The organism is Pseudoxanthomonas daejeonensis, assembly GCF_010093205.1.
Classification (GTDB): domain Bacteria; phylum Pseudomonadota; class Gammaproteobacteria; order Xanthomonadales; family Xanthomonadaceae; genus Pseudoxanthomonas; species Pseudoxanthomonas daejeonensis.
In genome coordinates, this window is the sequence record NZ_PDWN01000003.1 from 283,936 (window position 1) to 339,858 (window position 55,923).

Sequence of the window (55,923 nt, forward strand, 5' to 3'; positions counted from 1 at the left end):
CTCGACGAATCGCAGGACGTCGGCGAAGCGGTTGTACAGCGGCGCCGGCGAGATCCGGATCACGTCAGGTTCGCGCCAGTCGCCGAGGATGCCGGTATCGCGCAGGTACCCGAACAGTTCGCGGCCGCGCTCGCGCCCGCCCGCCACGCGCAGCGAAAGCTGCGCGCCGCGCCGGGACGGATCGGCGGGGGTGATGATCTCCAGCGTGCCGGCCAGGCGCTGGCGGATGAGCTGGTCGAGGAAGCCGGTGATCTTCTCCGACTTGGTACGCAGCACGGCCATGCCGCCGGCGCGTTCGAACTGGTCCAGCGAGGCACGCAACGGGGCCAGTGCCAGCACCGGCGGATTGGACAGCTGCCAGCCCTCGGCGCCGGCGGCTGGAACGAATTCCGGCGCCATGCGGAAGCGGGTGGCCGCATCGTGGCCCCACCATCCGGCCAGTCGCGCCATGCCCGATTGGCCATGCCGTTCGTGCACGAAGCAGCCGGCGACGGCACCCGGACCGGCGTTGACGTACTTGTAGTGGCACCACACCGCGAAGTCCGCGCCGCTGTCGTGCAGCGCCAGCGGCAGGTTGCCGACCGCGTGGGCCAGGTCGAAACCTGCGACCGCGCCCTGGGCCCGCGCCAGCCGTGCGATTTCCGGCAAATCGAAAGCCTGGCCGGTGCGGTACTGGATGCCGGGCCACAGCACCACCGCCAGGCGCGGACCGTGTTCGGCGATCGCCCGCTCGATCGCCTGCATCGACAGCGTGCCGTCGGGCTCGTCGGGCTGTACCTCGACCAGGTCGGCGGCCGGGTCGAATCCGTGCAGGCGGATCTGCGATTCCACGGCATGCCGGTCCGACGGGAACGCGCCGGCCTCCATCAGGATCACCGGCCGCTCGCGGGTGGGCCGGTAGAAGCTGGCCAGCATCAGGTGCAGGTTCACCGTCAGCGTGTTCATCGCCACCACTTCGCCCGGCTGCGCGCCGACCAGGCGCGCCAGCGGTTCGCGCACCAGGCCGTGGTAGGTCATCCAGCCGGTGTCGCCGCTGAAGTGACCCTCGACCGCCTCGCCGGCCCACTTGTCCATCACCTCCAGCACGTGCGCCCGCGCGCCGCGCGGCTGCAGGCCCAGCGAGTTGCCGACGAAGTAGGTCTGCTCGCGGTCGCGGTGCCTGGGGATCAGGAACTCGTTGCGGAACGGACGCAGCGGGTCGGCGGCGTCCATGGCGAGGGCGTGGGTGCGGGCGCTTGCGGTGGCGTGACTCATGGATTCCAGGTACGGAAGAGGGTGGGCAGCCGCATCAGGTGATGTCGGCCAGCGATTCGGGTTGCGGGTCGTAGCGCGCGGGGCGCGGGTTGAGGTGCCCGCAGTGGCTGCACGTACGATGCGCCTCGGAGCCGTAGAAGCGTTCGAACACCGGCGGGAAGTCCTGCTCGATGTCGCGCAGGTGGAAATACTCTTCGTACAGCTTGTGGTTGCAGCGTTCGCAGAACCACAGCAGGCCGTCGTCCTCGTGCGCGAGCCGGCGTCGCTCGACCACCAGGCCGACGCTGCCGGGCATGCGTTGCGGCGAATGCGGCACCCGCGGCGGCAGCAGGAAGATCTCGCCGGCGCGGATCGGGATGTCGCGCAAGACGCCCGGGCCGCCCTGCGGGTTGTCCTGCACGCGCAGCACCATTTCACCTTCGAGCTGGTAGAACCACTCCGGGCCTTCGTCCCAGTGGAAGTCGGTGCGCGCGTTCGGGCCGCCGACCACCATCACGATGAAATCGCCGTCGTAGATGCACTTGTTGCCGACCGGCGGCTTGAGCAGGTGCCGGTGTTCCTCGATCCAGGCCTGCAGGTTGAGCGGGGCGGGCAGCATGGCGGATTCCTGCGCGGTGCCGGGGCCGGCACTTGAAAGCGGATGGCTCAGCGGTTCTCGCGATCCTGGCGGATGCGGGCGAGGGCGGCGTCGTACTTGCCGGACAGGCAGTCGATCGTGTCGATGTCCATGCCCAGGTGGTGCACGCGACCATCCTTCAGGCTGTAGACCCAGCCGTGCACCGTCAGTTCCTGCCCGCGCGCCCACGCATCGCGGACGATCGTGGTCTGGCAGACGTTGACCACCTGCTCGAGCACGTTGAGCTCGCACAGGCGGTCGTGTTGCAGCTCCAGGCCGCCACTATGGTGCAGGCAGTCGGCATGGCGGTCGGCCACGTCGCTCACGTGGCGGATCCAGTTGTCGACCAGGCCCAGCCGCAGCCTGGTCAGGCCGGCGTAGACACCGCCGCAGCCGTAATGGCCGACGACCAGGATGTGCTTGACCTTGAGCACGTCGACGGCGAACTGGATCACCGACAGGCAGTTGAGGTCGGTGTGGACCACGACATTGGCCACGTTGCGGTGGACGAAGACCTCGCCCGGCGCCATGTCGATGATCTGGTTGGCCGGCACCCGCGAATCGGAGCATCCGATCCACAGGAATTCCGGCGCCTGCTGCTGCGACAGCCGCGAGAAGAATTCCGGATCCTCGGCGCGCACGCGCTCGGACCAGGCATGGTTGCGGCGGATCAGTTCGTTCAGTTCGTCGGCCATGCCGGCATTATCACAGACCCGGGCCGGTCGCCGCTCGCACCCCGTGCCGGGTGGCCGCGCGCCGGTTCAGTCCCGTGGCCTTGCCAGCCGGTCGGCCATGAGTGCGGCCACCCCGGCGGCGGCTTCGCCTGGCAGCTGCCCAAGGCCGGCGATGGCGCCTTCGACATTGGCCACCGGATGGTTCTGGTTGAGCTTGAACTTCAGCTCGACCCGGTCCGGCTCGAAGCGGAACCCGACGATGCCGCGCAGCTGCGAACGCTCGCGCGGGTTGTCGTGGTCGTAGCGCCATTGGCCGCCCACCTGCGCTTCGAAGCGCTCGCCCAGGCGGGCGACGATCGAGGCGAGCGCCGCTTCCTCGTGCAGCGGCTGCAGGATCCCGGCCAGGTGCGCGACCGCGTAGTTCCAGGTCGGTACGCGGGCCGCGTCTTCCTTGTCCGCATACCAGCCCGGCGAAATGTAATGGTGCGGGCCGTGAACGAGCAGCAGGGCGGGGCCCGCATGCGCGGCCTGCGGATTGGGCCGCGCCCAGTGCCCTTCGATCAGGATGCGGCCGCCATCGCGCGCATACAGCACCGGCAGGTGCGACACGACCGGCAGGCCATCGGCGCCGCAGGTCACCAGGGTGGCGAACGGATCGCGCGCTACCAGCCAGTCCAGGCCGGCGAGGTCGTGTTCGGCGAAGGCGTGGGGTGTGTACATGGGCGTGGTCGTTCCCGCTGACGGGAACGCCTGCCGGCTCAGGCCCGGCGGCCGAGGTTGACGGTCATCTGCGCGACCAGTTCCTCGTCGCTATCGGCGCGAGGGGGTGCGATTTCGTCCAGCGAAAAGCCGCGCTCCAGCGCGTCTTCCTCGTCCATGCCATCGAACTCGACGAAACCGGCGTCCATCAGCAGTGCGCGCGCGGTGTCTTCGCTGTCATAGGTGTGCAGGTTGCCGTTGTGGTCGAGCACCTCGCCGGTGCCGCCTTCGCGTTCGCCCAGTCGTGCCCAGTGCAGGACGTGGCCCAGCGTGGCCAGCCACCAGGACTGGTGCAGGGAAGCATCGGGATTCATGGCATTACCTCGGCGACCAGCCAGAGCAGGCCTGCCATCGACAGGCCGAAGATGATGGTGAGCAGGGCGATCCGCGCCGGCGTGGCCAGGCCGCTCAGCGAGCGGTCGGGGGTGGCGCGGTAGCCGCCGCCCAGCAGCCAGCGCAACGCAGCCGGATTGGCGAAGGCGCCCGGCCCGAAGTCCGCGGAGGTGCCGGCATGCCGGTCACGCACGTGGACCAGGGTCAGCGGCCAGAAGATCACGAAGGCGGTGGCCCCGGCGATGGCCACGCCGACGAAACACAGGGCGAAGAACAGGATCATGGTGCTTGTGACATCCACATCAGGTTGAACCCCGGCACATGCACGTGCCGGGTCTTGCGAGGGGCTCGCATGTCAGAACTCGGCGCTGCCTGGCGCGCGCGGGTATGCGATCGCGTCGCGGATGTTGGACAGCCCGCACACGTACACCACCAGCCGCTCGAAGCCCAGGCCGAAGCCGGCATGCGGCACGCCGCCATAGCGGCGGAAGTCGCGGTACCAGCCGTAGTGTTCCGGATCCAGGCCGAACTGGGCCATGCGCGCGTCGAGCACGTCCAGGCGCTCCTCGCGCTGGCTGCCGCCGATGATCTCGCCGATCCCCGGCGCCAGCACGTCCATCGCCGCGACGGTCCTGCCGTCGTCGTTCAGGCGCATGTAGAACGCCTTGATGTGCTCGGGATAGTTCATGACCACCACCGGGCGGCCGACGTGTTCCTCGGTCAGCCAGCGCTCGTGCTCGGTCTGCAGGTCCAGGCCCCACTCGACGGGGAAGTCGAACTTCTTCCCGGATTTCTGCAGCAGGGTGATCGCCTCGCTGTAGTCGATCCGCTCGAACGGCGCGTTGATGAAGCCTTCGAGCTTGGTGATCGCATCGGGCTGCACGCGTTCGGCGATGAAGGCCATGTCGTCGGCGCGTTCTTCCAGCACCGTGCGGAACAGGTACTTGAGGAAATCCTCGGCCAGGTCGGCGTCGGCGGCCAGGTCGGCGAAGGCGATCTCCGGCTCGATCATCCAGAACTCGGCCAGGTGCCGGGTGGTGTTGGAGTTCTCGGCGCGGAAGGTCGGGCCGAAGGTGTAGACCTTGCTCAGCGCCAGGCAGTACGCCTCCACGTTGAGCTGGCCGGACACGGTCAGGAAGGTTTCCTTGCCGAAGAAGTCGCGGGAGAAATCCACCGCGCCGTCCTTGCCGCGCGGCAGGTTGGCCAGGTCCAGGGTCGAGACGCGGAACATCTGGCCGGCGCCCTCGGCGTCGGAAGTGGTGATGATCGGCGTGCTGATCCAGTAGAAGCCGCGTTCGTGGAAGAAGCGGTGCACGGCCTGGGACAGGCAGTGGCGGATGCGGGTCACCGCGCCGAACAGGTTGGTGCGCGGGCGCAGGTGGGCGAACTCGCGCAGGTATTCCAGCGAATGCTGCTTGGGCTGCATCGGATAGGTCAGCGGATCCTCGACCCAGCCCACCACCTCGATCCTGGAGGCCTGGATCTCGAAGCTCTGGCCCTGGCCCTGCGAGGCGACGAGGGTGCCGGTGGCGATCACCGAACAGCCCGAAGTGAGGTGCTTCACTTCCGATTCGTAGTTGGCCAGCGTGGACGGCGCAACGACCTGGATGGCGGCGAAGCAGGAGCCATCGCTGACGTTGACGAAGCTCAGCCCGGCCTTGGAGTCGCGACGGGTCCGCACCCAGCCGCGTACCGTGACCTCGCCGCCGGCGGGGATCCTGCCCGCAAGCGCATGTTCGACGCTGACCACCGTCATGGCTTGAATCCTTCTGGCCTGGGGCCCATCTGTGAGAGCGGAAGTGTAGCGGCTGCGGCCGCGCGGTTGCGAGGCACCGATGCCCGCGCCGCGCCGCAGCGTCCTGCGGCCGATATCAATCCCGGCACCGGCGAGGCGCCGGCCCCGCCTATAATCGACGGGCAATCCTGGAGGTTCCTGATGGCCGTAACCCTGACCCCTGTCGCCCTGGAGCGCGTGCAGCGCTTCCTGCAGCACGACCCGGCCGCGCTGGGCCTGCGCTTCGGCGTGACCCGCACCGGTTGCTCCGGCTGGGGCCACGTGGCCGACCTGGCCCGCGACAGCCGTGAAGGCGACGCGGTGTTCGAGCAGTCCGGCGTGCGCATCTTCGTGGACGCCGACAGCCTGCCGCTGGTGGACGGTACCGAGATCGATTTCGCCCGGCAGGGACTGGGCGAGACCTTCGTCTTCAACAATCCCAACGCCACGGCCGGATGTGGCTGCGGCGAGAGCTTCACCACCGGCGAGGCCTGAGCGCCTGCGGCTTCGAGCGGAGACTTCCGGCACGGCGCCGTCGGCCCGCGACGGGTTAGGCTTGGGCTTTGCCGTCCAGCTGGAGACTCCATGCGCCGCACCGTCCTCGCCGCCGCCCTGGCGGCCTGCTGCTTCCCCGCATTCGCCGCCCCCGCCGCACGCGAGCCGGCCGTCGCGTCGCGCAACGAAGCCGCAGTCGCACTGCATCGCCTGTTCGATGCCGAGTGGGAGCGCGGCCTGCGCGAATCCCCGGAAAATGCCGCCTACCAGGGGGATCGGCGCTACGACGACCGCTGGAGCGACATGAGCCTGGCGGCCATCGCCCGGCGCGAGGCGGCCGATCGCGAAGCGCTGGAAGCGCTGCAGCGGATCGACCGCGCGTCGCTGTCGCCGGCCGACCAGCTCAACTACGACACGTTCGCCTGGCTGCAGGAACGGGCGGTGGCCAGGCAGAAGTTCCGTGAGTACCTGCAGCCGATCGGCCACCAGGGCGGAGTGCAGACCGCCGACGGCATCGCCGAGCTGCTGCCGTTCGCCAGCGAGCAGGACTACCGCAACTGGATCGCCCGCCTGCATGCGCTGCCGGTGCTGCTGGAGCAGAACACCGCCCTGATGAAAGCGGGCGCGGAGGCCGGCAGCATGCCGCCGAAGGTGCTGATGCAGCGCGTGCCGGCGCAGATCCGCGGCCAGGTGGTGGAGGATCCCGCGAAGAGCCCGTTCTACAAGCCGTTCCTGAAGATGCCCGAATCGATCCCGGCGGCCACGCAGGAAGCGCTGCGCAAGCAGGCGCGCGAGGCGATCGCATCGCAGGTGGTCCCCGCCTATCGGGAATTCGGCCGTTACTTCGAGCAGGACTACCTGCCGCGGGCCCGCGACACCATCGCCGCGACCGATCTTCCGGATGGCCCGGCCTACTACGACTTCCTCGCCGGCTGGTACACCACCACCGACCTGACCGCCGGGCAGATCCACGAAATCGGCCTGAAGGAAGTGGCGCGGATCCGCGCGGAGATGGAGAAGATCCGCGCCGAGGTCGGCTTCAAGGGCGACCTGCACGCCTTCTTCCAGCACCTGCGCACCGATCCGAAGTTCTTCCACAAGGATCCGGCCGACCTGCTGGAGGCCTACCAGGCCCTGTCCAAGCGCATCGATCCGGAACTCGTGAAGGTCTTCCGCACCATCCCGCGCCTGCCGTACGGGGTGCGTGCCATTCCCGACAACATCGCCCCGGACACCACCACGGCCTACTACCAGCCCGGCGCGGTGGACGGGAGCCGGGCAGGGTTCTACTACGTCAACCTGTACAAGCCCGAGGTGCGGCCGACCTGGGAAATGCTGGCCCTGTCCCTGCACGAAGCCGTGCCGGGCCACCACTTCCAGTTCGCCCGCGGGGCCGAGCTGCCGGACCTGCCGATGTTCCGCCGCACCGCCTACTTCGTCGCCTACGGCGAGGGCTGGGGCCTGTACGCCGAGCGCCTGGGCTACGACATGGGCCTCTACGACGACCCCTACGACCGCATGGGCCAGCTGGCCTACGACATGTGGCGCGCGGTGCGGCTGGTGGTGGATACCGGCATGCACGCCAAGGGCTGGAGCCGGCAGCAGGCGATCGACTTCTTCATGGACAACTCGCCCAAGACCGGACAGGACGTGGTCAACGAGATCGACCGCTACATCGCCTGGCCGGGCCAGGCCCTGGCCTACAAGATCGGCCAGCTGCGGATCTCGGCCCTGCGAGAGGAGGCGGCGCGCGAACTGGGTCCGGCCTTCGACGTGCGCGACTTCCACGATGCGGTCCTGGATACCGGCTCGGTACCCCTTGAGACGCTCGAGAAGCGTGTCCGGACCTGGATCGCCGAGCGAAAGCGGGCCGGCAAGCCGGGCTGAATCCCGGGGTCAGGGCGGTCCGGGGGAGAGTATGGGCCGGGCCGGGCGTACCCGGCCCGGAACCGCGGGCCCCCGGCCGTGCCGCTATCCAGACCGGATCTGTACCCGGGATTTGCGTCCAAGTGCCTGACCCTGCATAATTTCCGGCTCCCTGCGCTACCTGGTGCGGGGAGACCTTGCCCCACCGCATCCAGTTCCGGATCGACGGGGGGCTGCCAGGCCTGCAAGGGCCGCATCCACGAGGAAGACACAATGCGTCATTACGAAGTCGTGTTCCTGGTCCATCCGGACCAGAGCGAGCAGGTGCCGGCCATGATCGAGCGCTACAAGTCGCTGATCGAAGGCTCCAGCGGCACCATCCACCGCCTGGAAGACTGGGGCCGCCGCCAGCTGGCCTACCCGATCCAGAACCTGGTCAAGGCCCACTACGTCCTGTTCAACATCGAGGCCAGCCAGCCTGCGATTGACGAGCTGGTCGAGACCTTCCGCTTCAACGACGCGATCCTGCGCCACCTGGTGATCCGCCGCGATGGCCCGGACACCGAGCAGTCGCTGATCATGAAGAGCAAGGACGAGAAGGGCGACAAGCCCGAGCGTGGCGAGCGCCGCCGCCGTGACGAAGAAGGCGAGGGCGCACCTGCTGCTGCTGCCGCCGACAACGACGGCGACAACGCCGAAGCCGCCTGATCTCGCCCCCTAGGAGCACACACATGTCCAAGTTCTTCCGTCGCCGCAAGTTCTGCAAGTTCACCGCCGAGGGTGTCAAGGAGATCGACTACAAGGATCTCAACACCCTGCGCCAGTACCTGACCGAGAACGGCAAGATCGTTCCGAGCCGCGTGACCGGCACCAAGTCGCGTTACCAGCGCCAGCTGTCGACCGCGATCAAGCGCGCGCGCTTCCTGGCCCTGATCCCGTACACCGACAACCACGACGTGTGATGCGGGTCCTTCGCAACAGTCCGCGCATCCACCTGCGGACTGCTGGCGAAGGGCGCCCCGGGTCACACCCGCTGTCGAAACACACCCGTCCTATTCGGACAGCACTCGTTGCGGCGCCCCGGCGCCGCTAACGGATAACGGAGCAAGACAATGCAACTGATCCTCCTGCAGAAGGTGACCAACCTCGGCAACCTCGGCGACAAGGTCGACGTGAAGCCGGGCTACGGCCGCAACTTCCTGGTCCCGCAGGGCAAGGCCGTGCCGGCCACCGCCGCCAACGTGGCCGAGTTCGAGGCCAAGCGCGCCGACTACGAGGCCAAGGCCAAGGCCAACCTTGACGGCGCCCAGGGCCGCGTCGCCCAGCTGGAAGGCGCCAGCGTGACCTTGAAGGTCAATGCTTCCACCGAAGGCAAGCTGTACGGCTCGGTCGGCCCGCGCGATATCGCCGACGCCTTCACCGCCGCCGGCCTGCCGCTGGAGAAGAGCGAAGTGGTGATGGGCGAAGGCCCGATCCGCCACATCGGCGAGTTCGACGTGCTCGTGCACCTGCACGCGGACGTCGAGACCACGGTCAAGGTCGTGGTCCAGCCGGAAGCCTGATCCATCCGGCCATGGCATGACGAAGGGCGCCGCAGGGCGCCCTTCGCTTTTGTGCGGCGCCGTCGCGGCCGGTGAGATGCCCACCGGTTATGCACAGGGTTATCTGCAACGTCCCCTCTGCCGAGGCGACTACCATGGCCGATCCCGTTCCCTTCCTTCCCTCCGCACGCAGCCTGGAGTCCAGCGCCCCGATGTCCGCACGCCCCGGCTTCCGCAACGACCGCAGCGACCGCAGTGATGCCCGCATCGAGCAGCTCCGGGTTCCGCCCAATTCGGTCGAGGCCGAACAGGCGGTACTGGGCGGATTGATGCTCGCCCCCGAGTCCTACGACGCGGTCGGCGACGTGCTGGTGGAGAACGACTTCTACCGGCGCGACCACCAGCTGATCTTCAGGGCGATTCGGGAGCTGGCGGAGAAGAGCCGCCCGTTCGACGCGGTCACCCTGGGCGAGTGGTTCGATTCGCAGGGCTATTCCGAGCAGATCGATGGCGGTGCCTATCTGGTCGAGCTGGCGACGACGACGCCTTCGGCCGCCAACATCCGCGCCTACGCGGAGATCGTCCGCGACAAGGCGGTGCTGCGGCAGCTGATCGAGATCGGCACCGGCATCGTCAACAACGGCTTCCAGCCCGAAGGCCGCGACAGCGCCGAGCTGCTGGCCAAGGCCGAGCAGGAGGTGTTCGCGATCGCCGAGGCCGGGTCGCGTGGACGCCAGGACTTCACCCCGGTCAACCGCGCGCTGACCGAAGCCTTCGAGGTGCTGCAGAGCCGCTACAACAGCGGCGGCGGCGTCACCGGCCTGCCCACCGGCTACACCGAATTCGACGAGATGACCGCCGGCCTGCAGCCGACCGACCTGATCATCCTGGCCGCGCGCCCGGCGATGGGCAAGACCACGCTGGCGCTGAACATCGCCGAGTACGGGGCGATGAAGTCGAAGAAGGCCGTGGCCGTGTTCTCGATGGAAATGTCGGCCTCGCAGCTGGCATTGCGCCTGATTTCCTCGATGGGCCGGGTCAATGCGACCCGCCTGCGTACCGGCCAGCTCGAGGACGAGGACTGGAGCCGCGTCACCAGCGCGATCCGCATGTTGCGCGACGTCAAGATATTCATCGACGACACCCCGGCGCTGTCGCCCGACGTGCTGCGTTCCAAGGCGCGCCGGCTCAAGCGCGAGCACGGCCTGGGCCTGATCGTGATCGACTACCTGCAGCTGATGCAGGTGCCGGGCAACAACGAGAACCGCGCCACCGAGATTTCCGAGATCAGCCGCTCGCTCAAGGCGCTGGCCAAGGAGCTCAACGTGCCGGTGATCGCGCTGTCGCAGCTCAACCGCTCGCTGGAAACGCGTACCGACAAGCGTCCGGTGATGGCCGACCTGCGCGAATCGGGCGCCATCGAGCAGGATGCGGACCTTATCGTCTTCATCTACCGCGACGACTACTACAACCGCGAGAATTCGCCGGACAAGGGCCTGGCCGAAGTCATCATCGGCAAGCAGCGAAGCGGCCCGACCGGCTCGCTGAAGCTGAAGTTCTTCGGCGAGTACACGCGCTTCGACAACCTGACCCACGACGCGGTCGGCGTGTTCGAGTAGCGCGGTTCCAGGGAGGTGGCGGCTGCGTGACAGGCCGCGCGCGCCCTTACCCGGCGCTCACGATCGGCGCCGTAGCATTGCCCGTCCGTGGCCGGAATGGCCATGTTTACCATGCACAGGAGCGTGTCCATGATCCGCAAGCAGACTTCCTTCGTCCTCGCCGCCGCGCTGCTCACCGTCGCCGTGGCCGGCTGCCAGACCACCGACCCGTACACCGGCCAGCAGCAGGCCAACCGTACCGGCACCGGTGCGCTGATCGGCGCCGGCATCGGCATCGCCGCGGGCCTGCTGACCGGTGACAGCGCCGTCGAGCGCCGGCAGCACGCGATGATCGGCGCCGGCATCGGCGGCCTGACCGGCGGCGCGATCGGCAACTACCAGGACCGGCAGCAGGCCGCGTTGCGCGAGAAGCTGCAGGGCACCGGCGTCGACGTGGCGCGCAAGGGCGACAACATCACCCTGAACATGCCGGGCAATGTCACCTTCGCCTTCAACAGCGCCAACATCGACCCGAGCTTCTATCCGGTGCTCAACGACGTGGCCGGCGTGCTGCGCGAGTACAACCAGACCGTGGTCGAGGTGGCTGGCCATACCGACAGCATCGGCAGCGAGGCGGTCAACCAGCGCCTGTCGGAGCAGCGTGCCGGCGCCGTCGCCCAGTACCTGTCCGCGCAGGGCGTGCAGCAGGAGCGCCTGATCACCATCGGTGGCGGCAAGCGCTATCCGATCGCCAGCAACGACACCGAGGCGGGACGCGCGGCGAACCGCCGGGTCGAGATCACCCTGGTGCCGGTGCAGTCGTAAACCGATCCCCCGGCCGCGGGCTCGCGGAGTCGACGAAGAAAACGGGCCGCTTTGCGGCCCGTTTTTTTGGCGCGAGATCGCGGATGTGGAGGAGCCGCAGCTCAGCCTGTGACCTGTTCGAGGATGCGCTTGCCTTCCCGTCCGGCGGACTCTTCATCCGTGGAGGCGCTCGCTGCAGCGGCCTGGCTTTTGAGCTCTCCGGTGACGCTGCACATCGCCGGGCACTGGGCCATCATGTAATCGGCGTTGGAGCTAAGCCGTTCGACCAGGAAGTCGACGAAGGCGCGCACTTTCGGCGACACCACCCGGCCCCGCGGGAACACCGCGTTGAGGTCGACCTCCGGACCGGTCCAGCCGGCCAGTACGCGCCGCAGCACGCCGGCCTCCACGTACGGCTTTGCGGTGACGTCGCTGGCCAGGGTCAGGCCTTCGCCGCACAGCACCGCGCCCAGCAGGGCGGATGGATCGTTGGCGGCCATCAGCGGGTTGATCGGATATTCCACCGTGCGGCTGCCGTCGCTGAGCGGCCAGGTGATGCGCGAGGGATGGTGGTGGTAGCTCTTGCGGACCGCGACGATGCGATGGTGCTGCAGTTCGTCCGGATGCAGCGGTTCGCCGTGCTTGGCGATGTAGTGCGGGCTGGCGAAGATCTGGGTCCGGAAGCTGGCCAATCGCCGCGCGACCAGGCTCGAGTCGGGCAGGGTGCCGACGCGCAGGGCGACGTCGATCTCGTTGCCGATCATGTCCACCGGATCGTTGCTCATGTGCATGTCCAGGCGGATGTCGGGGTAGCGTTCGTGGAATTCGCCCAGCAAGGGCGATATCCAGGCGATGCCGATCGAGTAGGAAACGGTGAAGCGCAGCCAGCCACGCGGGCCGCCCTGCAACTGGCCGACCGCGCTTTCGGCTTCGTCCAGTTCGTGGGCGATGCGCTGGCAGTGCTCGTAGTAGACGTTGCCGGCTTCGGTCAGGCCCAGCCGGCGCGTGGTCCGGTGCAGCAGCTGCGCGCCCAGGCGCGTTTCCAGTTCCTGCACCTTGCGGCTGACGGTGGTCTTGGGCAGGCCGAGGGTCTTGGCCGCGGCGATGAAGCTGCCCTGTTCAACCACCTTGACGAAGACCAGGGTGTCGTTGAGGTCGTATGCCATGTCGGAAATCCGGGAGGAGGAGAAGGGATTGGCCCTTCGGCGGGATGATTATTCCCTTTAATCAGGACTAATCAAGTCCTGATTGGCGGCGTAACTTGGCCGGCATCCCCCGTAGCCCTGGCCACCCGCATGTGGATCGCCAAGTTCATGTCCCACCTGTTTCCGTCACCGGCCCCAAGCCGGGAGCGGGTTTTCATTCGGCCCGGGCTGGGTGAGAGCAGGCCCACCGGGCATTTCCGGGAGTTCACCGTCCCGCCGCGCTACCAGCGCGGTGGCGTGGGCGAGGCCAGGAAGGCATCGAAATCCATTAGGTGCCCGGATGGGATTATCCCGTGTGTGGGAGGAAATATCCCGTGAGCGGGATGCTTTCCCCCGAGATCCTGGTGCTGGGCGCCAGTGGCCGGGTCGGTTCCGGCGTGGTGGCCGCGCTGCTGGAAGCAGGCAGCCCGGTGCTCGCCGTCGGACGCGACGACAGCCGGCTGCAGGCGTTGGCGCAGAGGCATGCCGACGAGCCGGCGCTGGAGCTGCTGGCCGGGTCGGTGGCGACCGACCGCGAAGCGGCACGACTGGCCGCGCAGGTCGCCGAACGCCCGCGTCGACTGCGCGCGGTCATCGATACGATCGCCGGCCCGCGTCGCAGTGCCCGCCTGCTCGATCGTCGCGCCACGGTCCTGCGCCACAGCCTGGATCGCGGCCTGCTGCCGCACCTGACCGCCGCGCGCCACCTGCTGCCGCTCCTGGCCAACGACAGTCGCCAGGGCGAGGTCGATGCAGCGCGCTACCTGCTCATCGGCGGCCCGCAGGCCGAGTGCGGCTGGGCCGGGTACGGACATGCATCGATCACCGGAGCGGCGCTGCGCATGCTGGCCAAGGTGCTGCACGAAGAGGCACTGCCTCTGGGCGTGCGCCTGCAGCTGCTGGCGGTCGATGCGCCGGTCTGGGATGCCGACAACGCCAGCTCCGCCTGCAGCGGCTGGCACGCCGCGCTCGCGGTCGGGCGCAGCGCGGTGTCGCTGGTCGCCGGCAGCGGACGGCCCGATTGCATCGTGGCCTGTTCCGCGCGCGACGCCATTCCCGCGAGTCCCTTGCTGGCGCGTGACTTCGCCCAGGCGCTGCAGGCCGCGGCAGGTACCCATGACGGCGACCGTGCCGCGGCCTGATGCGGGCTTCCGCCTGCTGCTTTCCTCCACTTCTGCCTACTCCGATCCCCGCGAGGCTTCCCCCATGAACATCCATTCCTTCTTCCATGCGCCGTCACCGCGGCTCCTGCGCCTGGGCGCCGCCAGCGTGCTGGCGATGGCGGTCCTGGCCGGTTGCAGCGGACAGGCCAGCGAACAGGCCCCGCCTCCGCAGGTCGGCGTCGCGCAGGTCCCCATCAGGCAGGTCAGCCAGTGGGACGAGTTCAGCGGTCGCATCGAGGCGGTCGAGAGCGTCGACCTGCGTCCGCGCGTTTCCGGCTACATCGAGCAGGTCAACTATCGCGAAGGGCAGGAGGTGAAGAAGGGAGATGTGCTCTTCACCATCGACGCACGCAGCTATCGCGCCGAGCTGGCCCGGGCGCAGGCCGAACTGTCGCGGGCGCGGGCACGTGCCGACCTGGGTCGCCGCGAAGCCGACCGCGCACGCCGCCTGTCAGAGCAGCAGGTCATCGCCGTGGAAACCTTCGAGCAGCGACGTTCCGCGTCCGAGCAGGCACAGGCCGACGTGGCCGCGGCGCAGGCCGCGGTCGATACGGCGCGGCTGGCGCTGGACTGGACCCAGGTGCGTGCGCCGATCGATGGTCGCGCCGGGCGTGCGCTGGTGACCGCCGGCAATCTCGTCGGCGCCGGCGATGCCGCCAGCGTGCTGACCACCGTGGTCTCGCTGGACAAGGTGCACGTGCATTTCGACGCCGACGAACGCAGCTTCCTGCGCTACGCGGAGCTGGCGCGCAAGGGCGAGCGGCCCAGCGAACGCGAAGGCACGCTGCCGGTGCAGGTGGCGCTCGCCGACGAGACCGGTTTCCCGCACGAAGGCAGGGTCGACTTCCTCGACAACCAGGTCGATCCGGGCACCGGCACCATCCGTGCCCGCGCGGTACTCGACAACGCCGACCGCCGCTTCACGCCCGGCCTGTATGCACGCGTTCGCCTGCCCGGCAGCGGTGCATTCAAGGCTGCCCTGGTCGACGACAAGGCGGTGCTCACCGACCAGGACCGAAAGTACGTCTACGTGGTCGATGCCCAGGGCAAGGCGCAGCGGCGCGATGTACGCCTCGGGCGCCTGGCCGACGCCGATGGCCCGACCGATCGCCCGACAGGCGGCGCGCCCCTTCGCATCGTCGAAGCCGGCCTTTCGGCAGGCGACCGGGTGATCGTCAGCGGCGTGCAGAAGGTGTTTTTCCCCGGAATGCCGGTCGAGTCGCGACCGGTTGCGATGGGCGCACCCGCAACCGCTGCGGCTCCCGCCGTCGCCGCCAACTGAACTGACGCGCCACGCGCTCCTTGCCCGCTCCTGCCGCCACCCCGGCAGGGGCAGGGCGCCCCCATTCCCACGTTCCAGGAAATCCACCCATGGACTTCTCCCGATTCTTCATCGACCGGCCGATCTTCGCCGCGGTGCTGTCGATCGTGATCTTCGCCGCCGGCCTGATCTCGATCCCGTTGCTGCCGATCGGCGAATACCCCGACGTGGTGCCGCCTTCGGTAGTGGTGCGCACGGTCTATCCCGGCGCCAATCCCAAGGTCATCTCCGAAACGGTGGCCACGCCGCTGGAGGAGGCGATCAATGGCGTGGAGGACATGATGTACGTCAAGTCCGTCGCCGGCTCCGATGGCGTCCTGCAGCTCACAGTCACCTTCAAGCCCGGCACCGACGCCGACGATGCCGCCGTGCGCGTGCAGAACCGCGTGGCGCAGGCGCTGGCGCGGCTGCCCGAGGACGTGCGCCGGCAGGGCGTGACCACGCAGAAGCAGTCGCCGGTGTTCCTGATGGTGGTGCACCTGACTTCCAGCGACGGCCAGTACGACTCGCTGTACCTGCGCAACTACATGCGCCTGCACGTCAAGGACGACCTGGCGCGGATCCCCGGCGTGGGCGATGCGCAACTGTTCGGCGGCGGCGATTACGCCATGCGCCTGTGGTTGGATCCGGACAAGGTCGCCGCGCGCGGCCTGACCGCCAGCGATGTGCTGCGCGCGGTGCGCGAGCAGAACGTGCAGGTGTCGGCCGGGCAGCTCGGCGCCGAACCGATGCCCAACGGCAGCGACTTCCTGCTGCCGATCAACGCCAAGGGTCGCCTTGAGAGCGTCGAGGAGTTCGGCGCGATCGTGCTCAAGAGCGGTGCCGACGGCCAGACCGTGCGGTTGGCCGACGTGGCCCGGATCGAGCTCGCCGCAGGCGACTACACGCTGCGTGCGCGCCTGGACGGCAAGAACGCTGCGGCGATCGGCGTCTTCCAGGCGCCGGGCGCCAACGCGCTGGAGATCCGTGATGCCGTGGTCGAGCGGATGGCCGAGATCCGCAAGACCCTGCCGCCGGGCGTCGAGATCCAGTCGATCTACGACACCACGATCTTCGTGCGCGACTCGATCAAGTCGGTCGTGGCCACCCTGCTGGAGGCCACCTTGCTGGTGGTGCTGGTGGTGATCCTGTTCCTGCAGACCTGGCGTGCCTCGATCATCCCGCTGCTGGCCGTGCCGGTTTCGGTGGTGGGAACCTTCGCGGTGCTGTACCTGCTGGGCTACTCGATCAATACGCTGACCCTGTTCGGGCTGGTGCTGGCGATCGGCATCGTCGTCGACGACGCCATCGTCGTTGTCGAGAACGTGGAACGCCACATCGAGCATGGCGCCACGCCGCTGGAAGCGGCGCACCTGGCCATGCGCGAAGTATCCGGGCCGATCATCGCCATCGCCCTGGTGTTGTGCGCGGTGTTCGTGCCGATGGCATTCCTTACCGGTGTGACCGGACAGTTCTACAAACAGTTCGCGGTCACCATCGCCATCTCCACGGTGATCTCGGCGATCAACTCGCTGACCCTGTCGCCGGCGCTGGCGGCCAAGCTGCTCAGGCCGCACGACGCGCCCAAGGACGCCTTGTCGCGCCTGATCGACCGCCTCTTCGGCTGGCTGTTCCGGCCGTTCAACCGGTTCTTCAGGCGCACCTCCGAGCGCTACGAGGGTGCAGTGGGCTGGGCGCTGGGCCGGCGTGGCGCGGTGTTCGCGGTGTACGCGGTGCTCCTGCTCGGCGCTGGCGTGATGTTCAAGGCGGTGCCGGCCGGCTTCATCCCGGTGCAGGACAAGCTGTATCTGATCGCCGGCGTGAAGATGCCCGAGGGCGCATCCATCGAGCGTACCGACGCGGTGCTGAAGAAGATGGCGGCGATGGCGATGGAAGTGGAGGGCGTCGCCCACGAAGTCGCCTTCCCGGGGCTGAATCCGCTGCAGTTCACCAACACGCCCAACAGCGGCGTGGTGTTCTTCCCGCTCAAGCCGTTCGCCGAGCGCAAGAACAGCGCCGAGCAGATCACCGCCGAACTCAACCAGCGTTTCGCCGGCATCGAGGAAGGCTTTACCTTCGCGTTCATGCCGCCGCCGATCCAGGGGCTTGGCAACGGTTCGGGCTGGTCGCTGTTCATCGAGGACCGCACCCGCCTGGGCTACGGTGAACTTCAGAACGCCGTGCAGGCCTTCCAGGGCGCGGCCGCACAGACGCCGGGGCTGGGATATCCGATCAGCAGCTACCAGGCCAACGTGCCGCAGCTGGATGCGGAGGTCGACCGGGTCAAGGCGAAGGCGCAGGGCGTCCCGCTCACAGAGCTGTTCGACACCTTGCAGACCTACCTCGGCTCGGCCTACGTCAACGACTTCAACATGTTCGGCCGCACCTGGCAGGTGATCGCCCAGGCTGACGGTCCGTTCCGCGACGAGGTCGAGGACATCTCCAACCTGCGCGCCCGCAATGACCGGGGCGAGATGGTGCCGATCGGATCGATGGTCGAGATCCGCGAGAGCTACGGCCCCGATCCGGTGATCCGCTTCAACGGCTATCCCGCTGCCGACCTGATGGGCGAAGCCGATCCGCGCGTGCTGTCCTCCGGCGAAGCGATGGCCAAGGTGACCGAACTGGCGCAGCAGGTGTTGCCACCGGGCATGGGCATCGACTGGAGCGACCTGAGCTACCAGCAGGCCACGCAGGGCAAGGCGGCGCTGGTCGTGTTTCCGCTCGCGGTGCTGCTCGCGTTCCTGGTTCTGGCCGCGCTGTACGAAAGCTGGACCCTGCCGCTGGCGGTGATCCTGATCGTGCCGATGACGCTGCTGTCGGCCCTGCTCGGCGTGTGGGCCAGCGGTGGCGACAACAACGTGTTCGTGCAGGTCGGCCTGGTGGTGCTGATGGGATTGGCATGCAAGAACGCGATCCTCATCGTCGAGTTCGCCCGCGAGCTGGAGCTGCAGGGCAAGGGCGTGGTCGAAGCGGCACTCGAAGCCTGCCGCCTGCGCCTGCGTCCGATCGTGATGACCTCGGTGGCCTTCATCGCCGGCACGGTGCCGCTGGTGCTGTCCACCGGCGCGGGCGCCGAGGTGCGCTCGGTCACGGGCATCACCGTGTTCGCGGGCATGCTCGGCGTGACCCTGTTCGGCCTGTTCCTGACCCCGGTGTTCTACGTCGCACTGCGCAAGCTTGCGGACCGGCCGCTGGTGTCGCATGGCCCGGCCGCCGACGTCGCACCGGCACACGCTTGACCCTCATCCCCCAAACAGGAAGACATCCATGAATACCTCATCCAAGGTCGCGCTGGTCACCGGCGCCACCCGTGGCATCGGCCGCGAGACCGTGCGCCAGCTCGCCGAGAACGGCGTGCACACGCTGTTGGCCGGTCGCAATCGAGAGAAGGCCGTGGAGGCGGCGCTGGAACTCCAGGCGCAGGGCCTGCCGGTGGAGGCCATCGCCCTGGACGTCACCGACGCCGCCAGCATCGCCGCTGCTGCGCAGGAGATCGAGCGCCGCTACGGTCGCCTGGACATCCTGGTCAACAACGCCGGGGTCATGCTCGACGAGATCGGAAAGTCCGTTTCGGAGCAGTCGCTGGACACGTGGCGTCGCACCTTCGACACCAACGTGTTCGGACTGGTCGCGGTCACCCAGGCGTTCCTGCCGCTGCTGCACCGCGCGCCCTCCGCACGCATCGTCAACGTCTCCAGCCTGCTGGGTTCGCTGGCGCTGCACGCCCAGCCGGGTTCGCCCATCTACGACTTCAAGGTGCCTGCCTACAACGTGTCCAAGAGCGCGGTGAATGCCTGGACCGTGCAGCTGGCCTATGAGCTTCGCGACAGCAGGATCAAGGTCAACACGATCCACCCCGGCTACGTGAAAACCGACATGAACGGTGGAGAGGGCGAGATCGAGATCGCCGACGGCGCACGCACCGGCGTCAGGCTGGCCCTGATCGGCGAAGACGGCCCGCAGGGCGGCTACTTCTATATGGACCAGGTGCTGCCATGGTGATGCGACCCTTGCTTGCGGCCTTGTCGCTCGCGCTGCTGTCGGCCTGCGCGGTCGGACCGGACTACCGGGCCTCCACGCCCGCTCCGGTCCAGCTGCACAACGCCGAAGCACCGGTGTTCGCCACGGACTCGCCGGTGGCCGAATGGTGGCGGCAGTTCGAGGATCCGGTGCTCGACCGGCTGGTAGGAGATGCGCTGGTCGCCAATCCGGACCTGCGCATCGCCATGACCCGGGTGCAGGCCGCGCGCGCGGTGTTCGTCGAGCGCGGGCTGGATCCTTGGCCGCACGTGCAGATGGACGCGGGCCAGGTGCGCGGGCGGCAACCGGCCGGCGACGGCGTGCGCACGACCGTCGAGGAGTACAGCCTGGGCTTCGATGCAGCCTGGGAGCTTGACCTGTTCGGGCGGCTGCGGCGCGGTGCGGAAGCGGCACGCGCCGACCTGGGCGCCGAGCAGGCCGGACTGGAGGACGTACAGGTCAGCGTCGCGGCCGAGGTGGCGCGTAACTACTTCCTGCTTCGTGGTGCGCAGAAACGCGTCGCGGTCGCCGAGCAGACGCTGGGCAACCTGCACGAGACCCAGCGCCTGACCGAGACACGCTGGGAACTGGGCGCCGGCAGCGAGGTCGACGCGCAAAGTAGTCGAGCACGGCTGAAGGCGATCGAGGCGGACATCCCGCTGTTGAAATCTATCGAGGCGCGTGCGCGCCACCGGTTGGCCGTGCTGGTCGGTGAAAGGCCTGGCGCGCTCGATGCACTGCTGTCGCCGAGGCAGGCCCCGGCCTACGCGAAGGCATTGCCGCTGGGTGATACGCGCGAGCTCTTGCGCAACCGGCCCGACGTGCGCGCGGCCGAGCGTCGCCTGGCCGCCGCGACCGCGCGCATCGGTGTCGCCACGGCCGACCTGTTCCCGCGGATCAGCATCGGCGGTTTTGCCGGCTTCGTTTCCGGCGACTTCAGCGGGCTGGTTAGCGGCGACAACGAGGCCTGGTCGCTGACGCCATCCATCCGCTGGGCCGCGTTCGACATGGGCAGCGTGCGCGCGCGCCTGCGCGCCACCGAGGCCACGGCCGATGGCGTCGCCGTGCAGTACGAAAAGACGGTGCTGCTCGCGCTGGAGGACACGGAGAATGCGCTGGTGGATTACGCCAGGCGCCAGGAACGCCTGCGCATCGTGGTCGACCAGGCGGTCGCCGCTGGCAGGGCCAGCCAACTGGCCGAAGTCGGCTATCGCGAAGGGGGCGGTGACTTCCTGGCCTTGCTCGATGCGCAGCGCAACCAGCTCGCAGCCGACGATGCGCTCGCCGACGCGGAGGCGGCGGTGAACATCGCGGCCGTCGCGATCTACAAGGCGTTGGGCGGGACAGGCCAGGCCGGGCAGGGGGCGGATCTGGCAGCGACGGGTGCAGTCGAGGCTTACTGATGGCGGCGCACGGCGTCTTCACGGGGCTTCGGCGATGTTGCGCCGATGGACTGGATCGAAGAACTGCGCGTGCTTCCCGGAGTGCTCTACGCGATGGCGCTGGGCGGCGCCATCGGCTTCGAGCGTGAGCTCAAGGACCGGCCCGCCGGCTTCCGTACCCACATGCTGGTCGCCGGAACTGCGGCGTTGCTGCTCGGCCTGAGCAGGATGGTGCTGGAAGACTCGCACTACGCCGGCAATGGCCTGCAGATCGACCCGTTGCGCCTGGTGGAAGCGGTGATCGCGGGCGTGTCGTTCATCGGTGCCGGCACCATCTTCGCCAGCCGCGGCGGCCAGGGCGTGCAGGGCATCACCACCGCGGCATCCCTGTTGATGGTCGCGGCGATCGGGATCACGGTTGGTTTCCGCTACTACATCCTCGCCCTGGCAATCACCCTGTTGGCTTTGGCGGTGCTGACCGTCCTGCGTGCACTGGAGCGCCGCGCACGGCATGAGTTCGAGGGTGCACGCGACCGGTGAGCACCCGCTGGCATCGGGCGGTGTCCGCGCCTAGCTCCGTGCGCGGCCTGACGGTGATCGCGACACGGCGCGCCTGCCGTGCCCACCCAGCGAACTGCGGCCGCCATGAACGCATGCACAGCGCCGGTGGCGGGCGCCTTGATGCGGGGGGCAGGCGTCCCTACACTGGAAGGGTCTGGCGAGATGGCTTCGCCCGCGCTACCGGGGGTGTCCTGGTTTCGACGGGGGTTGCGAAATCGACTGGCGCATGCCGAGGGGGCAGCTTTCCTCGTTAATCCAGCGGCAAAACTCTAGTTGCCAACGACGACAACTACGCTCTCGCCGCTTAAGGCGTAGCCCCGAACCCACTTGTGCCTGTGCTCGTGGATGTAGGGTCATTATCACAGGATCGCCGGGGGTGGTTGCCTGTCAGCGCCCGGTTAACCCAAAACAGGCTGGTCCTTGGGTGCGCTTAGCACGCCGTGCTGCCACGGGACGAGATCCAACGGTGAGCTAAGCATGTAGTGCCGGAGATGGAGTACCTTCGGACGGCGGTTCGACTCCGCCCACCTCCACCAATTTGGTCCGCGGCTTCATGCGGATGTTGCTGAAGAACCCGATCCCCCAGGTTGTGGTGGATCGGGTTTTTGTTTTGGGCGCAGCGCGCACCCGCCTGCACTTCATCATCGCCCTTTCACCCTTCCTGCACGACTTCGCGATGAGGCCGCGCCTACGCTTCGGGCTGCTTCCCCGGAGTGTCTGCCATGGGTGCGGAAAGCGCATTCAACACCGTAGCCAAGAAGGCTTCGCATGCGGCCGGGACGCCCTGGGTGTTCTGCCTCGCGCTAGGCGTGGTTCTGGCGTGGGCCATGAGTGGGCCCTTGTTCGGGTTCAACGACACCTGGCAGCTGGTGATCAATACCAGCACGACCATCGTCACCTTCCTGATGGTGTTCCTCATCCAGCACACGCAGAACGCCGATACGGCGGCGCTGCACCTGAAGCTGGACGAACTGATCAGGGCGACCCGCGAAGCGGACAACATCCTGCTCGACATGGAGGAGATGGACGAGCACAAGCTGGAGGCGTTCCGCAGCCAGTACGAGGCGCTTGCCGAGAAGGCGCGGCGCGCGCCGGAGAAGGGGCAGGGTGGCTCGCCTTGCCGGGATGACGCCTGACGGCACCTTGGCCAAGTTGCTGCATCCCGGGCCGGGCGGTGCCCAGGGAGCAAAAAAAAGGGCCGGGAACGCCCGGCCCTGTCTGCATCCGCTTCGGCTTCGAGTCAGGGGAAGGAGGCGACGAGCTCCAGCTCGCCGTCGTCGTTCTCGGCTTCGATGCGGGTGGGAATGAAGCGCAGGCCGGCGCGCGAATCGGCGATGACCCGGGCGATCTGCATGGCCTGGTCACGTTCCAGGAACCAGAACGAGGGTTCGCCGTTGTCGATCAAGCGCCAGCCGCCGTGGGATCCGACCAGCTGGAGGGTGCTGTCATCCATTGGGGCTGCTCCACGGGAAGAGGGTCCCCGGCCCGGCATCCTGCCGGCGACCTTGTCCATTGCAGAGCGGTTCCGTTGCTGGCGGTGCAAGCCGTTCTGCCGGGGCAACGACAGGATGCCTTCCCAGGATGCCCATGCGCAGTCGGGATACTTCCCGATTTCGTGTAGGACTTTTCCTACCCGCCCGCTGGAGGGGGGCTAGGGACGTCGGACCGACCGGTCAGGCGTTCTTGTTGTGGCGGCGCATGGTCCGCTGCTTCTCGCGCTGCCAGTCGCGCTCCTTGGCGGTATCGCGCTTGTCGTGCTCCTGCTTGCCCTTGGCCAGGGCGATCTCCAGCTTGACCTTGTTCCCGCTCCAGTACATCGCGGTCGGCACCATGGTGTAGCCGTCGCGCTGGACGCCACCGATCAGCTTGTCGATCTCGTGGCGGTGCAGCAGCAACTTGCGGGTCCGACGATCGTTGGCGATGACGTGGGTGGAGGCCTGGATAAGCGGGGTGATCTGGGCGCCGATCAGGTAGATCTCGCCGTCCTGCACGTAGGCGTAGCCGTCGGTGAGGTTGGCGCGGCCGGCGCGGATGGATTTCACCTCCCAGCCCTGCAGCGCCAGTCCGGCCTCGAACCTGTCGATGAGGTGGTATTCGTGGCGCGCGCGCTTGTTCAGCGCGATGGTGCGCTGGGCGGGCGCGGCCTTGGCTTTGGCCTTTGCCTTATCATGGGCCGGATTCTTGCTCATTCCACCATTGTCGCCGAATTCCGGCGTCCGCAGACGCACCAAGCATGCCCAGCATCCAACGCAGCGCCCTGGTCGGCCATTCCGCCGCCCGCATGTTCGACCTGGTCAACGACGTGGCGGCCTATCCGCGCCGGTTCGCCTGGTGCGAGCAGGCGCAGGTGCTGGAACAGGATGAGGGGCGGATGCTGGCGCGCCTGGACCTGGGCCTGGGTTCGCTGAGCACGTGGTTCACCACCGAGAACCGGCTCGAACGGCCGCACCGGATCGACATGCAGCTTCGCGATGGGCCGTTCCGCAAGTTGCACGGCGTGTGGAACTTCCACGTGCTGGACGAATCGTCCTGCAAGGTGACGCTGACACTGGAATTCGAGCCGCATTCGCGGCTGCTCGGGCCGGTGTTCACGCTCGGCTTCCAGGGCCTGGCCGACCGCATGGTCGACGATTTCGTGCGCGTGGCCGACAACGGCGGGTGACAGCGATGCTGCGCGTGCAGGTGGTGCTGGCCTGGCCGCACCGGTTCGTGCAACTCGACCTGCGGCTCGAGCCGGGCGCCACGGTCGCTGATGCGATCAGGCAGGCAGGCCTGGACCATGAACCCGGCGTGGCGGGCCATGCGGTGTTCGGGGTGGCGGTGGAACCGGCCACGCTGCTGCGCGACGGTGACCGCCTGGAGCTGCTCAGGCCCTTGCAGGCCGATCCGAAGGAGGCGCGGCGCCGGCGCGCACAGCGCCAGCGCGAAGGCTGATCCGGCTCAGCGCCGGCCCTTCTTGTCCTTGTCCCTGGCCAGGTTCGGGCCGAACTGGCGATAGGCCTTCTGCGACAGCTCCAGGTCCTGCTCGGGGAAGTAATCGCCATCCCAGCGGACTAGCGTGTCGTTTTCGAAATAGAGCGTCAGCGTCTTCGATTCGACCGTGCCGCGACGGTTGGTGCGTTCGGTTGCGGCGTAGTCCCAGCGCTGCGCATGGAACGGATCGGCCACCGAGGGCGTGCCAAGCAGGGCCGCGACCTGCTGCTTGCTCAGTCCGGGCTTGAGCTGGTCGACCGCTTCCTTCTCCATCAGGTTGCCCTGGTAGATCGGCTGCTTGTAGAGCACGCCGCAGCCGGCGACGGCGAGCGAAAGGGGAGCGATCAGCAACAGGCGACGGAAGCTTGGCATTGCGGGCACGCGGGACGGAAAGTGGGCCGATGATACACTCCCGGCGCGCCTGGAGGCCGTCGTACGGCGGCTGGCGGTAAACCGGCAGTGAATGGCCGGAAGAACGGAGAGAGGTCATGGAATCGAACGATCTGCGCCGCGTCGGTCTGAAGGTGACCCACCCGCGCATGCGCATCCTCGAACTGCTGGAGGAGAAGCAGCCCCAGCACCACCTCACCGCCGAGGACCTCTATCGCCGCCTGCTCGAGCATGGCGACGAGATCGGCCTGGCGACCGTGTACCGGGTGCTGACCCAGTTCGAGGCCGCTGGCCTGGTGATCAAGCACAACTTCGAGGGCGGCCAGGCGATGTACGAATTGGATCGCGGTGGCCACCACGACCACATGCTCGACCTGGACACCGGCAAGATCATCGAGTTCGAAAGCGCCGAGATCGAGAAGCTGCAGCGCGAGATCGCTGCCAAGCACGGCTATGAACTGGAAGAACACTCGCTGGTGCTCTACGTGCGCAAGAAGCGCCGCTGAATCCAGGCGGCGGCGTCACCGCGGGGTGAGTTCAGCGCGAGCGGGTGCCTGACCGGCGCGCCGGACGGACCGACTCCTCGGCTTCGACGGCGTCCGCTTCGGCCGCGATGGCTTCGTCCAGCAGCCGGCGTGCGGCTGCATGGGCCTCCGGGCCGATTTCGACGCCACCGAGCATCCGTGCCAGTTCGGCCTCGCGGCCGCCGTCGTCGAGCAGTTCCACGGCGCTGCGGGTGATGCCTTCCACCGGGGCCTTGCTGACCCGGTAATGCGCGTGGCCCTGCGCGGCGACCTGGGGCAGGTGGGTCACGCACAGCACCTGGCGCGCGCGACCGAGCGCGCGCAGCTTGCGGCCGACAATCTCGGCTACGGCGCCGCCGATGCCCGAATCGACTTCATCGAAGACCATCGTCGGCACGGCATCCGAACCGAGCGCGGCGACCTCGATCGCCAGCGAGATGCGGGACAGTTCGCCGCCCGAGGCGACCTTGCGCAGCGGCCGCGGCGGTTGGCCGGCGTTGGCGGCAACGAGGAACTCCACGCGTTCGGCGCCGTTCGGATCCGGTCGCGCGCCGTCTCCCGGTTCCAGTTCGACCAGGAAGCGGCCGCCACCCATGCCCAGTTCGGCGATCAGCGCGGTGGTGGCCGTCGCCAGGGCCTGGCCGGCGCTGCGTCGGGTACCGGTAAGGGTAGCTGCTGAGTTACGCCAGGCGGCAGACGCGGCGGCGATCTCGCTGTCGAGCCGATCCAGGCGCTCGCCGGCGCCGCGCAGTACGCCAAGTTCGGCGGCCACGCCATCGCGGTAAGCCGCCAGCTCGGCCGGGGCGAGGCGGTGCTTGCGGGCCAGGTCGTGGATGCGGCCCAGGCGACGCTCGAGCTGCTCGAAACGCGCCGGGTCCACTTCCAGGTCGTCGCGGATGCGTCCGACCAGGGCGAGCGCTTCCTCGACCTGCACGCCGGCGCCTTCGAGCAGGGTGTCGGCTTCGGCCAGGCGCGGCTCGTGCTCGGCGGCACGGGCCAGGGCGGCGCGGGTCTGCTGCAGCTGGCGGGCGAGCGATGGCGAGTCCTCGCCGCCCAGGCGGACCAGCGCGTCGTCGCAGGCCTCGATCAGGCCCGAAGCGTGCGCGTGCCGGCGGTGCGCCAGGTCGAGTGCCTCCAGCGCGGCGGGCTCCAGGTCCTCGCGCTCCAGTTCGGCCAGCTGGTGCTCCAGCCAGCCGATCCGGTCGGAGACGTCGCCCTGGGCCTGCAGGTGTTCGCGTTCGGCCAGCAGCGCCTGCCAGGCGGCCGCAGTCGCCTGCACCGCGGCGCGCTCGGCCTCGTTGCGGGCATGGGCGTCGAGCAGGGCCAGCTGGCTGGCCCGCGAAAGCAGGGACTGGTGCTCGTGCTGGCCATGGATCTCGACCAGCAGGCCGGCCAGCTCGGTGAGCTGGGCCAGGGTGACGGGGCGGCCGTTGATCCAGGCGCGCGAACCGCCGTCGGCGCGGATGATCCGCCGCAGCTGGCACTGGCCGTCCTCGTCCAGTTCGTTGCCGCGCAACCAGTCGCGCGCGAGCGCATTGCCGGTAAGGTCGAAGTCGGCCGACAGTTCGGCGCGTTCGCTGCCGTGGCGGACCACGCCGCTGTCGGCCCGCAGCCCGGAGAGGAAGCCCAGCGCATCCACCAGCAGCGATTTGCCCGCGCCGGTTTCCCCGGAGATCACGGTCATCCCGGGGCCGAATTCCAGTTCGGTGGCGCGGACGACGGCGAAATCCTTGAGGGCGAGGTGGCTGAGCATGTCGGCATTGTAGAGGCGGGCACGGGCCTTCCGCAGGCCGGGGCAGCCTGCGGCCCGGCGGTCGCGTGGGCTGAGACGCGCCGTGACCGGACCGCCGCATGGGTGATGTTCCGCTTGCGGGCCGGTCGCCGCTGGGGCTATCTATCCGCCATGAATCCCAACCCGCCACCGGCCCTTCCGCTCGACCCGCGCGCGCGCCAGCTGCTGCGCACCCTGATCGGGCGCTACATCCGCGACGGCGAGCCGGTGGGATCGCAGACCCTGGCCCGCCATGCCGGCCTGGATGTCAGCCCGGCCACGATCCGCAACATCCTGGCCGACCTGGAGGACAGCGGCCTGCTGAGCTCGCCGCATACCTCGGCCGGGCGGGTGCCGACCGTGCAGGGCTACCGGGTGTTCGTGGACAGCCTGCTGCAGGTCAAGTCGCTGGGCGAACGCGAGATGGCCCGGCTGCGGGCCGAGCTCACCGCGGGGGCGGGGGGCACCCAGGCGCTGCTGGGCAATGCCTCCGAGCTGCTTTCGGCGATGACCCATTTCGTCGGCGTGGTCGGCGCGCCGCGGCGCGGGCAGTTCGCTTTCCGCCAGATCGATTTCGTCGCGCTGGGCGGGCGCAGGATCCTGGCCATCGTGGTGTTCGCCGACGGCGAGGTGCAGAACCGGGTGGTCGAGCCGCAGCGCACCTTCGAACCGGCCGAGCTGGAAAAGGTCGCCAACTACCTCAACACCCATTGCGCCGGCCGGCCGCTGGCCCAGATCCGCGCGACCCTGCTGCACGAGCTGCGCCAGGCCCGCGACGAGATGGAGCTGCTGCTCGCCCAGTCGGTCGAGCTGGCCGAACAGGCACTGGAGCCGCCCGGCGACGACATGGTCCTGGCCGGGCAGACCCGGCTGATGGGCCTGCAGGACCTGTCCGACGTGGAGCGCCTGCGCGAGCTGTTCGAGGCCTTCGCCCGCAAGCGCGAGATCCTGCAGTTGCTCGAGCGCACCCAGCGCGCGCCGGGGGTACGCATCTTCATCGGCGAGGAAACCGGACTGGCCCCGCTGGACGGGGTCTCGCTGGTGACCGCGCCGTACGGCGCCGGCGGCCAGGTGCTGGGCGTGCTGGGTGTGATCGGCCCGACCCGGATGGCCTATGACCGGGTGATTCCGGTGGTCCAGGCGGCTGCCGACGTGCTCGGCGCGGCGCTGCAGTCGTCTGGCGAACGCCCGGCGACTTGAATCCGGTCGGCGGTCGAATCGGCTCCGCGACTTGAATCGCTCCACCCCGGCCCCCATACGGGCCGGATGGGCGGCCGGGAGCGCCGCCACGGAGCCGATTGCATGACCCAGAACGACATCCCCTCCGCCGCCGGTGCGGACGACGAAGCCACCCTCGAGTTGCAGCTGCGCGACGAGATCGAAGCACTGAAGGGCGAGATCGAACAGCTGCGCGCCGACTCGCTGCGCGAGCGCGCCGACTTGGAAAACCAGCGCAAGCGGGTAGCGCGCGATGTCGAGCAGGCCCGCCGCTTCGCCAACGAGCGCCTGCTCGGCGAACTGCTGCCGGTGTTCGACAGCCTCGATGCCGGCCTGGCGGCCGCGGTCGACCAGAGCGGCCCGCTCAAGGACGGAATGGAGCTGACCTACCGCCAGCTGCTCAAGGTCGCCGCCGACAACGGCCTGTCGGTGGTCGATCCGGCCGGCCAGCCGTTCAATCCCGAGCACCACCAGGCCATCAGCCAGGCCGATCCGGGCGCCGCCGCGCCGGGCAGCGTGCTGCAGGTCTTCCAGAAGGGCTACATGCTCAACGACCGCCTGCTGCGTCCGGCGCTGGTCGTGGTGGCCCGGCACGACTGAACTGGTCTCATCCATGCCGCGACGCCCTCTTGAACGGCGCCGGCGCGGCCCTATCTAGCGAGCAAGGCCACGGTTTCACCGGCCATTCCATTCCGAGGGAGCACCACACAATGAGCAAGATCATCGGCATCGACCTGGGCACGACCAACTCGTGCGTCGCGATCATGGACGGCGGCAAGGCCCGTGTGATCGAGAACGTGGAAGGCGACCGCACCACGCCTTCGATCGTGGCCTACACCAAGGACGGCGAAGTCCTGGTCGGCGCGCCTGCCAAGCGCCAGGCGGTCACCAATCCGAAGAACACCTTCTATGCGGTGAAGCGCCTGATCGGCCGCAAGTTCACCGACGCCGAAGTGAAGAAGGATCTGGACCTGGTGCCCTACGGCATCCTCGCCCACGACAACGGCGACGCCTGGGTGCAGACCAGCGACGGCCGCAAGATGGCCCCGCAGGAAATCTCCGCCAAGGTGCTGGAGAAGATGAAGAAGACCGCCGAGGCCTTCCTGGGCGAGCCCGTCACCGAGGCGGTCATCACCGTGCCGGCGTACTTCAACGACAGCCAGCGCCAGGCGACCAAGGACGCCGGCCGCGTCGCCGGCCTTGACGTCAAGCGCATCATCAACGAGCCGACCGCCGCGGCCCTGGCCTACGGCCTGGACAAGGACGACAACCGCGATCGCAAGATCGTCGTCTACGACCTGGGCGGCGGCACCTTCGACGTGTCGATCATCGAGATCGCCAACATCGACGGCGAGAAGCAGTTCGAGGTGCTGGCCACCAACGGCGACACTTTCCTCGGTGGTGAGGACTTCGACGCGCGCGTCATCGACTACCTGGTCGAGGAATTCCAGAAGGACCAGGGCATCGACCTGCGCAAGGACCCGCTGGCCCTGCAGCGGCTGAAGGATGCGGCCGAGCGCGCCAAGATCGAGCTGTCAAGCGCGCAGCAGACCGAGGTCAACCTGCCGTACGTGACCGCCGACGCCTCCGGTCCCAAGCACCTGACCATCAAGCTGACCCGGGCCAAGCTCGAGGCGCTGGTCGATGACCTGGTGAAGAAGACCATCGAACCGTGCCGCACCGCGCTGAAGGACGCCGGCCTGCGCGCCAGCGACATCGGCGAAGTGATCCTGGTCGGTGGCCAGACCCGCATGCCGAAGGTGCAGGCGGCGGTGACCGAGTTCTTCGGCAAGGAACCGCGCAAGGACGTCAATCCCGATGAGGCCGTGGCGCTGGGCGCCGCGATCCAGGGCGGCGTGCTGGGTGGCGACGTCAAGGACGTGCTGCTGCTGGACGTGACCCCGCTGAGCCTGGGCATCGAGACCCTGGGTGGCGTGTTCACCAAGATCATCGAGAAGAACACCACGATCCCGACCAAGGCCTCGCAGACCTTCTCCACCGCCGAGGACAACCAGTCCGCGGTGACGGTGCACGTGCTGCAGGGCGAGCGCGAGCAGGCCCGCTTCAACAAGTCGCTGGCCAAGTTCGACCTGACCGGGATCGATTCGGCGCCGCGCGGCATGCCGCAGGTGGAGGTGTCGTTCGACATCGACGCCAACGGCATCCTGCATGTGTCGGCCAAGGACAAGAAGACCAACAAGGAACAGAAGGTCGAGATCAAGGCCGGCTCGGGTTTGTCCGAGGACGAGATCGCGCGGATGGTGGCCGATGCCGAAGCCAACCGCGAGGAAGACAAGAAGTTCCACGAGCTGGTGCAGGCACGCAACCAGGCCGACGGCCTGATCCACTCGACCCGCAGCGCGATCACCGAGCACGGCAGTAAGGTCACCGGCGACGTCATCGGCCGCGTGGAAGGCGCCATCGCCGAGCTGGAAACCGCGCTCAAGGGCGACGACAAGGGCCAGATCGAAGCCAAGTCCAAGGCCCTGGAAGAGGCCGGGCAGTCGCTGTACGCGGCGGCTGCAGCGCAGGGCGGGGCCGAAGGCGATGCCGGTGGCGCCGCTTCCGGTGGCGCGCAGGATGATGTCGTCGATGCCGAGTTCACCGAGGTCAAGGACGACGAGAAGAAGTAAGCCGCGTGCGGCGTAGCGCCGCCGGTGGTCATGCAGCCCGCGCCTTCGCATGGCGCGGGCTGTCTCGTAAGTCAGACACGGAATCCCGATGAGCAAGCGCGACTACTACGAAGTGCTGGGCGTGGCCCGCAACGCCAGCGACGAAGAACTGAAGAAGGCCTATCGCCGTTGCGCGATGAAGCACCACCCGGACCGCAATCCGGGTGACTCCGCCTCAGAAGCGGCGTTCAAGGAGTGCAAGGAGGCCTACGAAGTGCTGTCCGACGGTGGCAAGCGCCGCGCCTACGACGCGCATGGGCATGCCGCGTTCGAGCACGGCATGGGCGGCGGTGGCGCCGGCCCAGGCCCGGACATGGGCGACATCTTCGGCGACATCTTCGGGACCATCTTCGGCGGCGCCGGCGGTGGCCGCGCTGCGCGTCGCGGCGCCGACATCGGCTACGTGATGGAGCTGGACCTGGAAGAGGCGGTGGCCGGGGCCGAGAAGCGCATCGAGATCCCGACGTTGGCCGGGTGCACGACCTGCACCGGCACTGGCTCGGAAGACGGCAAGGTCGAGGGCTGCAATACCTGCCACGGCCGCGGCCAGGTGCGGTTCCAGCGCGGCATCTTCACCATGCAGCAGGCCTGCCCGGAGTGCGGTGGCCGTGGCCAGGTCGTGCGCAACCCGTGCAAGGACTGCCATGGCGCGGGCAGGATCGAGGACGAGAAGGTCCTGTCGGTGAAGATCCCCGCGGGCGTGGACAACGGCGACCGCATCCGCCTGTCCGGCGAGGGCGAGGCCGGTCCGCCGGGCACGCCGCCGGGCGACCTGTACGTGGAAGTGCGCGTGCGCGAGCACGACATCTTCCGCCGCGACGGCGACGACCTGCATTGCGACGTGCCGATCCGGATCTCGCAGGCCGCGCTTGGCGACACGGTCAACGTACCCACGCTGGAAGGCGAAGCGGAAATCCGCATCCCGGCCGAGACCCAGGCCGGCAAGGTATTCCGCCTGCGCGGCAAGGGCGTCAAGTCGGTGCGCAGCCGCAGCCCCGGCGATCTTTACTGCCGCGTCGTGGTCGAGACGCCGATCAACCTCACCGCCGAGCAGCGCGAGCTGCTGGAGCGGTTCGAGGCGACGTTCATCGGCGAGGAAGGACGCAGGCATTCGCCGCGCTCGGCCACGTTCCTCGACGGGGTCAAGTCGTTCTTCGGCCGGATCACTTCACCGTAAGCAGTCGCGCACCTGCGTCTGGCCGCGCAGGTGCGCCATGGAACACCGACTCCGGCATCGGGCGCCTGCATCGAAGTGCAAGTAACCCGGTGTGATCAGCCTCAACCGTTGCAGCTGAAACGCTGCGCGCCGCCCGCGAGGCGACGCGCTAGCATGCGTGGCCCGGAATCACGGTCGATCGAATGAGCGAGGCGCTCGAAAGCCACCTGGTCCACGAACGTCGCAACCGGCCTTCCGGATCGTTGCCGGTCGACCTGGTGTCGGTGCAGTCGCAACTGGCCTATGGCCACGCGGGCAACAGCGCGGCGGTGCCGGTGTTGCGCATGCTCGGCGTGCGCGTGGTGGAAGTGCCGACCACGCTGCTCAGCAATACCCCCTTCTACGCGACCTTGCGCGGGCGGGTGCTGCCCGCCGAATGGCTGGCCGACGTCCTGCAGGGCCTGGACGATCGCGGCGTCAGCACCCGCGCGCGGATGGTCGTTTCGGGCTATTTCGGCAGCGTCGCCAACGGCGAAGCCTTTGCCGGCTGGCTCGAGCGCCTGCACCACGGAGGCGTGGCGCCGCGTTACCTGCTCGATCCGGTCATCGGCGACACACATACCGGCGCCTACGTCGAGCCGGGACTGGAGTCCGTATTCGCCACGCGGCTGCTGCCGCTGGCGTGGATGGTCACGCCCAACGCCTTCGAACTGGAGCGGCTTGCCGGCCAACCGGCCTTGCACGAAGCCGACGCGGTGCAAGCGGCCCGCACCTTGCTATCGCGTGGCCCGCAGTGGGTACTCGCGCACAGCGTGGAAGGCGGGGATGGAGCGCTGGTCACGCTGCTGGTGGGGCGTGAGCGCGCCTGGCGCATGACCTCGCCGCGCCTGGACGTGGACGTGGCGGGCACCGGCGACGTGCTGTCGGCCCTGCTGGCCACGTTCCTGCTTCGCGGCGAGCCACCGCAACGAGCTGCCGAGCGTGCGCTGGCCGGCGTGCATGCCACGCTGGAATCGACCCTCCTCCATGGCTGGGAGGAGCTCGACGTGCTCGCCGCTCCGGCGGCGGCGCTGGCGGAAGGGCCAGCGCGTTTCCCGGCGGTGCCGCTTTGACTTCGACGATCTTTACCCCCGGAGCGCAAGCAGGCGGGGCGCCGGTAATCGGCCTGGTCGGCAGCGCCGGCGCTTATGGGCGCTGGCTGCGCCGGTTCTTCGAGGAGCGCATGGGCCTGCGGGTGCTGGGCCACGATCCAGCCGATGCGGGCAGCGATCCACCGTCGCTGCTGGTCGAAGAGGCGGAGGTGCTGGTCTTCGCCGCGCCGATCCGGCACACGCCCGGGCTGATCGCCGATTACGTCGCGCGTTCGGCGGGTCGCGAGCGGGGTCGCCTGTGGCTGGACATCACCTCGCTCAAGCAGGCGCCGGTGGCGGCGATGCTCGAGTCCCAGGCCGAGGTGGTGGGCCTGCACCCGATGACCGCACCCTTGAAGACGCCTACCTTGAAGGGCCGCGTGGTGGTGGTCTGCGAAGCGCGGCTGGATGCCTGGCGGCCGTGGCTGCAGCACTTGCTTGAAGCGTTGCAGGGCGAGTACGTGCGCAGCACCCCTGCCCACCATGACCGGGTCATGGCGCTGGTGCAGGCCATGGTCCATGCCGCGCACCTGGGGCAGGCCGGCGTGCTGCGAAGTTTCGCTGCCGAACTCGGCGGACCGGCGCAGCTGATGCCATACCGCTCCATCGGCTTCGAGATGGATGCGGCGGTGACCGCGCGGATCCTGTCGCTGAACCCGGAAATCTACGAGGACATCCAGTTCGGCAATCCGCACACCGGCGAAATGCTGGAGCGGTTGGCTACCGAGATCGCCCGCCTGCGCACCCTGGTCGGTCGCGGCGATGAGCCGGCGCGCGCCGAGTTCCGCGAACACTTCCTGAGCCGCAACCTGGAGGCCTGGGGCGATGGCGCCGCTGCCGACGGCAGTTACACCTTCGAGCGCGTCGGCTACCTGCTGGCCGACCTGACGGAGACGCGGCGGCTGAGCGTGCACCTGCCCGAGGATCGCCCGGGTTCGCTGCGGGCGCTGCTGCACGTGTTCGAGGCGCATGGCATCAGCCTGTCCTCGATCCACTCCTCGCGGACGCCGGCAGGCGAAGTCCATTTCCGGATCGGATTCGATTCCGGCGCCGATGTCGCCTCGCTGCGCGCAGCCGCCGCGGAGATCGACCAGTCAGGCCTGGGACGCGTGCTGGAGCGCCCCTGACGCGTCGCAGGATCAGTCCGCGGTCAGTATCAGGGTGCCATCGGCATTGGCGAAGCGATCGTCCCGGCGTTGCAGTCGCTGGCCGTCCGCCAGTTCGTAGCGCAGCGACGGCTGGCCATCGGGCCCTCCGTGCTCGTCGTGGAATTCGATGATGATGTAGGGATTGCCGTCGCTGGCGGTGGCGGGGAACTGGCGGAAGGACATGCTGGCCTCCTGGGCTGTCGACGGACGCGACCGGTCCGGCACCGATTATTCGCGCCGCGCCTTAAGCAGCCGTTGCCGCACCGTGAATGTTGTGTAGGCACGCCGGAAGCAGCGTGCTTGGGCCCAGCCCGGGCCGACCCGGTACAATGCCCTCCATGACTACCACCTATACCCTGTCCCGTCGCGCCCAGGCGCTTACCAGCTCGGCCATCCGCGAGATCCTCAAGGTCACCGAGCGCCCCGAGGTCATCTCCTTTGCCGGCGGCCTGCCGTCCCCGGCGACCTTCCCGGTCGAGCGCATGCGCGAGGCCACCGAAAAGGTCCTGCGCGAGGCGCCCCAGGCCGCCCTGCAGTACGGCCCGACCGAGGGCTTCACGCCGCTGCGCGAGTGGATCGCCGCGCGCCTGAGCCATGGCGGCGCGGTGGTTCCGGCTTCCCGCGTGCTGATCACCACCGGTTCGCAGCAGGGCCTGGACCTGCTGGGCAAGGTGCTGATCGACGAGGGCAGCAAGGTGCTGGTCGAGACCCCGAGCTACCTCGGCGCGTTGCAGGCGTTCTCGCTGTTCTCGCCGGACTTCGCTTCGCTGCCGAGCGACGAGCAGGGCATCGTCACCGACGGCCTGTCGGTCGAACAGCTGGCCGGCGCGCGCTTCCTGTACTGCCTGCCCAATTTCCAGAACCCGACCGGCCGGCGCATGCCGCTGGAGCGGCGCAAGGCGCTGGTCGCGCTGGCGAACGCGGCCGGCGTGCCGCTGGTCGAGGACGATCCGTACGGCGAGCTGTCCTACGGTGGCGAGGCGCTGCCGAGCCTGCTGTCGATGAACCCGGACGGCGTGATCTACATGGGATCGTTCTCCAAGGTGCTGGCGCCGGGCCTGCGCCTGGGCTATGTCGTGGCGCCGGAGCCGGTGTTCGGCAAGATGGTCCAGGCCAAGCAGGCCGCCGACCTGCACACCCCGTCGTTCTCGCAGCGCATCGTGTACGAAGCGGTGCAGGACGGCTTCCTCGACGCGCACATTCCGTCGATCCGCACGCTCTACGGGCAGCAGTGCGAACGCATGCTGGCCGCGCTGGAGCGCGAGTTCCCGGAGCAGGTGAGCTGGAACAGGCCCGATGGCGGCATGTTCATCTGGGTCGACCTGCCCGAGGGCGTGGACAGTGGCGCTTTGCTGGCCAAGGCGATCGAGCGCAACGTGGCCTTCGTGCCGGGCGCGCCGTTCTATGCCGTCAATCCGAAGAAGAACAGCCTGCGCCTGTCGTTCGTGACCGTACCCGGCGAGAAGATCGACGCCGGCGTGAAGATCCTCGGCGAACTGCTGAAGGCCGAGATCGCCGCGCTGCCGGCGGCCGCCTGAGGTAGCGGGACGCGCGTTGATGGCATCGCGCGCCCCCTGCCGGATCGATGCCGTGCTGGCGGGCCGGGCCGTGGATTACACCCGGCCCGGCAGCCGCAGTGCGATCGACAAGCATCCACTGGCGGGCCCGGTCGGAGTCGGCCTCGAAGGCCTGGCCGGGGACGAGCAGGGCGACCGCCGCGTGCATGGCGGGCCCGACAAGGCCATCCATCATTACCCGCGCGACCACTACGCGACCTGGCAGGGCGAGGTGGGCGCACACCCGCTGCTGATGGCGCCTGGCGCCTTCGGCGAGAACATCAGCACCACCGGCATCACCGAAGCGGACGTGTGCCTGGGCGATCGCCTGCGGCTGGGCACGGCCCTGGTGGAGGTCTCGCAGGCACGGCAGCCGTGCTGGAAGCTGTCCGACCGTTTCGGCATCGCCGACATGGCGCGGCGCGTGCAGGACACCGGTCGCTGTGGCTGGTACTACCGGGTCCTCGAGCCGGGGATCGTGCAGGCCAGTGACGTGCTGGCCCTGGTCGAACGACCGCACGCGGACTGGGCGCTGCCGCGCCTGTCCGAACTGCTTTACCGGCGCACGCTGGATCGCGACGAGTTGCGTGGCGCATTGGCGCTGCCGCTGGTGCCGTCATGGCGGCGGCTGTTCGAGCGCCGGCTGGAGCAGGGCGATACCGAGAGCTGGGAGTCGCGTCTGCACGGTCCCGGAGCCTCGCCCTAGGCTTCGACTCAGGCCGGCGCTGGTGATGCGGTCTGATTCGCGTTGGGATCCCACGCCGACGATGGCGTGTTGCGCACATCCGGTCCACGCGGTCCGGGCGGGCGTGATCAGGCCGGGCGGCTGTAGTTCGCCAGGCGCCTCGCCAGCTCGTCCGGTGGCAGCCCGGGTGCGAACAGGAAGCCCTGGCCGACCGGCACGCCCAGTTCGAGCAGGAAGCGGCGTTGCGATTCCTGCTCCACGCCTTCGGCGACCAGGCCCAGGCCCAGGCTGCGCGCGATCGCGCTGACCGCCTCGCACACGGCGACGTCCGAGCGGTTCTCCGGCACGCCCTCCACGAACAGCTGGCTGAGCTTCAGGCCGTGGATCGGTAGCCGGCGCAGGTAGTTCAGCGCGCTGTAGCCTTCGCCGAAATCGTCGATGGTGAGCATCACGCCCATCCGCCGCAGCTCGGCGAAGGTGCGCAGGGTGGCGGGTGCGTCCTCGATCAGCACGCGCTCGGTGAACTCCAGTTCCAGCGCCGAGCCGGGCAGGTCGAACTCGCGCAGCGTTTCGGCGACCTTCACCGCCAGGTCTTCGGCGACGAACTGCCGATAGGACACGTTGACCGCCACGCGGATGATGCCCAGGCCCTGTTCCTGCCATTCGCGCACCTGGCGGCAGGCCGCGCGCAGCACCCAGTCGCCGATGCGGACGATGTCGCCGGTGGTCTCGGCGTGGCTGATGAACAGGTCCGGGCGCAGTTCGCCCAGCTGGTGGCTCTGCCAGCGGATCAGCGCTTCGGCGGCGACGATCCTGCCCTGGCGCAGGTCCACCTGCGGCTGGTAGACCAGGCGGAACTCGGCGTTGTCGAGCGCGCGCCGCAGCTGGGTCTCGATCTGCAGGCGGTCCTGCTGCTTCTGGGCAAGGTCCGGGGTGAACACCTGCCAGCCGTTGCGGCTGCGGCGCTTGCAGTCGTACATGGCGATGTCGGCACTCTGGATCAGCTGCTGCGGCCGCGTACCGTCGGCCGGTGCATAGGCGATGCCGATGCTTGCGCCGACCATGAACTCGTCTTCGCCGAACATGAAGGGCCGGGTGAGGGCCTGCAGGATCTTGTCGGCCAGCTGCGGGGCCTGCTCCGGCTCGCTGCCGTCGCACAGCACCAGGAATTCGTCGCCGCCGAAGCGTGCGAGCAGTCCCTCGGTGCCGATCGCGTGCGCGATGCGCTGGCCGGTGCGGACCAGCAGGTCGTCGCCGGCGGCGTGGCCGAGCACGTCATTGACGGTCTTGAAGCGGTCCAGGTCGATATACAGCACCGCCACCGCGCAGTGCGCCGGTTCGCGCAGCCGTTCGTCGAGTTCGCCCAGGATCGCGTCGCGGTTGAGGATGCCGGTAAGCGGATCTGTGCGCGCCTGGATGCGCAGCGTTTCCTCGGCCTGCTTGCGTTCGGTGATGTCCTGCAGCGTGCCGGCGATGCGCGGCGACACGTGGTTGCCCGGCTCGACCTCGCCGATCATGCGGATCCAGAACGCGTGGCCGTCGCCACGCTGGCCCTGCAGCTCCAGGTCGAAGCCGGTGCGCTGGGCGAACACGCGCTCGAGCGCGGCTTCCAGCCGGATGCGGTCACCGCTGCGCATCCGCGCCAGCAGGTCATCCATCGCATGCGAGCCCGGGGCCAGGTCGACGATGCGCATGGCCTCGCCGGTGAGGTACATGCGCTGGCGGCCACGGTCCCATTCCCAGCCGCCGATGTGGGCCAGCGACTGGGCGCGGTCGAACAGGGTGCTGTCGCGCTTGAGGTCGGTGATGTCACTGAACAGCACGAACACGTGGTCGGCCTCGTCGCGGCCGGACGAGAACACCGGGACCGTGGTCGCCGAGATCCAGACCATGCGGTCGCTGGCCAGGTTGTGCAGGCCGATCACCGTGCTGGGGATGATCTGGCCGCTGCGCAGCGAGCGCTGCGCCGGCCACTGGTCTTCCGGCAGCACCCGGCCATGTTCGTCCAGGATGGTCCATTCCTGCCTAGGTGCGCGCAGGTCCGTTTCCAGCCCGGGGCCGAGGATCCGGTGCGCGGCCGGGTTGGCCGACAGCAGGTGGAACTGGCGGTCCAGCAGCAGCACGCCCTTGTCGATGGACTCCATCAGCAGGCGGTAGCGCGATTCGGCCTGCCAGCGGCCGCTGAGGTCGCGGGCGACGGCGACGATGCAGCGGCGCCCGGCATGCTCGAACCCGGCCGAATGCACCTCGACCGGGAATCGGCTGCCGTCGCCGCGCATGTTGGTGACCTCGATGACGTAGGTCTCGCCCCGGTTGATCGTTTCCCAGACCGGCTTGAGGTGGTCCGGCGGCAGGTCCGGATTCAACGTCTCGATCGGCTGGCCGATGATCTCCTCGCGCGACCGGTGGTAGGCGCGGATGCCGGCCTTGTTGAGGTCCAGGACGATGCCGGTCTCACTGAGGACGCTGACCGGGTCGGGGACCGCGTCGAACAGGGCGTGGTAGCGCACGCGCGCCGACTCGCCTTCGGCGAGGGCGTGGCTGAGCGCGTCATGGGCCTGCTGCAGGAGCAGGCGGGTGCCGTGGGGCAGGGCGCGGTCGTGCAGGGCAGGTTCCTGCAGCGCCGGCTCTCGTAGCGCACGTTCCAGTGCGGCCAAAACCGCTTCCGGATCCGCCAGCGAAGCGGACTCGGAGACGGCCTGGCCGGCGGCGCTCATGCGGCCGCCAGCGCCCGTCCGACCTTGCTGCCGGTCGGCCGGCCAAGCTTCGCGGCCAGCCAGCGGCCGGTCTCGGCCAGAGCGTCCAGGTCGATCCCGGTGTCGATGCCCATGCCCTGCAGCATATACACCAGGTCCTCGCTGGCAAGGTTGCCGCTGGCGCCCCGGGCATAGGGGCAGCCGCCGGTGCCGGCCACCGCCGCGTCGGCCACGCGAACGCCGGCCTCGATGCAGGTGGCGACGTTGGCCAGGGCCTGGCCATAGGTATCGTGGAAATGGACCGCCAGCGCGGCCATCGGGACTTCATCGGCCACTGCCAGCAGCATCCGGCGCGCCTTGAGCGGGGTACCCACGCCGATCGTGTCGCCCAGCGAGATCTCGTAGCAGCCCAGGTCGTGCAGGCGGCGCGCGACCCGGACCACGTCGGCCAGCGGTACTTCCCCCTGGTACGGGCAGCCGAGCACGGTGGAGACGTAGCCGCGCACGCGCACCCCATCGACGCGCGCGCGCGCCAGCACGGGCGCGAAACGTTCGATCGACTGGTCGATCGAGGCATTGGTGTTCCTGAGGTTGAAGGCCTCCGAGGCGGCGGTGAATACCGCCACCTCGTCGGCACCGGCAGCACGGGCGCGGTCGTAACCCTGTTCGTTGGGTACCAGGACCGGATAGGACACGCCGTCGCGACGCCGGATGCCGGCCATCACCTCGGCCGCATCGGCCAGCTGCGGCACCCACTTGGGGCTGACGAAACTGGTTGCCTCGATGCTGCGCAGGCCGGTGGCCGAGAGCCGGTCGACCAGTGCGATCTTGTCGGCGGTGTCGACCATCGTCGATTCGTTCTGCAGCCCGTCGCGCGGGCCTACCTCGACGATGCGGACGAATTCGCTCATGCCTGCTCCGCGGCGACGACCACGGTGGCAGCCACGATCGCGAGGACCGCATCGGCCTCGACGAAGTCGCCGGTGGCCGCGCGCAGTTCGGTGACCACGCCATCGCGTGGCGCCCTGACGGTCAACTCCATCTTCATGGCTTCCATCACCAGCAGTTCGCTCCCCGCGAGTACGGCCTGTCCCGCGCTGGCCTTGACCAGCACCACGCGGCCGGGCATCGGCGCCAGCACGCGACCATCGCCGCCGCTGTCGCCTGATCCCTCGCCACGCTCCGCCGGCAGCAGCCGCAGCGGCAGTCGCCGATGGCCGTCGTGCAGCTCCAGCGCATCCCCGTCGAAGCGCGCCGCCAGGCGCCGACCCTGTCCGTCGATACGCAGGTCCAGGTTTCCATCGGCCAGGCGTGCGCCGGAGATTGCGTGGGTCGCGCCGTCCACCACGATCGTCCAGTCACCGCCATGCCCGGTGGCGCGGGCGTCGTGGACCTGGCCGGCGACCTGCAGCCGCAGGCGGCGGGCGGCGCGGCCCTGCAGGCGCCAGCCGTCGCCGAGGTGCCAGGGCGAATAGGGGTCGCCGCTGCCGCCGGCTTCGCGGCTCGCATCCGCTTGTGCGCGCAGCAGGGACGCCGCGCATGCCGCCGCCAGCAGGTCCGCGGGGGCGGGGTCGGTGCGGTCGAGGAACTCGTCCAGGTGCCGGTCGAGGTAGCCGGTGTCGATCCGGCCTTCGACCACGGCCGGATGACGCGCCAGCACCTCGAGGAAAGCGAGGTTGGTCTTGGGGCCGGCAACGTGGCAGGCGGCCAGCGATTCGCGCAGAAGCGCCAGCGCGCCGGGTCGGTCCGCCGCATGGACGATCAGCTTGGCGATCATGGGGTCGTAGAACACGGTGACCGTGTCGCCCGCTTCCACGCCCGCGTCGATGCGGACCTGCGGCGAAGGCGGCGGCAGTTGCAACGCGCGCAGGGTGCCGGATGCGGGGAGGAAGCCCGACTCGGGATCTTCCGCGTACAGCCGCACCTCGATGGCATGGCCGTTCCGCGGCACCTGCGGCTGCTGCAGCGGCAGTGGTTCGCCGGAGGCCACGCGCAGCTGCCATTCGACCAGGTCCAGCCCGGTGACCATCTCGGTGACCGGATGCTCGACCTGCAGCCGGGTATTGATCTCCATGAAATAGAACGCGCCGTCCGGATCGACAATGAACTCGACCGTGCCGGCGTTGACGTAATCGATGGTGCGCGCGGCGGCGACCGCGGCTTCGCCCATGGCCTGGCGCAGTTCATCGGTCAGGAACGGCGAGGGCGATTCCTCGAGCACCTTCTGGTAGCGGCGCTGCGCCGAACATTCGCGTTCGTTGAGGTGGATCACCTGCCCGTGCGTGTCGCCGAACACCTGGATCTCGATGTGCCGCGGCGAAGATACATAGCGTTCCAGCAGGACGCGGTCGCGGCCGAAGGCGTTGCGCGCCTCGCGCTGGCAGCTCTCCAGTGCCGGCGCGAAGTCTTCCAGCCGGTGGACCACGCGCATGCCCTTGCCACCCCCGCCATGGGCCGCCTTGACCATCAGCGGGAAACCGGTCCGCGCGGCTTCGCGGGAGAGCGTGGCCAGCGACTGGTCCTCGCCGTTGTAGCCGGGCACCACCGGTACGCCGGCCTGGGCCATCAGCTGCTTGGCACCGGCCTTGCTGCCCATGCGCCGCATCGATGCGGCGTGCGGCCCGATGAACACCAGGCCGGCGGCGGCGACCGCTTCGGCGAAGTCCGCGTTCTCGGACAGAAAGCCATAGCCCGGATGGATCGCCTGCGCGCCGCTGCGCCGCGCCGCCTCGATCACCGCGTCGCCGCGCAGGTAGCTGTCGGCCGGCGCCGGACCGCCGATGCAGTGCGCTTCATCGGCCAGGCGCACGTGCAGCGCGCCGGCATCGGCCTCCGAGTAAACCGCAACGCTGGCGATGCCCAGCCGGCGAAAGGAGCGGATGATGCGGCAGGCGATTTCGCCTCGGTTGGCGATCAGTATTTTTTCGAACATGCGGGTCTGCGACGGCTCGGTGGGGTGCCTGCCCGTTCCGGCCGGCGGCAAGTGGATTCGATGGGAGCGCTGCGACGGGCAGCCGCGCAAGCGGGAGTGGTTGCGTGGCCGGGCCTGGCCCTCATTCCTCTGGAAGCCAGCGCGGCGCGCGCTTCTCGAGGAAGGCGCCGATGCCTTCCTGGCCTTCAGGCGACACGCGCAGGCGCGCGATCAAAGAAGCGTTGGCGCGATCGCGGACGCCCGGATCAGCAGGCAGCATGGCCTCGCGCACCAGCACCTTGGCCGCGGCCGCGGCCCGCGGCGCGGCGCGGCAGAGCAGGGCGACCTGTTGGGCGACCGCGTCGTCCAGCGCATCGGCCGGCACGACCCGGTGCAGCAGGCCGACCTGCAGGGCGATATCGGCGTCGAAGGTCTCGGCGGTGGCGAACCAGCGCCGCGCCTGGCGCGGGCCGATCGCCGCGATCACGTACGGCGAGATCACCGCCGGCAGCAGCCCCAGCCGGCTTTCGGTGAGGCCGAAACGCGCCTGCGGCGTGCCGATGGCGATGTCGCAGCAGGCGACCAGTCCCACGCCGCCGCCGAAGGCCGGTCCCTGGACCCGGGCGATGGTCGGCAGCGGCAACTCGTCCAGGGTGCGCATCAGGCGGGCGAGGGCGAGGGCATCGTCGCGGTTCTCGTCCTCGCTGGCGGCGGCCATCCCGCGCATCCACTGCAGGTCGGCGCCGGCGGAGAACGAGGCGCCTTCGCCCTCCAGCACCACGACCCGGACCGCGTCATCGTTGGCGGTGGCCTGCAGCGCCGAGGTCAGCGCGGCGATCAGGGCCGGGTCGAAGGCGTTGTGCAGTTGCGGCCGGTTCAGGCGCAGGCGCAGCACGGGGCCTGCGCGTTCGATCAGCAGCGGTTCCGCCATCTTTCGCTTCCGGGGATTGCAGGCCTGGATGATAGCCGCGCCAGCCGGCACGGCCATGACGCAGCGCGGCGTGCCCGCAGCGGCGGTGATAGAATTGAGAACAGTTCTTGATAACCGGATGTCCCGTGACGCTGTCCGAGCTGCTGCCGCGCACCCCTGTCGTCGTCGAATCCGTGGTGGACCACCACCCGCACGATCCCATCGCCCGCCGCCTGCGCGAGCTGGGCTTCGTCGCCGGCGAGCCGGTGCAGGTCGTCGCGCGGGGGCCGTTCGGGGCCGAACCGCTCCTGGTCCAGGTCGGCTATACCCGTTTTGCCCTGCGCAGGTCCGAGGCCGCCCGCGTGCACGTTGCCCCCGCCCTCGGCGAGGCCGGCGCATGAGCGCCCAGGCCGCCGCCCCGCTGCGCCTGGCGCTGCTCGGCAACCCCAATTCGGGCAAGACCGCGCTGTTCAACCTGCTAACCGGCAGCCGGCAGAAGGTCGCCAACTACGCCGGTGTCACCGTAGAGCGCAAGGAAGGCCGCCTCCATTCGCCGGCGGGCCATTCGTATGCGGTGCTGGACCTTCCGGGTGCCTACAGCCTCAACCCGGCCAGCCTGGACGAGGCGATCACCCGCGACCTGTGCCGGGGCTTCTATCCCGGGGAGGCGGCCCCTGACGTGCTGGTCTGCGTGGTCGACGCGACCAACCTGCGCCTGCACCTGCGTTTCGTGCTCGAAGTGCGGCAGATGGGCAAGCCGATGATCGTGGCGCTGAACATGAGCGACGCCGCGCAGCGTCGCGGCATCACCATCGATCGCGCAGCGCTGGAGCGCGAACTGGGCGTACCGGTGGTGGAAACGGTCGCCGTGCGCCATCACGGCGCCAATAGCCTGGTGGAGCGGATCGATGGCGTGGCGGCGCACCTGCATCCGCCGGTCGCGCAACTGGCCGACGACGCCGACCTGCATGCCGAGACCCGGCGCCTGCTCGCCGCCACCGTATCCATGCCGACCCGCACCGCCAGGATCGATGATGCGCTGGACCGCTGGCTGCTGCACCCGGTGCTTGGCCTGCTGACCCTGGCGGTGGTCATGTTCCTGATCTTCCAGGCGGTGTACGCCTGGGCCACGCCGGTCATGGACCTGATCGAGGCCGGTACCGCCGCCCTGGGCGAATGGGTCGGCGCGCGGATGGCCGAAGGGCCCCTGGCCAGCCTGCTGGTCGACGGCATCATCGCCGGCCTCGGTGGCGTGATCGTGTTCCTGCCGCAGATCCTGGTGCTGTTCGCCTTCATCCTCGCCCTCGAGGAATCCGGCTACCTGCCGCGCGCCGCATTCCTGCTGGACCGGATGATGGCGGGCGCCGGCCTCTCCGGACGCTCGTTCATCCCGCTGCTGTCCAGCTTCGCCTGCGCGATCCCCGGGATCATGGCCACGCGCAGCATCCAGGACCCGCGCGACCGACTGGCCACGATCCTGGTCGCGCCGCTGATGACGTGTTCGGCGCGTCTTCCGGTGTACGCGTTGCTGATCGGTGCGTTCATCCCGGCGCGCGAGGTCTGGGGGGGCTTCAACCTCCAGGGGCTGGTGCTGTTCGGCCTGTACATGGCCGGCATCCTCAGTGCGCTGGCCGTGTCGTGGGTGATGAAGAAATGGCGCCGCGACAAGGGCGAGCATCCGCTGATGCTGGAGCTGCCGTCGTATCGCCTGCCCAATCCGCGCGACCTGCTTATCGGCCTGTACGAGCGCGGCATGGTCTTCCTCAAGCGCGTCGGCGGGATCATCTTCGCCCTGACCGTTCTGCTGTGGGTGCTGCTGTCGTTCCCGGCGGCGCCGGTGGACGCGACGATGCCCGCGATCGACTACAGCTTCGCCGGCCGCATCGGCCATGCGCTGGCGGTGGTGTTCGCGCCGCTGGGCTTCAACTGGCAGATCTGCATCGCACTGATCCCCGGCCTGGCTGCGCGCGAAGTGGCGGTGTCCTCGCTTGCCACGGTCTATGCGCTGTCCGCCGCCGACGACGAGGCGGCCGCGCAGGCACTGACACCGCTGATCACCGACGGCTGGTCGCTGGCCACCGGACTGTCGCTGCTGGTGTGGTTCATCTACGCACCGCAATGCCTTGCCACCTGGGCGGCCATCAAGCGCGAGACCGGTTCGTGGAAGACGATGGCCATCGCTGCCGGCTACCTGTTCGCGCTCGCCTACCTGGCCTCGCTGCTGACCTACCAGGTCGCGGTGCGGCTCGGGGCGGGCTAGGGCGCACGACGATGAACGTCGCGCTGCCGCTGTGGCTCCAGTACGCCGTCATCGGCGTGGTGGTCGCCCTTGCCCTGTGGATCTTCGCGAAGAAGCAGCTGCCGGGCAGCCTGCGCCGCGCTCGCCTGGCCCTGGCCGCACCGCTGGTACGTGATGGCCGGCCTGCATGGATGCGTTCGCTGGCGCGGCGCATCGCCCCGCCGGGCTCAGGCCCGGGCGTGTCGGCCTGCGGTGGCTGCGACAACTGCGGCCCGGAGCCGAAGCAGCGTTAGCTGGATCGTTCCCGCTCGCCCCGCCTGAAGTGGCTTCAACCAGCGGCAGGGACGTCGGGATTAGAAGGGGTCGCGGTTGCCGGCGTGTCGGCTTTGCGGACTGAAGTCCGCTCCTGCAGGAGTCCGACGAATGGCCGCCTTCGCTGGCGGGCATGACCGCGACACCGAACGATTCGCAGCCCGGGGATACTCGCCCGCGTGGAGCGTCGCTGCACTTTGTAGGAGCGGGCATGACCGCGACGCCGAGGTGGTCCGGAGCCACGGGAGCGCCGCCCAGTTCGACGTTGCCGCCTCCTGGCGCCCAACGATCAGCCGTCCGCACCCTCCGGCAGCCACGCGCGGAAATCGCCGCTGCAGTGGAGCAGGGCCATCATGTACAGCATCCCGTCGTAATAACGGTGCTGCCCGGTCGGTACCGGGTGCTCCCACAGCGCACGGACGAAGGCCAGGCGTCGCGGATCGTCGGCGGCCAGGCTGGCCACCGCATTGGTCGCGATCAGGCCCGTCGTCCGACCCCCACCGAGCGGTTTACCGTCCAGTGTGTACAGGCTCTGGTAGGAGTCCATGCCCTGGGCTTCGAAGAATGCCTGCAGGCGGTTGCTCAACTCTATCTGGCGGGGATCGCGCGCCCACCAGGACCAGTCCACCGACCAGTTCATGGCGCTGCGCCACGCGTCGTAGCGGAAGTCGGCCGACTCCGGGCGCCAGGGCGCCGCCCACGGCGAGCCATCGAAGTTGCCGTAGTCGGGCGTAAGCGCAGTACTGGGGTGCGAGGCGGTGGCGAAATAGTCCCGGCTGACCTGCGCCGCCTGGCGCCAGAAATCACGGTCCGCTTCGGGCCCGACGCGTGCCCAGATTTCATAGAAGGCGGGCAGGTGGTAGGACGCGTCGGTGTGCGCCGCGTTCGCAACGTCGGGAGTGAAGCGCACCATCTTCGCTTCCCGGTCGAACAGGTTCATCGCGGTCATCTCGCCGCGTGCGGTCGTGCCGGTGATGCGTTCGCGATGCAGTACATCGGTGAGCAGGCGCGTGGCCTGCGCGCTGTAGTCACGGAGGCCTTCGCCATCGCCCCAGCGCTGCGCGGCGAAATAAAGCGCGGTGATGAAGTATTCCTCGCCATCCGGTGCGGGCATCTCGTCGTTGGCCACCCCGTCGGTGCCAACCGACCAGGCGAAGTAGCCATGCGCCGGATGCGCCGGGTCGTCCTGGTACATGTGGGTCATGGCCCAGTTCCAGATCGCGTCGAACTCGGCCTTACGGTCCAGCTGCACCGCGATCATCATTCCGTACGACATGCCTTCGGAGCGCACGTCGTCGCTGTTGACGTCGTGGATGTAGGCGAGCGGGCCATGCGCATTGCTGCCGGCTTCGTAATAGACGGCCTGGTCGGTGCCGTTTCCATGGAACAGCTGCTGGAAGGCCGCTTCGACCTTCGCTTCGGTTTCCTCGCGCCGGTAGCCGGCTTCGGCGAACAGGTCCGGGTACTGCCCGGAGGCAACGGCGCCCTTCGCTGCCGTCGCGTCCTCGGATGGGGCAGGCGCGCGTGCGGAACCCGCCGTTACGGGCGCCGGCGTGCATGCGGCCAGCATGGTGCACAGCAACCAGGGAGCGGCCAGGGCGGCGATGCGATGGTAGTGGACGGTCATGCGGTTCCTGTGCGTACGTTCGGGGCGTGGAGGCTGAGGACGTTAGCAGGGCGCCAGCCCCGTACGCATCGGCATGCGTGTCGTGCCATCACTGGTCGGGAATGTCAGGCTCGACCAGGCGCGCGAGCTGCTCCAGGGATTCCTGCCAGCCCAGGTAGCACATCTCGACCGGGATCACTTCGGGAATCCCCTCCTGCACGACTTCCAGTTCGGTCCCGCACAGCACGGCCTTCAGGCGGACGCTGACCTGCATCTCGCCGGGAAGGTTGGGATCATCGAAGCGGTCCACGTAGCGGATCCGCTCGTGCGGCACCAGCTCGAGATATTCGCCACCGAAGGAATGGGTGTTGCGGGTGCCGAAGTTGGTGAAGGACATCCTGAAAGTGCCCCCCACCCGCGCCTCCAGGTGCGCGACGCTGGCCGTGAAGCCGTAGGGCGGCAGCCATTTGGCCATTGCGTCGGCCTCGGTGAACGCGCGATAGACGCGCTCGGGCGGACAGCGCAACACGCGATGGAGACGGACGGTACCGGTAGCCATGGCGATTCTCCGCGAGTGGTTGGATTTCGTTTACGACGGATCGGCCGCAGTGCGATCGACAGGGCGGCAGCGTCGTCAGCGCATGCCCTTGTGTTGCCCGCCATCGATAGGCACGCAGGCGCCGGTCACCCACATCGCCCGCGGCGAGGCGAGGAACAAGGCGACGTCAGCCACTTCCTGCAGCGTGCCCATGCGACCCCAGGGAATGCCCGCGCGCACCGCTTCGTAGCGCGGCGGATCCTGGCGACGGACCTGGTCCCACAGGCCGCCATCGAACTCGATCGAGCCGGGTGCGATCGCGTTGGCCCGGATCCGGTCGGGGCCATGGAAGATCGAGAGCTTCTTGGCGTAGGCGATCAGCGCGGCCTTGGCCGAGGCATAGCCGAAATCCGGCCCGGGACTGGCTTCCAGGCCCGAGATGGACGCGACCAGGACGATGCTGCCGCCGCCAGCCGCCTTCATCCACGGGATCACCTGTTCGCAGGCGCGGGCCGCGGCCAGTACGTCCACGCGCAGGCTCGCCTCGAAATCGACCACCGAGGGCCCCAGCGCAAGCGCCGAAGCGTTGTGGACCAGGACGTCGACGCCGCCGAAGGCCTGGCGTACGCCGTCCAGGAAGTCCGCCAGCGAGGGCCCGTCGCCGAGATCGCAGGAGCGGATATGGACGCCTCCACCGTGCCGTCGCAGCGATTCCTCCACCTCGTGCAGCGCGTTGCGGCCGCGTGCGTCGGCACCACGGGCGCAGGTGGCCACGTCGGCGCCTTCCGCCGCCAGTCCCAGTGCGATCGCGCGCCCGATGCCGCGGCTGCCGCCGAGCACGACGCAGCGCTTGCCTTGCAGTTGCAGGTCGATGGCCTGGTTCCTCCCGGATCGATGGTGGACCGCGCGGCTACATGCGGAACACGCCGAAGCGTGCCGGTTCGACCGGTGCGTTGAGCGAAGCCGACAGCGCAAGGCCGAGCACGCGGCGGGTGTCGGATGGATCGATGATGCCGTCATCCCACAGGCGCGCGGTGGCGTACCACGGGCTTCCCTGCTGTTCGTACTGCTCGCGTACCGGCGCCTTGAACGCCTCCTCCTCTTCGGCGCTCCACTGGCCGCCGCCGGCCTCCAGGGCGTCGCGGCGCACGGTCGCCAGCACGCTGGCGGCCTGTTCGCCGCCCATCACGCTGATCCGCGCGTTGGGCCACATCCACAGGAAGCGCGCGCCATAGGCGCGCCCGCACATCGCGTAGTTGCCGGCGCCGAAGCTGCCACCGATGACCACGGTGAACTTGGGCACCGACGAGCAGGCCACCGCCGTCACCATCTTCGCCCCGTCCTTGGCGATGCCGGCGTTTTCGTACTTGCGGCCAACCATGAAGCCGGTGATGTTCTGCAGGAACACCAGCGGGATGCCGCGCTGGTTGCACAGTTCGATGAAGTGCGCGCCCTTGAGCGCGCTCTCGGCGAACAGGATGCCGTTGTTGGCGACGATGCCGACCGGATAGCCATGCAGGTGGGCGAAGCCGGTGACCAGGGTCTTGCCGTATCGCGCCTTGAACTCCTCGAACTCGCTGCCGTCGACCAGGCGCGCGATCACTTCGCGGATGTCGAACGGGCGGCGCGTGTCGGGTGGGACGATCCCGTACAGCTCCTCGGCTGCGTACAGCGGATCGCGCGGCGCGCGCACGGCGACGTCGATGCGCTTCTTGCGGTTGAGGTGGCTGACGATGCCGCGCGCGATCTGCAGCGCGTGCTCGTCGTCCTCGGCGTAATGGTCGGCCACGCCGGACACCGCGGTATGCACGTCGGCACCGCCGAGTGATTCGGCATCGACCACCTCGCCGGTGGCTGCCTTCACCAGTGGCGGGCCGCCGAGGAAGATCGTGCCCTGGTCGCGCACGATCACCGACTCGTCGCACATCGCCGGCACGTAGGCGCCGCCGGCGGTACAGCTGCCCATCACCACCGCGATCTGCGGGATGTTGTCCGCGCTCAGTCGCGCCTGGTTGTAGAAGATCCGGCCGAAGTGCTCGCGGTCGGGGAAGACTTCGTCCTGCAGCGGCAGGAACGCGCCGCCGGAATCGACCAGGTAGATGCACGGCAGGCGGTTCTCGCGCGCGATCTCCTGCGCGCGCAGGTGCTTCTTGACCGTCATCGGGAAGTAGGTGCCACCCTTGACCGTGGCGTCGTTGGCCACGACCACCACTTCCTGGCCGCAGACCGTGCCGATGCCGCAGACCATGCCCGCGGCCGGCGCGGCATCGTCGTACATGCCCTCGGCCGCCAGCGGAGCGATCTCGAGGAAGGGCGAGCCGGGGTCGAGCAGGGCATCGATGCGGTCGCGGGCGAGCAACTTGCCGCGTTCGGTATGGCGCTGGCGGGCCTTGTCGCCGCCGCCCCCGGCGGCGCGCTCCAGGCGCCGCCGCAGTTCAGCGGCGAGCTGGCGGTGATGATCGGAGTAGGCGGCGAATTCGGGCGATCGCGGATCGATCTGGCTGCGGAGGGCGGGCATGGGCGTCCTGGCGTGCGGATGCACGCAGGATACGGCAGCGCCGGCGATCCGCCTTCTGGCGGCGCAACAAGGCACGCTGGAACGGGGCGGCGGCTCCGTTCCGGCGTGCCCGGACTTTCAGTAAGGAATTACTGGTCCTCGGCTTTGCGCTCGGCCTTCTCGGCCGCTTCGCGGGCCTTGATCGCGGCCCTTTCCGCTGCATCGGCAGTGGCGTCGGCAGCGCGTGCGGTCGCGTCGCGGGTGGCATCGGCAGCGCGGTTGGCGGCGTCGCGGCTGGCGATCGCGGCCTGGTCCAGGGCCTGCTCGGTTTCCGCCGCGGCCTGCTGCGCATGGACTTCGGCGTTGGCGCCGGCTTCGCGGGCGGTATCGACGGCGTCGGCTGCCGCTGTTTCGGTCGCCGCCGCGGCATGGTCGGCAGCGGCAGCCGCATGGTCGGCGGCACGACCGGCTTCGGTGCGGGCAGGCTCGTTGCAGGCGGTGAGGGCGAGCGCGGCGGCGATGGACAGCAGCGGAAGAAGTCGATTCATGGCGATGGTCCTCGAGTGGGAAGGGTCGCCAAGGAGGATGGCTGAAGCGACTTCAGCATCCCGTGAATCAGCGCGCGTGCGGGGCGCGCGCAAAAGAAGAAAGGCCGCCGGTTTCCCGACGGCCTTTCCAGGTACAGCAGGAAGGTCAGCAGATTACTGCTTGACTTCTTCCTTGGCCTCTTCGGCAGCGTCCTTGGCCTGCTCGGCAACGTCGGCAGCAGCCTCGGCGGTGCCAGCAGCGGCGTCGGCGGTGGCGTCGGTCGCGGCGCCAGCGGTGGCGGCAGCAGCGTCGGCAGCGGTGTCGGCGGCAGCGGCAGCGGCGTCAGCAGCGCCCTGGGCAGCGTCGGCGGTAGCGGCGCCGGCGGCAGCAGCCGAGTCGGCAGCAGCCTGGGCTTCGGCAGCGGCGGCGTCAGCAGCAGCGGCAGCGTCCTGGGCCTGCTCCTGCTTGGAGCACGCGGCCAGGGCCAGACCCAGGGCCAGGGCGATCAGCAGCTTGTTGATGCTCATGATTGGATGTTCCTCGTCGTTAAGTTGGGCAACGCGCCATTGCGCGCCGGCAACATGATGACAAGCCGGTGTCGGCTGTCAAGCGCCGGTTGGGTCACCTTTGTAAAAGGTTGGTGAAAAACGGTTACAGCACTTCCACCGCCAGCGCCGTGGCCTCTCCACCACCGATGCACAGCGCAGCCACGCCGCGCTTCAGGCCCCGGGTACGCAGGGCATTGACGAGGGTCACGACCAGGCGCGCACCCGACGCACCAATGGGATGGCCCAGCGCGCAGGCACCCCCGTTGACATTGACCTTGGCGTGCGGGATGCCCAGCTCCCTGATCGGCGCCATGGCCACCACGGCGAACGCTTCGTTGATCTCGAACAGGTCCACGTCGGCGACCGACCAGCCGACCTTGTCGAGCAGGGTGGAGATCGCCCCGATCGGCGCAGTGGTGAACCATTCGGGCTGGTGCGAGAAGGTGGCATGGCCGGCGATCCGCGCCAGCGGCTGCACGCCACGGCGCGCAGCCTCGTCGGCCGACAGCAGCACGGTGGCCGCGGCGCCGTCGGAGATGGAGGACGAGCTGGCCGCGGTGACGCTGCCATCCTTCCTGAAGGCCGGCTTCAAGGTGGGAATCTTGGCGACGTCGGACTTGCCCGGCTGTTCGTCGCTGGCGAACTCGACCTCGCCCTTGCGGGTGGCGACCTTGACCGGAACGATCTCGCCATTGAACGCGCCGGCGGCCTGCGCGGCCTGCGCGCGGGTCACCGATTCGATGGCGAACGCATCCTGCTCCTCGCGGGTGAATCCGTACTTCTCGACGGTGGCTTCGGCGAACACGCCCATCGCCTGGCCGTCGTAGGGATTGGTCAGGCCATCCCAGGACATGTGGTCCACCGCCTGGAAGTTGCCATAGCGGTTGCCGGTGCGCGAGTTGGGGATCAGGTGCGGGGCATTGGTCATCGACTCCATGCCGCCGGCGACCACGACGGTGGCCGAACCGGCCTTGATCAGGTCGTGGCCGAGCATGATCGCCTTCATGCCCGAGCCGCACACCTTGTTGATCGTGGTGGCGCCGGCCGAGGTCGGCAGCCCGGCGGCGAGCGCTGCCTGGCGGGCGGGGGCCTGGCCCAGGTTGGCCGGGAGAACGCAGCCCATGATCACTTCGGTGACATCGGCGGCCGCGATGCCGGACTGGTCGAGCGCGGCGGAAATCGCGGCGGCGCCCAGGGTCGGGGTGGGCACGCCGGTGAACTGGCCAAGGAAGGAGCCGATGGCAGTGCGCTTGGCGGCAGCGATGACGACGTCGGACATGGGGGTATGCCTGTGGGGATGAGCCCCGATTATCGCGGCACCCGCCGGCACCCGCCACCGTGCACCCGGACAGGCGACAGTCCTTGCCGATTGCGGTATAGAAACGGCGTGTCGGGGGACGGGGCGGCGATGCCGCCGATCATCGAGGATTGCGTGACGTGAAACACATTTTTGGCAATAAATTCGCACGCGGCGGCGTGGCGCGCTCCCTGCTGGCGGTCGCGATCGCGGCCACGCTGGCCTCCGGCCTGGCCGCCTGCGGCGGCGGCGGCGGGGGCAACCTGCGCCCGGGCAGCCCTTCGTCACCCCCGGTTTCACCGCCGCCGACTTCACCGCCCCCGACCTCGCCGCCGCCACCGCCCCTGGTCCAGCCGCCGATCGACGCGCACCTGACCCTGACCCACGCCACCGCGGCCGAGCGGCAGGGCTATACCGGGGCGGATTACCGGATCGGCGTGATCGACACCGGCGTCAACCGCAACCACCCCAGCCTGGCCGGGCGGGTCGCGGCCAACCTCATCTACGTGAACCGCAACACCAACGACATGAACGTGGACGACAAGGTCGGCCACGGCACGACCGTCTCCCTGCTTGCCGCGGGTGCTGCGTATGGGAGCTGGCCGGGCGGCATCGCGCCAGAGGCCTCGATCCTGTCGGCGCGCATCATCAACGACGAGCGTCCGACCGACGACGGTTCGGGCCAGGGCAACGAGGTCACCGGGGCGCTGGGCCTGAAGCCGATCCACCAGGACCTGGTGGCCCGTGGCATGCGGATCATGAACAACTCCTGGGGCGGCCTTTACTGGAAGCAGGCCACCGCGACCGCGCCGATCGCCGACGAGTACCGCTTCTTCATCAAGGACAACGACGGCCTGGTGGTCTTCGCCACCGGTAACGAAAGCCGTCCGGACCCCACCAACATGTCGGCGCTGCCGAGCCAGCCCGGCCCCAATGGCACGATGCCCGCGGCCGACCTGGAGCAGGGCTGGCTGGCGGTGGCGGCGCTGGATACCTCCGATCCCAGCCGGCTGATGTACTACTCCAACGCCTGCGGCCTGGCGAAGAGCTACTGCCTGGTCGCGCCGGGGACCTCGATATTCCCGTCCCATACCGATACGGGCGCCACGCCCAACCTCAAGTACGGCAGCGGCACCTCGTATGCGGCTCCGCTGGTCTCGGGTGCCGCGGCGGTGGTCTGGCAGAAATTCCCATACTTCAACAACGACCTGGTCCGGCAGACACTGCTGGGCACGGCGACCGACCTTGGCACTGCCGGCCCGGACGCGGTGTTCGGCTATGGCCTGCTCAACGTGGCCAAGGCGCTGGACGGGCCGGGGCGGTTCGACTGGGGCGATGTCACGGTCACGATTCCGGACTCGTCCACCGGCACCGCCTGGAAGAACGACATCAGCGGTGCCGGTGGGCTGATCGTTCGCGGCCCCGGCGCCCTGGCGCTGGAGGGTAAGAATACCTACACCGGTAATACCCGCGTTGAATCCGGCTTCCTCGGGGTACTGGGCTCCATCACCTCGTCGGTTTCGATCGGCGCCACCACCAATGGTTCACCTGCGTCGTTCCAGATTTTCCCGGCCGCGCGTGTGAAGGGTAACGTCGAGAACCGGGGCACGTTCGCGAGTACCAACGTCGGCGGCCCAGGCACGATCGAGGGCAATTACGTGCAGTTTGCCGGCGCCACCTTCCTGACCCGGCTAGGTGCGCATCCACTGCAGATCACCGGTACCGCCGCACTCCAGGGGGGTAATGTCCGGGTGAACGGCGTGGTCGACGGATACGTCACCCAGTCTCGGCAGACGCTGCTCAGCGCGACCCAGGGCCTGAGCGGCGCGTTCGACGGCATCCAGGTGGGCGGCGGGCTTTTGCTGGACAGCACGTTCGGCTACGACGCGACCTCGGCTTGGCTGAACATCACCCGCGTCGAGGTGACCGCAGCGGCATTGAGCCTGAGCAGCATTACCCCTGCTTCGCTCGGCGCGGCCAGTCGTGTCGAAAGCGCGTTCGATGCCATCGATTCCGGTATGGAAGGCGTGGCCGATGGATTCATCCGCACGGCGGGAGAGGTCCAGCAGGTGTCCAGCGAGGCGGCATTCGGTGCGAGCCTCCGTAGCCTCTCCGGCGAAGTGCACGCATCGGCCGCGGCCGCGACGTACGACACGCTCGACCTGGGGCGGCGTGCGCTGTCCTCGCGCTTCGATGATCTGTCGTCGGGCACCCGCCGCGCCGGTGGCTGGATGGAGGCGCTCGGTGGCACGGCGTCACTGGGCAGCGGCGTCGATGCACAGGTCGATGGCTGGCTGGCCGGCCATGACGTGGGCCTGGACGGGGCGATGGTGGCAGGCGTGGCCTTCGGCGAGTCGACGACCGACAGCCGCATCAACGGCCTGATCGATCGCAGCCGCGAGCGGCAGACGCAGGCGCAGGCCTACCTGGGCCGGCAGTGGAACCAGGCCTACCTAATGGGCCAGTTCGGCGCCGGCCAGTGGCAGCGGCAGATCGATCGCGAGCTGCTGCTGGGCGCCAGCCGCTACGGCGTGCACAGCGACTACGACGGCGACTTCGCCGTGGCCGGAGTGGAAGCGGGCTACCGCTTCGACGGCGCAGCCGGCTCGCTGGTGCCATACCTGGGTACCGAGCACACGCAGGTGCGCAGCGATGGCTTCCAGGAGCAGGGCGCGGCCGGGTTCGGCCTGCGCACCGGCGCCAGCACGTCTTCGCGCACGCAGGCCATCGCCGGCCTGCGTGCCAGCCGCGACTGGCAGCGGATCAGCCTGAGCGGCTATGCGGAGTGGCAGCAGACCCTGGCCAGCGATGGACTGGAGGTGTCGGCCAGCTTCGTCGGCGTGGACAGCTGGTCGCCGCTGGCGGCGTCCAATCCGGCGCTGTCGGGCGGCATGGTCGGGTTGTCGGCCAAGGCATGGTTGACCACGAACTCGACCGTGTCGTTCGGCTACGACCAGCGCTTCGGCCCGCGTGGAGACGCGAGCCTGGTGTCGCTGAAGTACGCGTTCGGGTTCTGATCCGCGAACCCGGTCGGTGCGATGCCCGCTCTTGCAGGAGCGGGCATGACCGCGACACCGAAGTCATCGACGCAAGCGGGTCGTAGTGATTCCCGGTGAGCGTTCGTGCCGTGTCCGTCGCTACATAGCGCCGAAGCCGTAGGCGGGATGCGAACAGCGGCCCTCGACACCGGGGATCCGGATCGCTTCATGATTCCGGCCGCGCTGGTGTCGCGGTCATGCCCGCTCCTACAAGAGCGGGTGCAGCATCCGGGGGGGGCGCGGCGATGCCGCG

Annotated in this window: 53 protein-coding genes and 1 other RNA gene (1 of these 54 only partly in view); 30 read left to right on the forward strand and 24 right to left on the reverse strand. The window is 68.8% G+C overall.

The genetic code is table 11. The features are described from left to right. The 7 genes from kynU to asnS all read right to left on the reverse strand — a co-directional run. Positions 1–1,254 carry the 5' portion of a kynureninase gene (kynU, locus tag CSC65_RS04465; RefSeq protein WP_162408816.1) on the reverse strand. Its footprint begins 27 nt before the window's first position, so only the first 1,254 of its 1,281 coding nucleotides appear in the window; it begins with the start codon at positions 1,252–1,254; its stop codon lies off the left edge, out of view. Positions 1,255–1,288: 34 nt separating this feature from the next. Further along, on the reverse strand, positions 1,289–1,852 hold the full coding sequence (locus tag CSC65_RS04470; protein ID WP_162408818.1) for a 3-hydroxyanthranilate 3,4-dioxygenase: 564 nt from the start codon (positions 1,850–1,852) through the stop codon (positions 1,289–1,291). Between the two features lie 47 nt (positions 1,853–1,899). After that, positions 1,900–2,565, reverse strand: a complete 666-nt coding sequence (can, locus tag CSC65_RS04475; protein WP_162408820.1) for a carbonate dehydratase — start codon at positions 2,563–2,565, stop codon at positions 1,900–1,902. 66 nt (positions 2,566–2,631) lie between these two features. Then, a complete protein-coding gene (locus CSC65_RS04480) occupies positions 2,632–3,264 on the reverse strand; it encodes an FMN-binding negative transcriptional regulator (RefSeq protein ID WP_162408822.1) in 633 nt (210 codons plus the stop codon). A 38-nt stretch (positions 3,265–3,302) separates the two neighbouring features. Then, positions 3,303–3,617: a hypothetical protein gene (locus CSC65_RS04485; protein ID WP_162408824.1), complete on the reverse strand. Its 315-nt coding sequence runs from the start codon at positions 3,615–3,617 to the stop codon at positions 3,303–3,305. Further along, entirely contained in the window at positions 3,614–3,919 is a 306-nt protein-coding gene (locus CSC65_RS04490) for a hypothetical protein (protein WP_162408826.1), read from the reverse strand. Before CSC65_RS04490 ends, CSC65_RS04485 begins: the two co-directional genes overlap by 4 nt. A 72-nt stretch (positions 3,920–3,991) precedes the next feature. Next, positions 3,992–5,392, reverse strand: coding sequence for an asparagine--tRNA ligase (gene asnS / locus CSC65_RS04495; RefSeq protein ID WP_162408828.1), 1,401 nt, complete (start codon positions 5,390–5,392; stop codon positions 3,992–3,994). Between the two features lie 180 nt (positions 5,393–5,572). On the opposite strand from asnS, the gene CSC65_RS04500 reads away from it, so the two are divergent. From CSC65_RS04500 to CSC65_RS04530, 7 genes are all read left to right on the forward strand, one after another. Then, a complete protein-coding gene (locus CSC65_RS04500) occupies positions 5,573–5,905 on the forward strand; it encodes a HesB/IscA family protein (protein WP_162408830.1) in 333 nt (110 codons plus the stop codon). A 90-nt stretch (positions 5,906–5,995) separates the two neighbouring features. Continuing rightward, complete coding sequence (locus CSC65_RS04505; RefSeq protein ID WP_162408832.1) at positions 5,996–7,792, forward strand: DUF885 domain-containing protein; 1,797 nt, start codon at positions 5,996–5,998, stop codon at positions 7,790–7,792. A gap of 252 nt (positions 7,793–8,044) precedes the next feature. Continuing rightward, a complete protein-coding gene (gene rpsF, locus CSC65_RS04510) occupies positions 8,045–8,479 on the forward strand; it encodes a 30S ribosomal protein S6 (protein WP_162408834.1) in 435 nt (144 codons plus the stop codon). 23 nt (positions 8,480–8,502) lie between these two features. Next, positions 8,503–8,733: a 30S ribosomal protein S18 gene (rpsR, locus tag CSC65_RS04515; RefSeq protein WP_052633502.1), complete on the forward strand. Its 231-nt coding sequence runs from the start codon at positions 8,503–8,505 to the stop codon at positions 8,731–8,733. 150 nt (positions 8,734–8,883) lie between these two features. After that, positions 8,884–9,333 carry a 50S ribosomal protein L9 gene (gene rplI, locus CSC65_RS04520; RefSeq protein WP_162408836.1) on the forward strand — a complete coding sequence of 150 codons (450 nt, stop codon included), beginning with the start codon at positions 8,884–8,886 and terminating at the stop codon, positions 9,331–9,333. Between the two features lie 191 nt (positions 9,334–9,524). After that, a complete protein-coding gene (locus CSC65_RS04525) occupies positions 9,525–10,931 on the forward strand; it encodes a replicative DNA helicase (RefSeq protein ID WP_162408838.1) in 1,407 nt (468 codons plus the stop codon). A gap of 129 nt (positions 10,932–11,060) precedes the next feature. Next, a complete protein-coding gene (locus CSC65_RS04530) occupies positions 11,061–11,735 on the forward strand; it encodes a YiaD family glycine zipper/OmpA-like lipoprotein (RefSeq protein ID WP_238390272.1) in 675 nt (224 codons plus the stop codon). A 101-nt stretch (positions 11,736–11,836) separates the two neighbouring features. Here the strand turns inward: CSC65_RS04530 and CSC65_RS04535 are convergent, their stop codons facing one another. Then, a complete protein-coding gene (locus tag CSC65_RS04535) occupies positions 11,837–12,880 on the reverse strand; it encodes a LysR family transcriptional regulator (protein WP_162408840.1) in 1,044 nt (347 codons plus the stop codon). A gap of 362 nt (positions 12,881–13,242) precedes the next feature. Between CSC65_RS04535 and CSC65_RS04540 the strand changes: the two genes are divergently transcribed. The 8 genes from CSC65_RS04540 to CSC65_RS04575 all read left to right on the forward strand — a co-directional run bounded on the left by CSC65_RS04540 (position 13,243) and on the right by CSC65_RS04575 (position 22,463). Beyond that, positions 13,243–14,040, forward strand: a complete 798-nt coding sequence (locus CSC65_RS04540; protein ID WP_238390283.1) for an SDR family NAD(P)-dependent oxidoreductase — start codon at positions 13,243–13,245, stop codon at positions 14,038–14,040. Positions 14,041–14,104: 64 nt separating this feature from the next. After that, complete coding sequence (locus CSC65_RS04545; protein WP_162408844.1) at positions 14,105–15,343, forward strand: efflux RND transporter periplasmic adaptor subunit; 1,239 nt, start codon at positions 14,105–14,107, stop codon at positions 15,341–15,343. 89 nt (positions 15,344–15,432) lie between these two features. Further along, entirely contained in the window at positions 15,433–18,603 is a 3,171-nt protein-coding gene (locus CSC65_RS04550) for an efflux RND transporter permease subunit (protein WP_162408846.1), read from the forward strand. Between the two features lie 28 nt (positions 18,604–18,631). After that, positions 18,632–19,366: an SDR family oxidoreductase gene (locus CSC65_RS04555; RefSeq protein WP_162408848.1), complete on the forward strand. Its 735-nt coding sequence runs from the start codon at positions 18,632–18,634 to the stop codon at positions 19,364–19,366. Next, entirely contained in the window at positions 19,360–20,787 is a 1,428-nt protein-coding gene (locus CSC65_RS04560) for an efflux transporter outer membrane subunit (protein WP_162408850.1), read from the forward strand. Before CSC65_RS04555 ends, CSC65_RS04560 begins: the two co-directional genes overlap by 7 nt. Positions 20,788–20,832: 45 nt before the next feature. After that, positions 20,833–21,306 carry an MgtC/SapB family protein gene (locus CSC65_RS04565; RefSeq protein ID WP_162408852.1) on the forward strand — a complete coding sequence of 158 codons (474 nt, stop codon included), beginning with the start codon at positions 20,833–20,835 and terminating at the stop codon, positions 21,304–21,306. Positions 21,307–21,509: 203 nt separating this feature from the next. Next, positions 21,510–21,863, forward strand: a transfer-messenger RNA (tmRNA) gene (gene ssrA, locus CSC65_RS04570). 186 nt (positions 21,864–22,049) lie between these two features. Next, positions 22,050–22,463 carry a low affinity iron permease family protein gene (locus CSC65_RS04575; protein WP_162408854.1) on the forward strand — a complete coding sequence of 138 codons (414 nt, stop codon included), beginning with the start codon at positions 22,050–22,052 and terminating at the stop codon, positions 22,461–22,463. A 104-nt stretch (positions 22,464–22,567) separates the two neighbouring features. Here CSC65_RS04575 and CSC65_RS04580 read toward each other — a convergent pair whose 3' ends face one another. After that, positions 22,568–22,780 (reverse strand): hypothetical protein, encoded by a 213-nt coding sequence (locus tag CSC65_RS04580; RefSeq protein WP_162408856.1) that lies wholly within the window; start codon positions 22,778–22,780, stop codon positions 22,568–22,570. Between the two features lie 220 nt (positions 22,781–23,000). Further along, the gene (smpB, locus tag CSC65_RS04585; protein WP_162408858.1) at positions 23,001–23,516 is read right to left on the reverse strand and encodes an SsrA-binding protein SmpB; all 516 of its coding nucleotides are present in this window, start codon (positions 23,514–23,516) and stop codon (positions 23,001–23,003) included. Positions 23,517–23,560: 44 nt separating this feature from the next. Between smpB and CSC65_RS04590 the strand changes: the two genes are divergently transcribed. Next, on the forward strand, positions 23,561–23,989 hold the full coding sequence (locus CSC65_RS04590; RefSeq protein WP_162408860.1) for a type II toxin-antitoxin system RatA family toxin: 429 nt from the start codon (positions 23,561–23,563) through the stop codon (positions 23,987–23,989). Then, on the forward strand, positions 23,986–24,261 hold the full coding sequence (locus CSC65_RS04595) for an RnfH family protein (protein ID WP_162408862.1): 276 nt from the start codon (positions 23,986–23,988) through the stop codon (positions 24,259–24,261). Before CSC65_RS04590 ends, CSC65_RS04595 begins: the two co-directional genes overlap by 4 nt. Before the next feature lie 6 nt (positions 24,262–24,267). On the opposite strand, the gene CSC65_RS04600 is transcribed toward CSC65_RS04595, so the two are convergent. After that, entirely contained in the window at positions 24,268–24,672 is a 405-nt protein-coding gene (locus tag CSC65_RS04600; RefSeq protein WP_162408864.1) for an outer membrane protein assembly factor BamE, read from the reverse strand. Positions 24,673–24,788: 116 nt separating this feature from the next. Between CSC65_RS04600 and fur the strand changes: the two genes are divergently transcribed. Beyond that, positions 24,789–25,196: a ferric iron uptake transcriptional regulator gene (gene fur / locus CSC65_RS04605; protein ID WP_162408866.1), complete on the forward strand. Its 408-nt coding sequence runs from the start codon at positions 24,789–24,791 to the stop codon at positions 25,194–25,196. Between the two features lie 31 nt (positions 25,197–25,227). Here fur and recN read toward each other — a convergent pair whose 3' ends face one another. Next, positions 25,228–26,967 carry a DNA repair protein RecN gene (gene recN, locus CSC65_RS04610; RefSeq protein ID WP_162408868.1) on the reverse strand — a complete coding sequence of 580 codons (1,740 nt, stop codon included), beginning with the start codon at positions 26,965–26,967 and terminating at the stop codon, positions 25,228–25,230. 150 nt (positions 26,968–27,117) lie between these two features. Here recN and hrcA point away from each other — a divergent pair, with 150 nt between their 5' ends. The 6 genes from hrcA (at position 27,118) to CSC65_RS04640 (ending at position 34,288) form a co-directional block, all read left to right on the forward strand. Then, positions 27,118–28,185 (forward strand): heat-inducible transcriptional repressor HrcA, encoded by a 1,068-nt coding sequence (hrcA, locus tag CSC65_RS04615; RefSeq protein WP_162408870.1) that lies wholly within the window; start codon positions 27,118–27,120, stop codon positions 28,183–28,185. 102 nt (positions 28,186–28,287) lie between these two features. Continuing rightward, on the forward strand, positions 28,288–28,803 hold the full coding sequence (gene grpE / locus CSC65_RS04620; RefSeq protein ID WP_162408872.1) for a nucleotide exchange factor GrpE: 516 nt from the start codon (positions 28,288–28,290) through the stop codon (positions 28,801–28,803). 110 nt (positions 28,804–28,913) lie between these two features. Beyond that, positions 28,914–30,836 carry a molecular chaperone DnaK gene (dnaK, locus tag CSC65_RS04625; protein ID WP_162408874.1) on the forward strand — a complete coding sequence of 641 codons (1,923 nt, stop codon included), beginning with the start codon at positions 28,914–28,916 and terminating at the stop codon, positions 30,834–30,836. A gap of 88 nt (positions 30,837–30,924) precedes the next feature. After that, on the forward strand, positions 30,925–32,052 hold the full coding sequence (dnaJ, locus tag CSC65_RS04630) for a molecular chaperone DnaJ (RefSeq protein WP_162408876.1): 1,128 nt from the start codon (positions 30,925–30,927) through the stop codon (positions 32,050–32,052). A gap of 182 nt (positions 32,053–32,234) precedes the next feature. Then, entirely contained in the window at positions 32,235–33,143 is a 909-nt protein-coding gene (gene pdxY, locus CSC65_RS04635) for a pyridoxal kinase (protein WP_162408878.1), read from the forward strand. Beyond that, the gene (locus CSC65_RS04640; protein ID WP_238390273.1) at positions 33,140–34,288 is read left to right on the forward strand and encodes a prephenate dehydrogenase; all 1,149 of its coding nucleotides are present in this window, start codon (positions 33,140–33,142) and stop codon (positions 34,286–34,288) included. Before pdxY ends, CSC65_RS04640 begins: the two co-directional genes overlap by 4 nt. Positions 34,289–34,300: 12 nt before the next feature. On the opposite strand, the gene CSC65_RS04645 is transcribed toward CSC65_RS04640, so the two are convergent. Beyond that, positions 34,301–34,492: a hypothetical protein gene (locus CSC65_RS04645; protein ID WP_162408880.1), complete on the reverse strand. Its 192-nt coding sequence runs from the start codon at positions 34,490–34,492 to the stop codon at positions 34,301–34,303. 155 nt (positions 34,493–34,647) lie between these two features. Here CSC65_RS04645 and CSC65_RS04650 point away from each other — a divergent pair, with 155 nt between their 5' ends. Continuing rightward, positions 34,648–35,847, forward strand: coding sequence for an aminotransferase-like domain-containing protein (locus tag CSC65_RS04650; protein ID WP_425501309.1), 1,200 nt, complete (start codon positions 34,648–34,650; stop codon positions 35,845–35,847). Between the two features lie 19 nt (positions 35,848–35,866). Continuing rightward, positions 35,867–36,571 carry an MOSC domain-containing protein gene (locus tag CSC65_RS04655; protein WP_162408884.1) on the forward strand — a complete coding sequence of 235 codons (705 nt, stop codon included), beginning with the start codon at positions 35,867–35,869 and terminating at the stop codon, positions 36,569–36,571. Positions 36,572–36,678: 107 nt separating this feature from the next. Here the strand turns inward: CSC65_RS04655 and CSC65_RS04660 are convergent, their stop codons facing one another. The 4 genes from CSC65_RS04660 to CSC65_RS04675 all read right to left on the reverse strand — a co-directional run bounded on the left by CSC65_RS04660 (position 36,679) and on the right by CSC65_RS04675 (position 43,088). After that, positions 36,679–39,267, reverse strand: coding sequence for a sensor domain-containing protein (locus tag CSC65_RS04660; protein ID WP_162408886.1), 2,589 nt, complete (start codon positions 39,265–39,267; stop codon positions 36,679–36,681). Continuing rightward, positions 39,264–40,157: a hydroxymethylglutaryl-CoA lyase gene (locus CSC65_RS04665; protein ID WP_162408888.1), complete on the reverse strand. Its 894-nt coding sequence runs from the start codon at positions 40,155–40,157 to the stop codon at positions 39,264–39,266. Before CSC65_RS04665 ends, CSC65_RS04660 begins: the two co-directional genes overlap by 4 nt. Beyond that, positions 40,154–42,178: an acetyl/propionyl/methylcrotonyl-CoA carboxylase subunit alpha gene (locus CSC65_RS04670; protein ID WP_162408890.1), complete on the reverse strand. Its 2,025-nt coding sequence runs from the start codon at positions 42,176–42,178 to the stop codon at positions 40,154–40,156. The genes CSC65_RS04665 and CSC65_RS04670 overlap by 4 nt, the downstream gene beginning before the upstream one ends. A gap of 121 nt (positions 42,179–42,299) precedes the next feature. Then, on the reverse strand, positions 42,300–43,088 hold the full coding sequence (locus CSC65_RS04675; protein WP_162408892.1) for an enoyl-CoA hydratase-related protein: 789 nt from the start codon (positions 43,086–43,088) through the stop codon (positions 42,300–42,302). A gap of 125 nt (positions 43,089–43,213) precedes the next feature. Between CSC65_RS04675 and CSC65_RS04680 the strand changes: the two genes are divergently transcribed. From CSC65_RS04680 to CSC65_RS04690, 3 genes are read left to right on the forward strand one after another with little or no spacing between them, the layout of a single operon-like run. Then, positions 43,214–43,468, forward strand: a complete 255-nt coding sequence (locus CSC65_RS04680; RefSeq protein ID WP_162408894.1) for a FeoA family protein — start codon at positions 43,214–43,216, stop codon at positions 43,466–43,468. Then, a complete protein-coding gene (gene feoB / locus CSC65_RS04685) occupies positions 43,465–45,327 on the forward strand; it encodes a ferrous iron transporter B (protein ID WP_162408896.1) in 1,863 nt (620 codons plus the stop codon). Before CSC65_RS04680 ends, feoB begins: the two co-directional genes overlap by 4 nt. Positions 45,328–45,338: 11 nt before the next feature. Then, positions 45,339–45,599, forward strand: coding sequence for a DUF6587 family protein (locus tag CSC65_RS04690; RefSeq protein ID WP_162408898.1), 261 nt, complete (start codon positions 45,339–45,341; stop codon positions 45,597–45,599). Between the two features lie 308 nt (positions 45,600–45,907). Here the strand turns inward: CSC65_RS04690 and CSC65_RS04695 are convergent, their stop codons facing one another. The 7 genes from CSC65_RS04695 to CSC65_RS04725 all read right to left on the reverse strand — a co-directional run bounded on the left by CSC65_RS04695 (position 45,908) and on the right by CSC65_RS04725 (position 52,614). Continuing rightward, positions 45,908–47,245: a family 8 glycosyl hydrolase gene (locus CSC65_RS04695; RefSeq protein WP_202922828.1), complete on the reverse strand. Its 1,338-nt coding sequence runs from the start codon at positions 47,243–47,245 to the stop codon at positions 45,908–45,910. Between the two features lie 88 nt (positions 47,246–47,333). Beyond that, positions 47,334–47,783, reverse strand: a complete 450-nt coding sequence (locus tag CSC65_RS04700; protein ID WP_162408900.1) for an SRPBCC family protein — start codon at positions 47,781–47,783, stop codon at positions 47,334–47,336. A gap of 75 nt (positions 47,784–47,858) precedes the next feature. Continuing rightward, positions 47,859–48,602: an SDR family NAD(P)-dependent oxidoreductase gene (locus tag CSC65_RS04705; protein WP_162408902.1), complete on the reverse strand. Its 744-nt coding sequence runs from the start codon at positions 48,600–48,602 to the stop codon at positions 47,859–47,861. Between the two features lie 70 nt (positions 48,603–48,672). Next, complete coding sequence (locus CSC65_RS04710) at positions 48,673–50,280, reverse strand: carboxyl transferase domain-containing protein (RefSeq protein ID WP_162408904.1); 1,608 nt, start codon at positions 50,278–50,280, stop codon at positions 48,673–48,675. A 128-nt stretch (positions 50,281–50,408) separates the two neighbouring features. Then, positions 50,409–50,807, reverse strand: coding sequence for a hypothetical protein (locus CSC65_RS04715; protein WP_162408906.1), 399 nt, complete (start codon positions 50,805–50,807; stop codon positions 50,409–50,411). A 153-nt stretch (positions 50,808–50,960) separates the two neighbouring features. Next, entirely contained in the window at positions 50,961–51,314 is a 354-nt protein-coding gene (locus CSC65_RS04720) for a hypothetical protein (RefSeq protein ID WP_162408908.1), read from the reverse strand. Positions 51,315–51,438: 124 nt separating this feature from the next. After that, positions 51,439–52,614, reverse strand: coding sequence for a thiolase family protein (locus CSC65_RS04725; protein ID WP_162408910.1), 1,176 nt, complete (start codon positions 52,612–52,614; stop codon positions 51,439–51,441). Positions 52,615–52,772: 158 nt separating this feature from the next. On the opposite strand from CSC65_RS04725, the gene CSC65_RS04730 reads away from it, so the two are divergent. Then, positions 52,773–55,649, forward strand: coding sequence for an autotransporter serine protease (locus CSC65_RS04730; RefSeq protein WP_238390274.1), 2,877 nt, complete (start codon positions 52,773–52,775; stop codon positions 55,647–55,649). Positions 55,650–55,923: the final 274 nt, after the last annotated feature.

Excerpts from the sequence above, each read along its gene's own strand:
- CSC65_RS04530 (WP_238390272.1), top strand. The coding sequence starts at position 11,061 with ATGATCCGCAAGCAGACTTCCTTCGTCCTCGCCGCCGCGCTGCTCACC.
- CSC65_RS04560 (WP_162408850.1), top strand. The coding sequence starts at position 19,360 with ATGGTGATGCGACCCTTGCTTGCGGCCTTGTCGCTCGCGCTGCTGTCG.
- dnaJ (WP_162408876.1), top strand. The coding sequence starts at position 30,925 with ATGAGCAAGCGCGACTACTACGAAGTGCTGGGCGTGGCCCGCAACGCC.
- dnaK (WP_162408874.1), top strand. The coding sequence starts at position 28,914 with ATGAGCAAGATCATCGGCATCGACCTGGGCACGACCAACTCGTGCGTC.
- CSC65_RS04715 (WP_162408906.1), bottom strand. The coding sequence starts at position 50,807 with ATGAATCGACTTCTTCCGCTGCTGTCCATCGCCGCCGCGCTCGCCCTC.
- CSC65_RS04500 (WP_162408830.1), top strand. The coding sequence starts at position 5,573 with ATGGCCGTAACCCTGACCCCTGTCGCCCTGGAGCGCGTGCAGCGCTTC.
- CSC65_RS04525 (WP_162408838.1), top strand. The coding sequence starts at position 9,525 with ATGTCCGCACGCCCCGGCTTCCGCAACGACCGCAGCGACCGCAGTGAT.
- recN (WP_162408868.1), bottom strand. The coding sequence starts at position 26,967 with ATGCTCAGCCACCTCGCCCTCAAGGATTTCGCCGTCGTCCGCGCCACC.
- smpB (WP_162408858.1), bottom strand. The coding sequence starts at position 23,516 with ATGAGCAAGAATCCGGCCCATGATAAGGCAAAGGCCAAAGCCAAGGCC.
- CSC65_RS04700 (WP_162408900.1), bottom strand. The coding sequence starts at position 47,783 with ATGGCTACCGGTACCGTCCGTCTCCATCGCGTGTTGCGCTGTCCGCCC.
- CSC65_RS04600 (WP_162408864.1), bottom strand. The coding sequence starts at position 24,672 with ATGCCAAGCTTCCGTCGCCTGTTGCTGATCGCTCCCCTTTCGCTCGCC.
- CSC65_RS04550 (WP_162408846.1), top strand. The coding sequence starts at position 15,433 with ATGGACTTCTCCCGATTCTTCATCGACCGGCCGATCTTCGCCGCGGTG.
- can (WP_162408820.1), bottom strand. The coding sequence starts at position 2,565 with ATGGCCGACGAACTGAACGAACTGATCCGCCGCAACCATGCCTGGTCC.
- CSC65_RS04565 (WP_162408852.1), top strand. The coding sequence starts at position 20,833 with ATGGACTGGATCGAAGAACTGCGCGTGCTTCCCGGAGTGCTCTACGCG.
- rplI (WP_162408836.1), top strand. The coding sequence starts at position 8,884 with ATGCAACTGATCCTCCTGCAGAAGGTGACCAACCTCGGCAACCTCGGC.
- CSC65_RS04710 (WP_162408904.1), bottom strand. The coding sequence starts at position 50,280 with ATGCCCGCCCTCCGCAGCCAGATCGATCCGCGATCGCCCGAATTCGCC.
- feoB (WP_162408896.1), top strand. The coding sequence starts at position 43,465 with ATGAGCGCCCAGGCCGCCGCCCCGCTGCGCCTGGCGCTGCTCGGCAAC.
- CSC65_RS04590 (WP_162408860.1), top strand. The coding sequence starts at position 23,561 with ATGCCCAGCATCCAACGCAGCGCCCTGGTCGGCCATTCCGCCGCCCGC.
- CSC65_RS04720 (WP_162408908.1), bottom strand. The coding sequence starts at position 51,314 with ATGAGCATCAACAAGCTGCTGATCGCCCTGGCCCTGGGTCTGGCCCTG.
- pdxY (WP_162408878.1), top strand. The coding sequence starts at position 32,235 with ATGAGCGAGGCGCTCGAAAGCCACCTGGTCCACGAACGTCGCAACCGG.
- CSC65_RS04660 (WP_162408886.1), bottom strand. The coding sequence starts at position 39,267 with ATGAGCGCCGCCGGCCAGGCCGTCTCCGAGTCCGCTTCGCTGGCGGAT.
- hrcA (WP_162408870.1), top strand. The coding sequence starts at position 27,118 with ATGAATCCCAACCCGCCACCGGCCCTTCCGCTCGACCCGCGCGCGCGC.
- CSC65_RS04505 (WP_162408832.1), top strand. The coding sequence starts at position 5,996 with ATGCGCCGCACCGTCCTCGCCGCCGCCCTGGCGGCCTGCTGCTTCCCC.
- CSC65_RS04675 (WP_162408892.1), bottom strand. The coding sequence starts at position 43,088 with ATGGCGGAACCGCTGCTGATCGAACGCGCAGGCCCCGTGCTGCGCCTG.
- CSC65_RS04470 (WP_162408818.1), bottom strand. The coding sequence starts at position 1,852 with ATGCTGCCCGCCCCGCTCAACCTGCAGGCCTGGATCGAGGAACACCGG.
- CSC65_RS04725 (WP_162408910.1), bottom strand. The coding sequence starts at position 52,614 with ATGTCCGACGTCGTCATCGCTGCCGCCAAGCGCACTGCCATCGGCTCC.
- CSC65_RS04485 (WP_162408824.1), bottom strand. The coding sequence starts at position 3,617 with ATGAATCCCGATGCTTCCCTGCACCAGTCCTGGTGGCTGGCCACGCTG.
- CSC65_RS04690 (WP_162408898.1), top strand. The coding sequence starts at position 45,339 with ATGAACGTCGCGCTGCCGCTGTGGCTCCAGTACGCCGTCATCGGCGTG.
- CSC65_RS04580 (WP_162408856.1), bottom strand. The coding sequence starts at position 22,780 with ATGGATGACAGCACCCTCCAGCTGGTCGGATCCCACGGCGGCTGGCGC.
- asnS (WP_162408828.1), bottom strand. The coding sequence starts at position 5,392 with ATGACGGTGGTCAGCGTCGAACATGCGCTTGCGGGCAGGATCCCCGCC.
- rpsR (WP_052633502.1), top strand. The coding sequence starts at position 8,503 with ATGTCCAAGTTCTTCCGTCGCCGCAAGTTCTGCAAGTTCACCGCCGAG.
- CSC65_RS04480 (WP_162408822.1), bottom strand. The coding sequence starts at position 3,264 with ATGTACACACCCCACGCCTTCGCCGAACACGACCTCGCCGGCCTGGAC.
- rpsF (WP_162408834.1), top strand. The coding sequence starts at position 8,045 with ATGCGTCATTACGAAGTCGTGTTCCTGGTCCATCCGGACCAGAGCGAG.
- CSC65_RS04575 (WP_162408854.1), top strand. The coding sequence starts at position 22,050 with ATGGGTGCGGAAAGCGCATTCAACACCGTAGCCAAGAAGGCTTCGCAT.
- fur (WP_162408866.1), top strand. The coding sequence starts at position 24,789 with ATGGAATCGAACGATCTGCGCCGCGTCGGTCTGAAGGTGACCCACCCG.
- CSC65_RS04670 (WP_162408890.1), bottom strand. The coding sequence starts at position 42,178 with ATGTTCGAAAAAATACTGATCGCCAACCGAGGCGAAATCGCCTGCCGC.
- CSC65_RS04540 (WP_238390283.1), top strand. The coding sequence starts at position 13,243 with ATGCTTTCCCCCGAGATCCTGGTGCTGGGCGCCAGTGGCCGGGTCGGT.
- CSC65_RS04490 (WP_162408826.1), bottom strand. The coding sequence starts at position 3,919 with ATGATCCTGTTCTTCGCCCTGTGTTTCGTCGGCGTGGCCATCGCCGGG.
- CSC65_RS04650 (WP_425501309.1), top strand. The coding sequence starts at position 34,648 with ATGACTACCACCTATACCCTGTCCCGTCGCGCCCAGGCGCTTACCAGC.
- CSC65_RS04645 (WP_162408880.1), bottom strand. The coding sequence starts at position 34,492 with ATGTCCTTCCGCCAGTTCCCCGCCACCGCCAGCGACGGCAATCCCTAC.
- CSC65_RS04665 (WP_162408888.1), bottom strand. The coding sequence starts at position 40,157 with ATGAGCGAATTCGTCCGCATCGTCGAGGTAGGCCCGCGCGACGGGCTG.
- CSC65_RS04545 (WP_162408844.1), top strand. The coding sequence starts at position 14,105 with ATGAACATCCATTCCTTCTTCCATGCGCCGTCACCGCGGCTCCTGCGC.
- CSC65_RS04655 (WP_162408884.1), top strand. The coding sequence starts at position 35,867 with ATGGCATCGCGCGCCCCCTGCCGGATCGATGCCGTGCTGGCGGGCCGG.
- CSC65_RS04535 (WP_162408840.1), bottom strand. The coding sequence starts at position 12,880 with ATGGCATACGACCTCAACGACACCCTGGTCTTCGTCAAGGTGGTTGAA.
- grpE (WP_162408872.1), top strand. The coding sequence starts at position 28,288 with ATGACCCAGAACGACATCCCCTCCGCCGCCGGTGCGGACGACGAAGCC.
- CSC65_RS04555 (WP_162408848.1), top strand. The coding sequence starts at position 18,632 with ATGAATACCTCATCCAAGGTCGCGCTGGTCACCGGCGCCACCCGTGGC.
- CSC65_RS04695 (WP_202922828.1), bottom strand. The coding sequence starts at position 47,245 with ATGACCGTCCACTACCATCGCATCGCCGCCCTGGCCGCTCCCTGGTTG.